51 protein-coding genes (2 of these 51 running past the window's edge) are annotated in these 57,671 nt (G+C 38.7%); 25 read left to right on the forward strand and 26 right to left on the reverse strand.

The window, feature by feature from the left end:
- Nucleotides 1–1,546, forward strand: partial view of an AMP-binding protein gene (locus tag ANA7108_RS0119950; protein ID WP_016952591.1) — the 3' portion only. 1,199 nt of this gene lie to the left of the window's left edge; 1,546 of the gene's 2,745 nt are visible here — the last part of the coding sequence; the start codon falls outside the window, past its left edge; its stop codon occupies nucleotides 1,544–1,546.
- A gap of 54 nt (nucleotides 1,547–1,600) precedes the next feature.
- Here ANA7108_RS0119950 and ANA7108_RS27730 read toward each other — a convergent pair whose 3' ends face one another.
- Both ANA7108_RS27730 and mutS read right to left on the reverse strand, forming a co-directional pair.
- A complete protein-coding gene (locus tag ANA7108_RS27730; RefSeq protein WP_369750744.1) occupies nucleotides 1,601–2,110 on the reverse strand; it encodes a transposase in 510 nt (169 codons plus the stop codon).
- A gap of 124 nt (nucleotides 2,111–2,234) precedes the next feature.
- On the reverse strand, nucleotides 2,235–4,817 hold the full coding sequence (gene mutS, locus ANA7108_RS0119960) for a DNA mismatch repair protein MutS (protein ID WP_016952593.1): 2,583 nt from the start codon (nucleotides 4,815–4,817) through the stop codon (nucleotides 2,235–2,237).
- Nucleotides 4,818–5,185: 368 nt separating this feature from the next.
- Here mutS and dusB point away from each other — a divergent pair, with 368 nt between their 5' ends.
- The 4 genes from dusB to ANA7108_RS0119980 all read left to right on the forward strand — a co-directional run bounded on the left by dusB (nucleotide 5,186) and on the right by ANA7108_RS0119980 (nucleotide 10,141).
- Nucleotides 5,186–6,241, forward strand: a complete 1,056-nt coding sequence (gene dusB / locus ANA7108_RS0119965) for a tRNA dihydrouridine synthase DusB (protein ID WP_016952594.1) — start codon at nucleotides 5,186–5,188, stop codon at nucleotides 6,239–6,241.
- Nucleotides 6,242–6,512: 271 nt separating this feature from the next.
- A complete protein-coding gene (locus ANA7108_RS0119970; RefSeq protein ID WP_016952595.1) occupies nucleotides 6,513–7,742 on the forward strand; it encodes a hypothetical protein in 1,230 nt (409 codons plus the stop codon).
- Between the two features lie 34 nt (nucleotides 7,743–7,776).
- Nucleotides 7,777–9,393, forward strand: coding sequence for an iron uptake porin (locus ANA7108_RS0119975; protein WP_026104326.1), 1,617 nt, complete (start codon nucleotides 7,777–7,779; stop codon nucleotides 9,391–9,393).
- A gap of 157 nt (nucleotides 9,394–9,550) precedes the next feature.
- Complete coding sequence (locus tag ANA7108_RS0119980) at nucleotides 9,551–10,141, forward strand: Uma2 family endonuclease (RefSeq protein WP_016952597.1); 591 nt, start codon at nucleotides 9,551–9,553, stop codon at nucleotides 10,139–10,141.
- A gap of 133 nt (nucleotides 10,142–10,274) precedes the next feature.
- Here ANA7108_RS0119980 and ANA7108_RS0119985 read toward each other — a convergent pair whose 3' ends face one another.
- The 4 genes from ANA7108_RS0119985 to psbA all read right to left on the reverse strand — a co-directional run bounded on the left by ANA7108_RS0119985 (nucleotide 10,275) and on the right by psbA (nucleotide 15,030).
- Nucleotides 10,275–11,297 carry an amino acid ABC transporter permease gene (locus ANA7108_RS0119985; protein ID WP_016952598.1) on the reverse strand — a complete coding sequence of 341 codons (1,023 nt, stop codon included), beginning with the start codon at nucleotides 11,295–11,297 and terminating at the stop codon, nucleotides 10,275–10,277.
- A gap of 196 nt (nucleotides 11,298–11,493) precedes the next feature.
- Complete coding sequence (locus tag ANA7108_RS0119990) at nucleotides 11,494–12,396, reverse strand: amino acid ABC transporter permease (protein WP_016952599.1); 903 nt, start codon at nucleotides 12,394–12,396, stop codon at nucleotides 11,494–11,496.
- 33 nt (nucleotides 12,397–12,429) lie between these two features.
- Nucleotides 12,430–13,497, reverse strand: coding sequence for an amino acid ABC transporter substrate-binding protein (locus ANA7108_RS0119995; RefSeq protein ID WP_026104327.1), 1,068 nt, complete (start codon nucleotides 13,495–13,497; stop codon nucleotides 12,430–12,432).
- 450 nt (nucleotides 13,498–13,947) lie between these two features.
- Nucleotides 13,948–15,030, reverse strand: coding sequence for a photosystem II q(b) protein (gene psbA / locus ANA7108_RS0120000; protein ID WP_016952601.1), 1,083 nt, complete (start codon nucleotides 15,028–15,030; stop codon nucleotides 13,948–13,950).
- Nucleotides 15,031–15,465: 435 nt separating this feature from the next.
- On the opposite strand from psbA, the gene petC reads away from it, so the two are divergent.
- From petC to ANA7108_RS0120030, 6 genes are all read left to right on the forward strand, one after another.
- Nucleotides 15,466–15,999 (forward strand): cytochrome b6-f complex iron-sulfur subunit, encoded by a 534-nt coding sequence (petC, locus tag ANA7108_RS0120005; RefSeq protein ID WP_016952602.1) that lies wholly within the window; start codon nucleotides 15,466–15,468, stop codon nucleotides 15,997–15,999.
- 34 nt (nucleotides 16,000–16,033) lie between these two features.
- Nucleotides 16,034–16,525, forward strand: a complete 492-nt coding sequence (locus tag ANA7108_RS0120010) for a rhodanese-like domain-containing protein (protein WP_016952603.1) — start codon at nucleotides 16,034–16,036, stop codon at nucleotides 16,523–16,525.
- Nucleotides 16,526–16,768: 243 nt separating this feature from the next.
- Entirely contained in the window at nucleotides 16,769–17,458 is a 690-nt protein-coding gene (locus ANA7108_RS0120015; protein WP_016952604.1) for an MBL fold metallo-hydrolase, read from the forward strand.
- Nucleotides 17,459–17,510: 52 nt separating this feature from the next.
- Nucleotides 17,511–18,056, forward strand: coding sequence for a rhodanese-like domain-containing protein (locus ANA7108_RS0120020; RefSeq protein ID WP_016952605.1), 546 nt, complete (start codon nucleotides 17,511–17,513; stop codon nucleotides 18,054–18,056).
- A complete protein-coding gene (locus tag ANA7108_RS0120025; RefSeq protein ID WP_016952606.1) occupies nucleotides 18,053–18,907 on the forward strand; it encodes a sulfite exporter TauE/SafE family protein in 855 nt (284 codons plus the stop codon). The genes ANA7108_RS0120020 and ANA7108_RS0120025 overlap by 4 nt, the downstream gene beginning before the upstream one ends.
- 63 nt (nucleotides 18,908–18,970) lie before the next feature.
- Nucleotides 18,971–19,324 carry a helix-turn-helix transcriptional regulator gene (locus tag ANA7108_RS0120030; RefSeq protein ID WP_016952607.1) on the forward strand — a complete coding sequence of 118 codons (354 nt, stop codon included), beginning with the start codon at nucleotides 18,971–18,973 and terminating at the stop codon, nucleotides 19,322–19,324.
- 460 nt (nucleotides 19,325–19,784) lie between these two features.
- Here the strand turns inward: ANA7108_RS0120030 and ANA7108_RS31275 are convergent, their stop codons facing one another.
- Complete coding sequence (locus ANA7108_RS31275) at nucleotides 19,785–26,408, reverse strand: ExeM/NucH family extracellular endonuclease (protein ID WP_016952608.1); 6,624 nt, start codon at nucleotides 26,406–26,408, stop codon at nucleotides 19,785–19,787.
- A gap of 870 nt (nucleotides 26,409–27,278) precedes the next feature.
- On the opposite strand from ANA7108_RS31275, the gene ANA7108_RS27735 reads away from it, so the two are divergent.
- On the forward strand, nucleotides 27,279–29,792 hold the full coding sequence (locus ANA7108_RS27735) for a plasma-membrane proton-efflux P-type ATPase (protein ID WP_016952609.1): 2,514 nt from the start codon (nucleotides 27,279–27,281) through the stop codon (nucleotides 29,790–29,792).
- 321 nt (nucleotides 29,793–30,113) lie between these two features.
- Here the strand turns inward: ANA7108_RS27735 and ANA7108_RS0120045 are convergent, their stop codons facing one another.
- Entirely contained in the window at nucleotides 30,114–30,350 is a 237-nt protein-coding gene (locus tag ANA7108_RS0120045) for a DUF6737 family protein (RefSeq protein ID WP_016952610.1), read from the reverse strand.
- A gap of 307 nt (nucleotides 30,351–30,657) precedes the next feature.
- On the opposite strand from ANA7108_RS0120045, the gene ANA7108_RS0120050 reads away from it, so the two are divergent.
- A complete protein-coding gene (locus ANA7108_RS0120050; RefSeq protein ID WP_016952611.1) occupies nucleotides 30,658–32,019 on the forward strand; it encodes an NAD(P)/FAD-dependent oxidoreductase in 1,362 nt (453 codons plus the stop codon).
- A gap of 375 nt (nucleotides 32,020–32,394) precedes the next feature.
- Here the strand turns inward: ANA7108_RS0120050 and ANA7108_RS0120055 are convergent, their stop codons facing one another.
- The 6 genes from ANA7108_RS0120055 to ANA7108_RS0120080 all read right to left on the reverse strand — a co-directional run bounded on the left by ANA7108_RS0120055 (nucleotide 32,395) and on the right by ANA7108_RS0120080 (nucleotide 38,307).
- Nucleotides 32,395–33,342, reverse strand: coding sequence for an FTR1 family protein (locus ANA7108_RS0120055; RefSeq protein ID WP_016952612.1), 948 nt, complete (start codon nucleotides 33,340–33,342; stop codon nucleotides 32,395–32,397).
- A gap of 75 nt (nucleotides 33,343–33,417) precedes the next feature.
- Nucleotides 33,418–33,852 (reverse strand): bacterioferritin, encoded by a 435-nt coding sequence (locus tag ANA7108_RS0120060; protein ID WP_016952613.1) that lies wholly within the window; start codon nucleotides 33,850–33,852, stop codon nucleotides 33,418–33,420.
- 180 nt (nucleotides 33,853–34,032) lie between these two features.
- Nucleotides 34,033–35,073: a helix-hairpin-helix domain-containing protein gene (locus tag ANA7108_RS0120065; RefSeq protein ID WP_016952614.1), complete on the reverse strand. Its 1,041-nt coding sequence runs from the start codon at nucleotides 35,071–35,073 to the stop codon at nucleotides 34,033–34,035.
- A 178-nt stretch (nucleotides 35,074–35,251) separates the two neighbouring features.
- Entirely contained in the window at nucleotides 35,252–36,433 is a 1,182-nt protein-coding gene (locus tag ANA7108_RS27740; RefSeq protein ID WP_237741531.1) for a WD40 repeat domain-containing protein, read from the reverse strand.
- A 165-nt stretch (nucleotides 36,434–36,598) separates the two neighbouring features.
- The gene (locus tag ANA7108_RS0120075; protein WP_016952616.1) at nucleotides 36,599–37,129 is read right to left on the reverse strand and encodes a ferric reductase-like transmembrane domain-containing protein; all 531 of its coding nucleotides are present in this window, start codon (nucleotides 37,127–37,129) and stop codon (nucleotides 36,599–36,601) included.
- A gap of 152 nt (nucleotides 37,130–37,281) precedes the next feature.
- Nucleotides 37,282–38,307, reverse strand: coding sequence for a multicopper oxidase domain-containing protein (locus ANA7108_RS0120080; protein WP_016952617.1), 1,026 nt, complete (start codon nucleotides 38,305–38,307; stop codon nucleotides 37,282–37,284).
- Nucleotides 38,308–38,697: 390 nt separating this feature from the next.
- Here ANA7108_RS0120080 and ANA7108_RS31425 point away from each other — a divergent pair, with 390 nt between their 5' ends.
- Entirely contained in the window at nucleotides 38,698–38,805 is a 108-nt protein-coding gene (locus ANA7108_RS31425; RefSeq protein ID WP_237741568.1) for a CbtB-domain containing protein, read from the forward strand.
- Nucleotides 38,806–38,933: 128 nt separating this feature from the next.
- On the forward strand, nucleotides 38,934–40,097 hold the full coding sequence (locus ANA7108_RS0120085; RefSeq protein ID WP_016952618.1) for a hypothetical protein: 1,164 nt from the start codon (nucleotides 38,934–38,936) through the stop codon (nucleotides 40,095–40,097).
- Between the two features lie 232 nt (nucleotides 40,098–40,329).
- Here ANA7108_RS0120085 and ANA7108_RS0120090 read toward each other — a convergent pair whose 3' ends face one another.
- Complete coding sequence (locus ANA7108_RS0120090; RefSeq protein ID WP_016952619.1) at nucleotides 40,330–41,976, reverse strand: glycosyltransferase family 39 protein; 1,647 nt, start codon at nucleotides 41,974–41,976, stop codon at nucleotides 40,330–40,332.
- A gap of 503 nt (nucleotides 41,977–42,479) precedes the next feature.
- Here ANA7108_RS0120090 and ANA7108_RS0120095 point away from each other — a divergent pair.
- The 3 genes from ANA7108_RS0120095 to ANA7108_RS0120105 all read left to right on the forward strand — a co-directional run bounded on the left by ANA7108_RS0120095 (nucleotide 42,480) and on the right by ANA7108_RS0120105 (nucleotide 44,823).
- Nucleotides 42,480–43,124, forward strand: coding sequence for a class I SAM-dependent methyltransferase (locus ANA7108_RS0120095; RefSeq protein WP_016952620.1), 645 nt, complete (start codon nucleotides 42,480–42,482; stop codon nucleotides 43,122–43,124).
- A gap of 254 nt (nucleotides 43,125–43,378) precedes the next feature.
- A complete protein-coding gene (locus ANA7108_RS0120100; RefSeq protein WP_016952621.1) occupies nucleotides 43,379–43,888 on the forward strand; it encodes a hypothetical protein in 510 nt (169 codons plus the stop codon).
- Between the two features lie 47 nt (nucleotides 43,889–43,935).
- Nucleotides 43,936–44,823 (forward strand): hypothetical protein, encoded by an 888-nt coding sequence (locus ANA7108_RS0120105; protein ID WP_016952622.1) that lies wholly within the window; start codon nucleotides 43,936–43,938, stop codon nucleotides 44,821–44,823.
- A gap of 325 nt (nucleotides 44,824–45,148) precedes the next feature.
- On the opposite strand, the gene rpsU (ANA7108_RS0120110) is transcribed toward ANA7108_RS0120105, so the two are convergent.
- The 3 genes from rpsU (ANA7108_RS0120110) to ANA7108_RS0120120 all read right to left on the reverse strand — a co-directional run bounded on the left by rpsU (ANA7108_RS0120110) (nucleotide 45,149) and on the right by ANA7108_RS0120120 (nucleotide 46,810).
- Nucleotides 45,149–45,343, reverse strand: a complete 195-nt coding sequence (rpsU, locus tag ANA7108_RS0120110; protein WP_013192888.1) for a 30S ribosomal protein S21 — start codon at nucleotides 45,341–45,343, stop codon at nucleotides 45,149–45,151.
- 124 nt (nucleotides 45,344–45,467) lie between these two features.
- On the reverse strand, nucleotides 45,468–45,770 hold the full coding sequence (locus tag ANA7108_RS0120115; protein WP_016952623.1) for an RNA-binding protein: 303 nt from the start codon (nucleotides 45,768–45,770) through the stop codon (nucleotides 45,468–45,470).
- Between the two features lie 191 nt (nucleotides 45,771–45,961).
- Nucleotides 45,962–46,810: a 3'(2'),5'-bisphosphate nucleotidase CysQ gene (locus ANA7108_RS0120120; protein ID WP_016952624.1), complete on the reverse strand. Its 849-nt coding sequence runs from the start codon at nucleotides 46,808–46,810 to the stop codon at nucleotides 45,962–45,964.
- 29 nt (nucleotides 46,811–46,839) lie between these two features.
- Here ANA7108_RS0120120 and ANA7108_RS0120125 point away from each other — a divergent pair, with 29 nt between their 5' ends.
- On the forward strand, nucleotides 46,840–47,475 hold the full coding sequence (locus ANA7108_RS0120125; RefSeq protein WP_016952625.1) for a YdcF family protein: 636 nt from the start codon (nucleotides 46,840–46,842) through the stop codon (nucleotides 47,473–47,475).
- A gap of 98 nt (nucleotides 47,476–47,573) precedes the next feature.
- On the opposite strand, the gene ANA7108_RS0120130 is transcribed toward ANA7108_RS0120125, so the two are convergent.
- Nucleotides 47,574–48,431 (reverse strand): sugar kinase, encoded by an 858-nt coding sequence (locus tag ANA7108_RS0120130; RefSeq protein ID WP_016952626.1) that lies wholly within the window; start codon nucleotides 48,429–48,431, stop codon nucleotides 47,574–47,576.
- 207 nt (nucleotides 48,432–48,638) lie between these two features.
- Between ANA7108_RS0120130 and ANA7108_RS0120135 the strand changes: the two genes are divergently transcribed.
- The 4 genes from ANA7108_RS0120135 to rpsU (ANA7108_RS0120150) all read left to right on the forward strand — a co-directional run bounded on the left by ANA7108_RS0120135 (nucleotide 48,639) and on the right by rpsU (ANA7108_RS0120150) (nucleotide 51,004).
- On the forward strand, nucleotides 48,639–49,076 hold the full coding sequence (locus ANA7108_RS0120135; protein ID WP_016952627.1) for a DUF29 domain-containing protein: 438 nt from the start codon (nucleotides 48,639–48,641) through the stop codon (nucleotides 49,074–49,076).
- A 5-nt stretch (nucleotides 49,077–49,081) separates the two neighbouring features.
- A complete protein-coding gene (locus tag ANA7108_RS0120140; RefSeq protein ID WP_016952628.1) occupies nucleotides 49,082–49,531 on the forward strand; it encodes a DUF29 domain-containing protein in 450 nt (149 codons plus the stop codon).
- 33 nt (nucleotides 49,532–49,564) lie between these two features.
- A complete protein-coding gene (gene rsmI / locus ANA7108_RS0120145) occupies nucleotides 49,565–50,440 on the forward strand; it encodes a 16S rRNA (cytidine(1402)-2'-O)-methyltransferase (RefSeq protein ID WP_016952629.1) in 876 nt (291 codons plus the stop codon).
- 384 nt (nucleotides 50,441–50,824) lie between these two features.
- Nucleotides 50,825–51,004: a 30S ribosomal protein S21 gene (rpsU, locus tag ANA7108_RS0120150; protein ID WP_016952630.1), complete on the forward strand. Its 180-nt coding sequence runs from the start codon at nucleotides 50,825–50,827 to the stop codon at nucleotides 51,002–51,004.
- 122 nt (nucleotides 51,005–51,126) lie between these two features.
- On the opposite strand, the gene pth is transcribed toward rpsU (ANA7108_RS0120150), so the two are convergent.
- The 3 genes from pth to psbH form a co-directional block, all read right to left on the reverse strand.
- Nucleotides 51,127–51,768, reverse strand: a complete 642-nt coding sequence (gene pth / locus ANA7108_RS0120155; RefSeq protein ID WP_016952631.1) for an aminoacyl-tRNA hydrolase — start codon at nucleotides 51,766–51,768, stop codon at nucleotides 51,127–51,129.
- 5 nt (nucleotides 51,769–51,773) lie between these two features.
- Nucleotides 51,774–52,046 (reverse strand): TatA/E family twin arginine-targeting protein translocase, encoded by a 273-nt coding sequence (locus ANA7108_RS0120160; protein ID WP_016952632.1) that lies wholly within the window; start codon nucleotides 52,044–52,046, stop codon nucleotides 51,774–51,776.
- 274 nt (nucleotides 52,047–52,320) lie between these two features.
- Nucleotides 52,321–52,524, reverse strand: a complete 204-nt coding sequence (psbH, locus tag ANA7108_RS0120165) for a photosystem II reaction center phosphoprotein PsbH (RefSeq protein ID WP_016952633.1) — start codon at nucleotides 52,522–52,524, stop codon at nucleotides 52,321–52,323.
- Nucleotides 52,525–52,757: 233 nt separating this feature from the next.
- Here psbH and psbN point away from each other — a divergent pair, with 233 nt between their 5' ends.
- The gene (gene psbN, locus ANA7108_RS0120170; RefSeq protein WP_016952634.1) at nucleotides 52,758–52,895 is read left to right on the forward strand and encodes a photosystem II reaction center protein PsbN; all 138 of its coding nucleotides are present in this window, start codon (nucleotides 52,758–52,760) and stop codon (nucleotides 52,893–52,895) included.
- 69 nt (nucleotides 52,896–52,964) lie between these two features.
- Here psbN and ANA7108_RS0120175 read toward each other — a convergent pair whose 3' ends face one another.
- The 4 genes from ANA7108_RS0120175 to ANA7108_RS0120190 all read right to left on the reverse strand — a co-directional run bounded on the left by ANA7108_RS0120175 (nucleotide 52,965) and on the right by ANA7108_RS0120190 (nucleotide 56,830).
- Nucleotides 52,965–53,234, reverse strand: coding sequence for a FeoC-like transcriptional regulator (locus ANA7108_RS0120175; protein ID WP_016952635.1), 270 nt, complete (start codon nucleotides 53,232–53,234; stop codon nucleotides 52,965–52,967).
- A 422-nt stretch (nucleotides 53,235–53,656) separates the two neighbouring features.
- On the reverse strand, nucleotides 53,657–55,999 hold the full coding sequence (gene feoB / locus ANA7108_RS0120180; protein ID WP_016952636.1) for a Fe(2+) transporter permease subunit FeoB: 2,343 nt from the start codon (nucleotides 55,997–55,999) through the stop codon (nucleotides 53,657–53,659).
- Complete coding sequence (locus ANA7108_RS0120185; RefSeq protein ID WP_026104329.1) at nucleotides 55,996–56,241, reverse strand: FeoA domain-containing protein; 246 nt, start codon at nucleotides 56,239–56,241, stop codon at nucleotides 55,996–55,998. The genes feoB and ANA7108_RS0120185 overlap by 4 nt, the downstream gene beginning before the upstream one ends.
- A 223-nt stretch (nucleotides 56,242–56,464) precedes the next feature.
- The gene (locus ANA7108_RS0120190) at nucleotides 56,465–56,830 is read right to left on the reverse strand and encodes a FeoA family protein (RefSeq protein WP_042490571.1); all 366 of its coding nucleotides are present in this window, start codon (nucleotides 56,828–56,830) and stop codon (nucleotides 56,465–56,467) included.
- 599 nt (nucleotides 56,831–57,429) lie between these two features.
- Between ANA7108_RS0120190 and ANA7108_RS0120195 the strand changes: the two genes are divergently transcribed.
- On the forward strand, nucleotides 57,430–57,671 hold the 5' portion of the coding sequence (locus tag ANA7108_RS0120195) for a biopolymer transporter ExbD (protein ID WP_016952637.1). The gene runs 163 nt beyond the window's last position; only the first 242 of its 405 coding nucleotides appear in the window; it begins with the start codon at nucleotides 57,430–57,432; the stop codon falls past the right edge of the window.

Consider the following 57,671-nt stretch of genomic DNA (forward strand, 5'->3'; position numbering starts at 1 on the left):
ACTGACAAAAGCTGTATTTTTATCTGATCTTCAAAATGAACAAGAAAGGATATATCGCACTGGTGATTTAGGGCGTATTGAGGCTGATGGTTGTTTGGTTCATATGGGAAGAAGAGACTTTCAGGTAAAAATTAGAGGCTTCAGAATTGAAGTGACAGAAATTGAGATGGAACTGCTAAATATTGGCACTCTCAAAGAAGCTGTAGTTATAGCCCGTGAAGACATTCCTGGAGATAAAAGATTAGTAGCTTATGTTGTTTCTAAACAAAAGTCTGCACCGAATATAAAGGAACTAAGACAACGTTTAAAAGACAAATTACCTGACTACATGATGCCTAGCACCTTCGTGTTTTTGGATGCATTACCATTAACACCCAATGGTAAAACAGATCGCCGATCTTTACCAGCACCTGACTTAGGAAAACCAGAGATAACTGCCAACTTTACGCCTCCCTGTGATGATGTAGAATATCAACTAACGCAGATTTGGGAAGAATTTTTAAAAGTTCAACCTATTGGTACAGAAGACAACTTTTTTGAATTGGGAGGAAATTCCCTATTAGCTGTGCGGTTATTTGCGGCTATAGAACAGAAATTTGGCAAAAAACTGCCTTTAGCATCTTTGTTTCCCATAGGTACAGTTGGTGCGATCGCTCAAATTATCCGTCAAGAAGCAGTTTTAGTAAATAGCTTATCAGCAACATCACATCAATCATCTTTGGTAGCAATTCAACCCCAAGGTTCAAAACCACCGTTGTTTGTCATTCCCCCTCTTGGTGGAGAATTGTTGTGTTATCGAAATTTAGCAATACATTTAGGACTTGAACAACCTGTTTATGGACTACAACCTCAAGGACTAGATGGAAAACAGCCTCCTTTGACGACAGTAGAAGACATAGCAGTCCACTATATTCAAGAAATACGGACTATTCAACCAGAAGGAGTTTATTTTCTAGGAGGGTATTCTTTTGGTGGTATTGTTGCTTATGAAATGGCGCAACAACTCCACAAGCAAGGTGAAAAAGTGGGTTTTTTAGCTATGTTTGATACTTGTCGTCCAGGGTCTTTCCATCGTTTATCATTTGTAAAGCGAATTCCCTTACATTTAAAAAATATTATCCAAGGAGGTCTCCGTTACTTTTTGAAAAAGATTTTAGGTTGGAGCCGACACACTAAATACTATATCAAAAAGGGATACGAGAATTATCTAAATCTTGCACCTCAAGTTGTGAAGATGTCTTCAACTGCAAAAGCAACTAATATGCATTTAGAAATCGTAGGTGCTAATACCCAAGCTTTGCAGAAATATAGTTTTCCAGCGTATTCAGGTAGAGTCAGTTTATTTAGAACTGATGATCAAAATCGCAGTGATGATATCGGTGTAAAATACGATTCTCAATTTGGTTGGGGTGATATAGTTAAAGGAGGATTAGATATTTATCATATTCCTGGTTCTCATCTTTCTCTTCTTGATGAACCTTATGTTAGGGTGCTGGCGGAACAATTGAAAGAGTGTTTAGAAAAAGTGCAGATGAATGATGTTTAATTAGGATTTGCTGAAAAAGTTTCATAATTTGTAGGGGCGTATTGCAATACGCCCCTACGTGATATGTTTGTGTTTGGCAGGATTTTCATCATCCAAATCCCATTGTCCTGGATTATTTATAATGTATTCTCGAATACAATTTAGATCATTTTCATTGCGAATAATAGATTCATAGTAATTGCGCTGCCATATTGGTGTCGCCGGCAAATTACGAATTTGGTTAAGTTGTTTAGTGACGGTACTTTTAAACCCCCGTATAATTGCACCAACAGTTTGGGAAGGCGATCGCAAAAAGGTATTCAATGTAGTGATAGAATGCGATCGCATATGCCAAGAAATAATCATGATTGCGTGTAAGTGATTAGGCATCACAATGAATTTATCCAATTCAATATTTGGACGTAATTCAGGAGTTTTTAACCATTCTTTAATAACTGCATCACCATATTCATTTAACTGCATTTGAGAATTTATTATATTTCCAAACAGACACTCACGATTATGAGTACATATCGTGATAAAGTATGCGCCTTCTTGGGAATAATCATATCCTTTAAGGCGAATAGAACGGCGATGATGTTTTTAAGAATCATATGTCATAATTCTTTTGCATGAGGTTTTTAAAATTCTAGTATTACAATTGTAGGGGCGTATTGCAATACGCCCCTACGTGAGGTAATTACAATAATTAAAGTCCTTCACGCAAACCCATCGCAATTTTACTATGCTTTTCAATTTGTCCCATTACCTGTTTTGCACGCTTGATTACCACCGCCGGTAAACCTGCTAATCTTCCTGCTTCTATTCCATAGGATTTATCAGCACCACCGGGTTGAACTTGATGTAAAAAGATAATTTGGTCAGGTAACTCTTTAACAGTTACTTGATAATTTGCCACATTAGAAACAATAGTAGCTAATTCATTTAACTCATGATAATGGGTAGCAAAAATAGTCCGAGATTTAATATCAACAGCTAAATATTCAGCCACAGCCCAAGCAATTGATAAACCGTCAAATGTTGCTGTCCCACGCCCAATTTCATCTAATAGAACCAAAGATTGAGCAGTTGCATGATTAAGAATATTTGCAGTTTCATTCATTTCTACCATAAAAGTAGATTGACCAGTTGCTAAATCATCCACAGCCCCAACACGAGTAAAAATGCGATCGCACACAGCCAACTTAGCAGACCTAGCCGGTACAAAACTACCAACTTGCGCCATTAATTGAATCAACCCCACCTGTCTTAAATAACAACTCTTCCCACTTGCATTTGGCCCCGTCAAAATCACCAAATCAGGCTTCTCTTTCTCTGTGTCCTCTGTGTCTCTGTGGTTCGTTTCCCTCCCTCCTAACTCCGTCGAATTAGGAACAAAAAACCCAGCAGGTAAAGACTGTTCCACCACCGGGTGACGACCATCAATCACCGCAATTTCCCGTCCTGTCAGCATTTCTGGGCGACAGTAACCTTGATGTACAGCCAAATCAGCCAAACCACATAATACATCTGCGGCAGCGACAGCGCGGGAAATATTGCGGATTATTTCGGCATGATTACCCACTTCATCCCGTAATGCGTCAAAAATCTCATATTCCAACTGATTTAAATCATCTCGCGCTGTGAGAATTCGTGCTTCTCGTTCTTTCAAATCAGGAGTAATGTAACGTTCCTCATTTGTCAGGGTTTGTTTGCGAATGTAATTATCGGGAACTTGGTCAGATTTACTGCGGGAAATACTGATATAATAACCAAAACTCTTATTAAATCCTACCTTTAAATTCGGGATTCCTGTTCTCGTTCTTTCATCAACTTCTAAATTTGCAATCCATTGTTGATCACTTTCGACAGTAGCTTTTCTTTCATCCAAAAGCGCATTAATTCCTGCCCGAATTAAACCACCTTCTTTGAGATGTATAGGTGGTGATTCTACGATGTGAGCGTGTAACTTTTCGGCTAGTTCTTCTAAGATGGGCGGGACTTTTTGCAAAGCTTTTAAGAAAGGGGAATGAGCATCTGCAACTAAGCGAGATAATTCAGGTAAACGGGAGAAGGAATCAGCTAAAGCTACTAAATCCCGTGCATTAGCTCTACCAGAAGCGGCTCTGACTGTTAAACGTTCTAAATCGTAAATTTGCCTTAATAAATTCCGCAAATCTTGACGCAAAGAGGTATTTTCTACTAATTCTTGAATAGTATCTTGGCGGGATTTAATTCCTTTCAGATCAAGTAGCGGTTGTAACAACCATCTTCTTAAAGCCCTGCTGCCCATTGCGGTGCGAGTTCTATCTAAAGCCCATAATAGAGAACCGTGAAATGTGCCATCGCGGACGGTTTGGGTAATTTCTAGGTTACGGCGGGTTTGATGATCGACTATTAAATAATCAGTCAGGGTATAGGTGCGTAACAATTGCAGGGAAACTGGATTGGCTTTTTGAGTATCTTCGATGTATTCCAAAAGACCACCAGCGGCGCGAACGGCGAGGGGGAGATGTTCGCAACCTAAACCTTCGAGCGATCGCACTTTGAATTTCTGTAATAATTTACTTCTAGCTTCAGCTTGGGAAAAGGGAACTTGCGATCGCAAACTATAACAAAATGTAGGTGGTAAACATTGGGGAAGAGAGGGCGAAGTTTCCCCTGGACGCAGTAAACTACCTAAATCTGGGGCGTTAGTGGGAAACAGCACTTCGGAAGGTTGTAAACGCATTAATTCTTGCGTCAAGTGTTCTAAATCACTACCTTGAGATGTGAGAAATTCTCCAGTTGAGATATCTGCATAGGCTAAACCCCAATGATTAACAGCAATTACCACAGCCGCTATGTAATTATTTCGACTGGCTTTCAGCATTCCCTCTTCCAGTAAAGTCCCTGGTGTGAGAATGCGGGTTACTTCTCGTTTTACCAAACCTACTGCTTCTGATGAATCTTCCACTTGGTCGCAAATCACCACAGCATAACCTTTTTCCACCAACAAGGTTGTGTAGCGTTCCCAAGCATGATGAGGCACACCAGTCATAGCCACTCGACCGACTTCACCACCGTGTTTACTGGTTAAAACTAATTCTAATTCTCTGGAGACAGTAACAGCGTCTTGGAAAAAAGTTTCAAAAAAATCACCAACTCTGTACAGCAGCAACGCATGAGGATATTTATCTTTCGTTTCAACATAGTGCTGATACATCTTACTCAGCTTACTGCGGTCTTCTACCAGATTTGTATCGGTAAGTGATGTGTTTGGTTGATGGGGTTCTGGTGTCGGAGTCGTCATAGTAGATGCTGAGAATTTAGGCACAGATTAGGCACTTTATCCGATCATAGCTTGATGTGGAATGCGATAGCTTCAGGTTTATTTATTTTCTGGGCGTTGCATAATTGCGGGATGATTTGAGAATCCGCATCAATATATAATCACCGCGTCTGGAGTGTCCCCGTGTCAGCCTCAATCATCCCCTTATTCAGCAACGCCATTTTCTGGTGTTGTAGAATATGGATGATCACGCAGATAAATACCTGAGCAAAATTAATTGTATATTTTTGGAACCAATAAAAATCCCTGAAGTGGGGACTTCCTCGATAGGTTAACAAATCTTCCTACTACCTTCGATTAACATAAATTTTATCTTTGAATTTATTGCTATGCTTTCACTGTCTCCGACTCTCCAAGCTAGACTCTCCCAACCTCTAAAAATTGGCTCATTTGAAGTTAAAAGCCGTGTGTTGCAATCGCCGTTATCGGGAGTGACAGATTTGGTATTTCGTCGTTTAGTACGTCGTTATGCCCCAGAATCGATGATGTATACCGAAATGGTGAATGCAACGGGGTTGCATTACGTCAAGGAGTTACCCATAATCATGGAGGTAGATCCCAACGAACGCCCCATTAGCATTCAGTTGTTTGATTGTCGTCCAGATTTCCTCGCCGAAGCAGCAATAAAAGCAGTTGCTGAAGGTGCAGATACTGTTGATATTAATATGGGTTGTCCAGTTAATAAAATCACCAAAAATGGTGGTGGTTCTTCCTTATTACGACAACCAGAAATAGCCGAAGCGATTGTGCGGGAAGTTGTCAAAGCTGTTGATGTTCCCGTTACCGTCAAAACCAGAATTGGTTGGAATGATCAAGAAATTACCATTCTGGATTTTGCGAAAAGAATGGAAGATGCTGGCGCAAAAATGATTACGGTGCATGGACGTACCCGCGCTCAAGGTTACAATGGTAATGCTCGTTGGGAATGGATTGCACGGGTGAAGGAAGTGCTTTCAATTCCAGTCATTGGGAATGGAGATATTTTTTCTGTAGAAGCAGCAGTGAGATGTTTAGAAGAAACAGGTGCAGATGGGGTTATGTGTTCTCGTGGAACTTTAGGATATCCGTTTTTGGTAGGTGAAGTCGATCATTTCCTAAAAACCGGGGAATTATTACCAGCACCAAATGCAATTCAAAGATTGGAATGTGCTAGAGAACATTTATATGCTTTATGGGAATATAAGGGCGATAGAGGTGTACGTCAAGCCCGTAAACATATGACTTGGTATGCTAAAGGCTTTATGGGTGCGGCAGAGTTACGCGGACAATTAAGTTTAGTAGAAACTGTGCAGCAAGGTTTGGATTTAATTGATAGGGCAATGGAAAAACTAGCAGCTGGTTATGAACCAGAGGAAGATGCACAAGCTGACCTAGTTATAGTATGAAGATTTTTTAAGTTTGGCGATTTATTCAAGTCGTCAAATTCCATCTTGTTGGGTTATTTATCCAATACTTAATACCAATTTTATGTGAGGTTGCACATATTTCTGAAATCCATTGATTTATCTGTCTTTATCCGCGTTTATCTGCGTGTATCCGCGTTAAATTATTCTATGCAGCTTCATATTAATCTGGTATAAGTAGGGAACAAATACTGTCCAAAAATACTCTATTGTTATGTTTAGTGATAACAAGTGGAGAGAAATGGGCAATAAGATGTTATCAGTAACTCAGAAGTTAGTTGTTAGCAGTCTATTAGCAGTGTCTTGGATGACTCCTGTATTGGCAACCCAAGACCAACCGCTAAACCGTGCAGAACTTTATAAATTGATTAAAACAGTTGAACTTTTACTACAAAATAAAACCCCACGGAAAGCCGAACTAAATGATGTGATGGTTCCCCGTGATGCTGTGAGAACAGGAGTTAGTTCTGAGGCGCAATTATTCTTTAATGATAAATCTTTAATTCGTGTAGATCAACGGAGTATTTTTAGATTTGAACCTGGTGTCCGTCGGTTTCAATTACCAAATCGAATAGCTTTAAATGAAATGATTTTTAAGCTAGAAAATGGCACAGCTTTGATTTTAAGTCCACCAGGTAGTGTGGGGACGGAAGTGGAAACCCCAGGAAGTAAAGTTAGTATTTTGGCAATAAATCCTGTAAATTCTCCAAATAGCACCACATCTTTATCTGCAACATCTCTATTTTCACCAGCTATTAAACCTAGTGCCGTGATGATAATTCATGATGCTGAAAATCATCACACACAAGTTTTTGCACTCACAGATGGAGATATTAAGATATCTGACCAACAAGATCAAAAAACTGTTAATCTCAAAGGTGGTCAAACTGTAGCTGTCAGAAATGGTTTGGTAGGAAAAGTACAGGAATTTGATTTGCAGGGATTTTATAAATCAACTAACTTAAGTCGTGGTTTGGCACCAGGACAAGAAAATCTAGTTGCCCAAGAAGCACCTAAAGTTCAGGAGACTATCAATTTTATCAGAACTCAAACTTTAGCAGCTTTAAGAAATCAAACTAAAAGAATCCAAGGATTTACTAGCAGTTTTCTTAGTGATGCTTTGGGTGGAACAGAAGGAGATTTAAATCCTCGGTTTCGAGGTTCGGTGAGGATTAGAAACCCACAAGTAACTACAGGGACTTTCTACCGTACTGAAGGAAATAATGCCATTTTTATTCCTGAGAATAATTCCAATGATGTTAAGCAAATTACTGTTGATTTTGATAAAGGAACTGTTAACATTGGCGGTAATACAGGAATAAGTAATAACGCTGGTTTAAGTGGTAATAATGCCCGTGGTTCTGTGATCAATGCTAATGGACAAATCACTCAAATTGAAGTGTTTGGTGTAAATGGTGAAGAACCTCAAAATGGAATTCCCTACAGTGGCAGTTTGACAACTGGGGTAGCACGCGATCGCTAATTATATATATATTGTATATTGATTTTAAGGAGTAATGATGGGTGCAACAAATTTATTGCTTCTATCTGGAGTGGTATTAATTTCTTTAAATTTACCAGCTTTTGCAGATAATCTTCAACAGCCGAATAATTTACAAAACTCACAATTAATTTTTATAGAAGAACCTGAAAATTTCGATATATCTCAAACACCAGCAGCATCTGATGATAGCAATCGTTTAACATCAGTTTCACAGTTATCTGATGTACAAGTGAATGATTGGGCATTTACAGCCTTGAAATCTTTAGTTGAACGTTACGGCGTAATTGCTGGTTATCCTGATGGCACATTTAAAGGTAATCATTCCATAAGTCGTTATGAATTTGCCGCAGGTTTACAAGCTGTCATGCAGAAGATTGATGAATTATCTGCTGAAGGTTTATCAAATGGTGTGAGTAAAGAAGACTTAGAAAAAATCCAGAAATTACAAGCAGAATTTGCAGTTGAATTATCTGTTTTAAGAGGGAGAATTGATAGTTTAGAAGCACGAAATGCTAATATAGAAGCACAACAGTTTTCTACTACTGCTAAATTATCTGGACAAGTTATATTCGGACTAGCAACAGGTGCTGGTGGTGCGCCTCCAGGTAATGGTGAAACTAACACAATTCTTACCCAATTAACTCAATTACAATTAACTTCTTCTTTTAATGGTAAAGACGTTTTTAGAATTGGGTTAACATCAGGAAATAGCACGGGTGATAGCTTTGGTAATCCTCAAGCTTTTAACACAAATATGGCCAGGTTGGCTTGGCAAGCAGATTATGATAATCAAGTAAAGTTAGACACTTTAGAATATAGAATAGCCGGATTAGGAGATAAAGTAGTTTTCACCTTTAAACCTGTAGGATTCAGTCTGAGTAGTGTTCTCAGTGTTAATTCTCCCTACGCTAACGCAGGTCAAGGTGCTATTTCTTCCTTCGCTGGTTCAACTTCTCTATTGAGAATTGGTAGTCTTGATGCTGGGTTAGGTTTTGATTGGTTGATGTCTGATAAAATGCGGTTGCAAGTGGCTTACGGAACCAGAAATAGCAACAACACTAACGAAGGTGTATTTGGTGCAGACCATAGTGCTTTAGGAGTGCAACTTTTATATAAACCAACTGCGTCTTTAATTACTGGTTTAGCTTATATAAATGCTTATGCTAGTGATGGTCAATTAGATACTGGCACAGGTAGTGGTAATGCCGATACCTCTGGAGGATTAAATGAACCTGCTCAAATTCATGCTCTCAATGCAAGTATGAAATGGCAAGTCAGTGATAATATAGTTTTGAGTTTATGGGGGGGTGCAGTAGTTACTGATTACCTGAAATCAGATGCAGTTGCTCTCAGCACTACCTACCAAGCATCTGTAGGTTTATATGATCCTTTGGGGAGAAAAGGTGATTTATTAGGATTTATATACGGTCAACCTTTAAAGTTGAATGATGGTTATTTAATTGCTAATGTTGATAGTGGTAATTCTACACATTATGAGGTTTTTTACCGCTATTTAGTTAATGATAATATAGCAATTACTCCGGGATTTTTTATTGTTACTGACCCTGGTCATATTTCTAGGAATAATGATATTTTCATTGGTGTGTTGAGGACAACTTTTAATTTTTAGAATTATTTTTAGAATTATTGTGTTGAAAGTTTCTATTGAGTGAACGGCAAAGGTACAGGGTAGAAACTCTTTTTTTATTGTGACTTTAACTGCTGAACAAATTCCTCCTCTTGATGCCAGTATTAGTAATTGTGAAAAAATATAACAATTTAGCTGTATGACTCTTAGCCAATCTCACCCCTATTTTTCACCAGAAGAATACCTGGAAACTGAAAAATCTAGCCCGATAAAACATGAATATATCCAAGGGCAGATTTACGCAATGGCAGGAGCAAGTGATGCTCATGTAACAATTACTGCTAACTTAGTTACCCTACTAAGAAATCATATTCGTGGAACTGGGTGTCGTGTTTACGTTGCTGACATGAAAGCACGCATCGAATCTTTAAATATATTCTACTATCCTGATATCATGGTAACTTGTGACCAACGAGATACAAATTTTGAATATTTCAAACGCTATCCTAGCTTAATTATTGAAGTTTTATCACCCTCAACTGAAGCTTTAGACAGAGGTGATAAATTTAGTGACTACCAAGAATTAGAAACATTGCAAGAATATGTTTTAATCAGTCAGAACCGTCAGCGTGTTGATTGTTTTCGCCGTAATACAGAAGGCAGATGGGAGCTTTATAACTTTAGAGGAAATCAAGAATTACAGTTTACCAGTTTGAATTTTTCTTGTTCCCTAAATGATGTTTATGAAGATGTCTCCCTCCCCAAAACTTTTAACCCTACTTCTATTTAACTGTTTGCTTTCTACATATATATTTTCGCAGTTTTTGACCCCTTTTTTTTATTTATTTGTGATAAATCCGGGTTAACAGGTGACAGTCTGAAAAGTTTTGTGGTGTCCTTTTGTACATCTGAAATATTCCAAACTAATGACCAACACTTAATTTCTTTTCTAATTTTCGAGATGCTAAAGACATTGAGTAACAAAATAGCCAATAAATAAAACCTAGAAATATATAAACTTCTGCATAACGACCAATAAATCGTGGTTGTGCCAAGATAGAACGGGCAATACCTGTTAGTTCGACTAATCCCACTAAAGATAAAAGGGAAGTATCTTTAAATAAACCAATAAATTGACCAACAACGGCAGGAATAACAGCGCGTAAAGCTTGAGGTAAGACAATTAATATTACTACTAATGGTGTATTAAATCCTAATGCTTTTGCTGCTTCAATTTGCCCCCGTGGAATTGATTGCAGTCCAGCACGTACATTTTCTGCCATGTAAGCAGCACTAAATATAACTAATCCAGCAATTCCTCGCAATAGTCTATCTAAATGTACATCTGCTGGTAAAAATAGTGGTAGCATAACTTGAGCCAGAAATAAAATCCCTATGAGTGGAACTCCCCTAATTATTTCAATATAAAGAATAGAAAACCAACGGACTACAGGTAAATTGCTAGTTCTTCCTAAAGCCAGTAAAATGCCAATGGGAAAGGAAATGACAATACTTACTACTGCTACTAATAGGGTTAGTAATAGACCATTCCATAAATTTGTAGATACAGTTTCTAACCCAAAACCACCACCAATTAACGACCAGATAATTGCCAAAGATAATAACCAAAATGGTGAAATCCAAGGTTTAATTAATTTAGATAATTTTTGGGGAATTAAAAAATCTGTACATATGCCCCAAGTTATCGCACTGAGAGTTATAACTATTGCTAAAATAGTCCAAAGTCGCCAATATAAACTTTTAGGAAATCTGCCAACTAAAAACAAGTGTAAATTAACCTGAATTACTTGCCATTGGGCTTGAGTAATTGCCCAAGTTAATATGCCTTTAGTAGTCCAAAATATAAATATCAAACAGACAATGGTTAATAAACTATTGTACCAGTTATTAAATAAGTTTTTGCGTAACCAAGTTAATTTATTCATTTATGATTAGTGATTAGGAAAATACAGATAATACCAAATTAATATGAAGCTGCATAGAATAATTGTAGCTTGCTTCCCGTTCGCAAAGCGTGCCGTAGGCATAGGGTACGCGGATTCACGCAGATAAACGCGGATAAAGACAGATAAATCAATGGATTTCAGAGTTATGTGCAACCTCACATCAAATTGGTATGAGTTATCTTTCTTTTATTTGTACTCTGCTGTTAAACAAATTCATAATTACAGAAATTGTTAAGCTGAGAGTGAGATAGGTGAGAATAATTAGTAACATAACTTCTACGGCTTTTCCCGTTTGATTAAAAGTGGTAGAAGCGACAAAATAGATATCAGGATAGCCGATAGCGATCGCTAAACTAGAATTTTTGGTTAAATTGAGATACTGACTAGTGAGTGGGGGAATGATTACCCGCAAAGCTTGGGGAAAAATCACTAACCGCATTGCTAAACTAGATTTTAGTCCCAGAGATTGCGCTGCTTCCCATTGTCCCTTAGGTACTGCTTGAATCCCACCCCTGATAATCTCGGCAATAAACGCACCTGTATAAAAAGTCAACCCAAGCAATAATGCTGAAAACTCTGGAGAAAAGCTTAACCCAGCAAGTTCTATGCCATTTTGACTGAAGTAAACCAACTTTCCTAGGGAAATTTTATTTTCGACTTTAGGAAAAGCCAGGAAAACCACAAAGTACCAAAATAGTAATTGCAGTAATAAAGGTGTATTGCGGAATATTTCCACATAAACTGAGGTAATATTCCGCAATAACCAGTTATCTGACAATCGAGAAATTCCCGCTGTTACCCCAACAATTGTTGTCAGGATGATTCCTAATATTGCTATCCTCAAAGAGTTGATTAAACCTACCCACAAAGCTAGGCTATAGGTATCAGTTGGTTGATAGTTAATTAGTTTTTCGCCAATATCAAAAGAGGCTTGCTGTCGCAGAAAATCAAAACCGAATTTAATCCCTAATTGCTGTAAATTGCGGTTAAGATTACTCCAGAGTATTGTTACCAAAACTATTATTAAAAATACGGCAATTAATTGTCCAGCAATTTTCCAAAAGCGATGATGAGTCATTATTTACGCATTGGTTTTTTTGTGTTGATCTACTTATCTAAAAGGAGGAGAATAGAGTAGACCACCTTTTGACCAAAGTTGATTTTGTCCACGGGCTAAATTAAGTTTTGTCTGAGTTCCCAAATTGCGATCATAAATTTCGCCATAGTTACCAACGTGCTTGACTATCTTGGCCGCAAAGTCCTTTGTTAAGCCGAGTCCTTCACCAAGATTACCTTCTGTGCCTAAAAAACGCTTGATATCTGGGTCGGTAGTAGTGGTAAATTGTGCCAGATTTTTAGAGTTAATCCCTAATTCTTCAGCTTTTATCAAGGAATAAACTGTCCACTTGACGATATCAGCCCATTGAGAATCTCTTTTAACCACTGCTGGGGCGAGGGGTTCTGAGGAGAGAACATCATCGAGAATTACATTATCTTCCGGTTTGGGTAAAGTTGTCCGTCGGGAAACTAATGCAGAACGGTCGGCTGTAATCGCCTCACAACGTCCTTCTGCATAGGTAGCAAAGGTAATATTAACATCTTCAAAAACCACTGGTTTATAGGTTATGCTTCTTTTCCGCATTTGGTCTCCTAGGTTTTGTTCTGTAGTAGTACCAGTTTGGACACAGATTGCTTTTTCCTTGAGGTCTGCTAGTGATTTGATACCGCTACTTTTGCGAACCATAATGGCTTGACCGTCATAAAAAACCACAGGTGCAAAATTTAAACCTTGAGAGGTATCACGACTCAATGTCCAGGTAGTGTTGCGGCTGAGAATATCTACTTCCCCAGCTTGTAAGGCTGTAAATCGTTCTTTAGAATTGAGATTCCGGTATTCTACAGCTTCAGGATCATCAAATACAGCTGCTGCTACGGCGCGGCAAATATCTACATCGATTCCGTTATATTTACCATCAGTTTCGACAAAGCTAAATCCTGGTAATTCACCACTAACACCACAGATGAGCTTACCACGGCTTTTAATGCTATTCCAGCGATCGCGCATAACTTGTGATGCAGACGTGCTGGCTGTAGTTGCTGTTTTTTCTGACCCGCTACTACAAGCAGTGAGAGCTAAAATGATGGAAACAATGGCTAAAATTAAACCAGATTGACGCATAGACTTAATCATCGTTTGTGCTGAGTTAAACAAATCAGAATTTCATCGACATTTACAGCCGTTATCTTGGGTTAGATCAATCACATCTACAGCTTATCCTAATGGCAGCCGATATCAATCTAGTAGTTTGTCAAGCTGATGCCTCCGGCACGCTACCGCCAACGCCACACTATGACGTGAACGTTCCTCAACTCAACCTACATAATTCTATTTTTTGAGCTTAACCGACAAGTATTGGGAGGTATAGCAGGTGACTCTTAACAGGTGACAGTGCTAAAACTCTTTTGGTGTCTAAGTTTTAGCATTGGTAGATGTCCTAACCGCCTTGTCCGTTGCTATATGTCAATTAAACCGTGGTGTACTAGTTATGAAAAAGCAACCCAAAGCGTTTTAAACTTGGGTTGCCTACACTGTTTTTGAAGCAATGAAAATCAATTAAATTCAGGTCAATTAACCGTGAATAGCAGGAGCAACTAAAGCTACAGGTTGAAAATCTCCAGCCGCTAAATCTAAGGGGAAGTTGTGAACGTTGCGTTCGTGCATTGTTTCCATTCCCAAGTTGGCGCGATTTATCACATCAGCCCAAGTATTAATTACACTACCTTGAGAATTAAGAATAGAGTGATTAAAGTTTAAACCATTGAGGTTAAAGGCAAAAGAAGATACACCCAAGGCAGCAAACCAGATACCAATTACTGGCCAAGCACCTAAGAAGAAGTGTAAAGCACGACTATTGTTAAAAGATGCGTATTGAAAGATCAATCTACCGAAATAACCGTGAGCCGCAACAATATTATAAGTTTCTTCTTCTTGACCGAATTTATAACCGTTGTTTTGGGATTCAATTTCAGTAGTTTCCCGAACTAAAGACGAAGTGACGAGAGAACCGTGCATAGCAGAGAATAAAGAACCACCAAAGATCCCAACTACTCCCAACATATGGAATGGGTGCATGAGAACGTTATGTTCTGCTTGCAGTACCAACATGAAGTTGAAAGTACCACTAATCCCTAAAGGCAGCCCGTCAGAAAAAGAACCTTGACCAATAGAGTAGATTAATAGTACCGCAGTGGCAGCAGAAACAGGTGCGCTGTAGGCGATACAAATCCAAGGACGCATCCCTAAGCGGTAAGATAATTCCCACTGACGACCTAAGTAAGAGAAAATACCGATCAGGAAGTGGAAAATAATTAATTGGTAAGGTCCGCCATTATATAACCACTCATCTAAACTAGCAGCTTCCCAAATGGGATAAAAGTGCAAACCAATAGCATTGGAACTAGGAACAACCGCAGCAGAAATGATGTTATTGCCATAGAGTAAAGAACCACTAACAGGTTCACGAATACCATCTATATCTACGGGTGGTGCGGCAATGAAAGCGATGATGAAACAAATGGTTGCAGTTAAAAGTGCGGGAATCATCAGTACACCAAACCAACCAATGTACATCCGGTTGTTAGTACTGGTAATCCAATTGCAGAAATTCTCCCAAAGATTGTTACTTTGGCGTTGTTCCAGAGAAATAGTCATAATGTTTAATTCTGAGGTTAATCGTTGTTCAAGGCAAGTTAACCTTATGCTTATTATTTAACTACATAGTTATATAGCTTGTCAAGTAAATTTTCATATTGTTTTAAAATTATTAGAGACAGCGAGGTTGAGGGGTATAACCTTGACTGGGCTTTCGGTTTAATGACTACTTAAAAATTCCCTACCTTAATCTACTCCCCTTCTTTAGCTATTCCCTACCTTATGAGTGGTTTCATAAGTCAAATCGGACTGCTATAAATAGGGTTCGCTGAAAAAATTGTCTATTAGAAAGAGAGTCATTTTTGAGAAAGATTTTATTTACTAATTAGCAATATTGCAATATAGTTATATAATAATGATGTAAACAAACCCTACCAAATCAAAATATTAGCCAAAGCAATCAACAACTATACCGGAGATGAAAAGTATAAATATATGCACAATACTCTTCCTCTAGAAAGTCCCTCAATATCGAGGCGACAACTACTAAATTTTCTCACAGGTGCAGTTGTGGCTACTACAGCCACCAGCGTGTTGTATCCTGTGACTAAATTCTTTATTGCTCCCACAGAAGGAAGTGAAGATGGTTCTATCCTTGCTAAAGATATTCATGGAAATCTCATTCCTGCAAAACAGATTTTAGCTGAACCCCCTGGTACTCGTGCTTTAGTTGCGGGTTTAGCAGCAGAACCTACTTACCTAACAATACAGTCAGATGGTACTTTGCACCCTTGGGGAATTCTCGATAACTGTACCCATTTAGGTTGTACCTTTCCTTGGAATCCCAATGACAATCAATTTCAATGTCCCTGTCACGGTTCTCGCTATGATCCCGATGGGAGAGTAGTACGAGGTCCTGCACCTCTTCCTCTTAAACTTGTTAGTGTGAACTTGGAAGAGGAGTATATCAGAATTTCTCCCTGGACAGAAATTGACCCCCGGACTGGGGAAAAACCCTGGTGGGTTTAGTAGTTTGATTTTATGGAGAGCTAAATCTGCGCTCATGAAAATACCACGTTTTTTAACTATAGTTCTATTGAGTTTCTGCGTATTTATTCCTGCCTTTTTTGGTGTTAACTATAACGCATCAGCTTTAGCATCCCCTTTATCACCAATGCAGAAAATCGCAGTAGTTTCTACCACCACTGCTGAGTTGAAAACAACAGTGGATAATTTCCTCAAATCTATACCTGGAGACTATTACACCGTCGGGAAAGTGGCTCAGTTGAAACAGTTACTCAAACAAGAGGATGTTTTTTTAGTGGATGTCAGACAACCTTCTGAGTACGCATCTGGTCATATTGGTGATGCTATTAATATTCCTCTGCGGACATTGGTGCAAAACCTCGACAAGATTCCCAAAAAACAGCCTGTAGTAATTTACTGTTCCTCTGGTTATCGTTCTGCAATGGCAGTTATGTCGTTACACCTGTTGGGCTATGATAATGTCCGAGGTTTTCCACCCAGTATGAATGGTTGGAACGCAGCTAGTTAAGATACAGTAGACATCTCTGCAAAAGATTGTAGAGCCGAGAATCCCTACCCATAGAACTTCTCTACAAGGGTTCTAGAAAACGCATATTTAATTTTCACTAGATGTCTAGTAGGAGTCTGGACTTACGCGAAATTTCGTATAAGTCCATTTTTTTGTCTCCCCACTGGACATTTACATTTTATTACTATATAGTTATATCATCAAATAAAATAGCAACAAAAAATTTATCGGGAGGCAGTTAGTATGTTATTTCGGCAACTGTTCGATCCAGAAACAAGTACATATACTTATTTAATTGCTGACCTGGTGAGGAAAGAAGCGATTTTAGTTGACCCAGTATTAGAACAGGTGAAACGCGATCGCACTTTACTCAAAGAATTGGGGTTAACGTTGAAATACTGCTTAGAAACCCACATCCACGCTGACCATATTACTGGAACAGGTAAACTCCGAGAAATGACAGGTTGTTTAGGAGTTGTACCCGCACACGCCCATGCAGCTTGTGCAGATAGATTTATTAACGATGGGGAAATATTAGCCTTAGGGAATGTAAACATTGAAGCGATCGCAATTCCTGGTCACACTAACAGCCATAACGCATATTTGGTAAATGGTACTCACCTATTAACAGGAGATGGTTTACTGATTCGTGGTTGTGGACGGACTGATTTCCAAAGTGGGAATGCAGGTGTTATGTATGACGCTATTACAAAAAAACTGTTTACTCTATCTGATCAAACTCTAGTTTATCCCGGTCACGACTACAAAGGTCAGACAGTTTCCACCATTGGCGAAGAAAAGCAATGGAACTCCCGATTGGTAGGAAAAAACCGTGATCAATTTATAGAGTTAATGGCAAATCTCAATTTACCTAATCCGAAGAAAATTATGGAAGCAGTACCAGCTAATCAACGTTGTGGTAATGCAGCTTAATTTGGCGTTGCATAATTAAAGAAAAAAACAAAAGAATTTAGGAGAGAATTTTATGACCACTTCTCATTTGAAGACATTACAAACTATTGACGCTCCAACTCTCAAGCAGTTACTTGAACAAGAAGCTGTGACATTAATTGATGTACGAGAACCTTCTGAGTATACAGGAGAGCATATCCCTACCGCCAGATTGGTTCCTCTTTCTCAGTTTAATCCACATCAAGTTCCTCAAGATCAAAGTACAAAGGTAGTTCTTTACTGTCGTTCTGGAAATCGCTCGACAATGGCTGCTAAAAAGCTATTTGATGCGGGATTTAATACGGTTACTCATTTAGATTCGGGACTGGGTGCATGGAAAGCCGCAGGTTATCCCACCAACATTAACGACAATGCACCGATTAGTTTAATGCGTCAGGTGCAAATTGTGGCAGGTTCTTTGGTATTTACAGGCACAGTGCTAGGTGCTTTTGTTTCTCCCTGGTTCTTAATTCTCAGTGGTTTTGTGGGAGCAGGATTGATGTTTGCTGGCATCACAGATACCTGTATGTTAGGGATGTTGCTGGTTAAACTACCTTACAATCAACGGAGCAGTGTATGACCTGGATGATTGGGCATCTACTGGCTGCCTGTATTGGGGTCAGCTTGGGTTTAATTGGTGGTGGTGGGTCAGTATTGGCGTTGCCGATTTTGGTTTATGTGATGGGTGTACCGCCAAAATCTGCGATCGCTATGACTTTAGTGATTGTCGGGACTGTCAGTATACTCGGCTTGATACCTCACTGGCAAGCTAAAAATGTCAACTTCAAGACTGCTTTTATTTTTGGTTCTACCACCATGCTGGGGGCATTTCTGGGGGCAAAAATTGCCACACTGCCATTTGTTACCGAATCTGTACAAATGATGCTGTTTGCGGTGATGATGTTACTAGCAGCACTATTTATGATTCAGAGGAGTTCTCAGTCTGTAATAGCAGATGAAAATTTGGCACTTTATCCCCCACCTATCTGCAAGTATTGTTGGTTGTGGTTAATGACTGAAGGTTTAGGTGTGGGAGTATTAACTGGATTAGTTGGTGTGGGTGGTGGATTTGCGATCGTTCCCGCTTTGGTATTGTTAGGAAAAGTCCCAATAAAAAAGGCGATTGGAACATCCCTACTCATCATTATCTTTAATTCAATTTCCGGCTTTTTAGGCTATGTAGGACACGTCCCCCTCAATTGGAACTTGATCTTATCCTTTATTATTGCTGCCAGTTTGGGAACAATTCCTGGTGCGTACTTTGCTCAGTTTGTACCGGCACAAAAACTTCAGAAAACCTTTGGTTATTTTCTCTTAGCAGTTGCATCTGTGGTGTTGGTGCAAAATTTTCATCCACCTCAATCTTCTAAGGTATCGAGTCATCATTCCACCAGCATGGTAGAGCGTAGTTTTAGGGCTAAGTCCTATTGATCAATATATGCTATACTAGCATATAGCAATATAGTAGATAAAAATATTTGACTGCCATTGTCTATGTTAAAAACTTCACCAGCGGCTCTAGGACAAATTGCTGATTATTTTAAAGTGCTTTCAGAAATCAGCCGCCTCCAGGTTCTCTGTTGTTTGAAGTCAGGTAGCAAAAATGTCACAGAAATTATTGAAGCCACTGGATTGGGACAAGCAAATGTTTCCAAGCATTTGAAGATATTAACACAAGCGGGAATTGTCAAGCGGCAACCACAGGGGGTGAGTGTTTATTATGAAATTACTGACCCCCTAATTTTTGAGATATGTGAGCTGGTGTGCGATCGCCTTTCAATTCGCTTAGAAGAACAGTCACAGCAGTTAAAACAACTAGTACCACTGCGCGGAATCCCTAATTCCTGATAGCAGTTCCCATGCTCGTGAGGTATAGCAGGTGACTCTTAACAGGTGACTCTTAACAGGTGACAGTGCTAAAACTCTTTTGGTGTCTAAGTTTTAGCATTGGTAGATGTCCTAACCGCCTTGTCCGTTGCTATACAAAGTTTTTTAGTTTTAGGGAACAGGGAACTCTTAACAGGGAATAAATTTGTGTGTACTTCATTAGACTGGGAAACGCTATATACCAATTTTATGTAAGGTTGCACATAATATCATGTCCAGTTGTTCGCGTAGCGTCTCGTCAGAGATATACTTATCATTTAGACTGACGCTCAAGACACGGAGACGCGGGGACGGGGAGATTTTTTTTGATAAGTGATTAGGCGGACATGATATAAAATATTACGTTAAATATGCGTTATCCAGCACCCTTGTAAAGACGTTCCATGGAACGTCTCTACATTATTTTTTACCTGCAAGTCTCTTAACTGAATAAGAAATTAGATCCAAACAAGTTCTCATTCACATTAGTACTAGTAAAGCCAGAGGTAGCAGATAAAGTGATTAACAACTGACCTGTACCAAAGCCTAAATTCCCCATAGTACCATCACTGATTCGTAATTGGGTATTAGCGCCAAATGTGACAACATCAATGTTATCAATACCAGAGAATTCCAAGTGATCTCCAGTAGCATTACGCTCAAATTGGTAAATAGTATCTAAACCATCACCAGCCGCATAATGAACAACATCGATGAAACCATCGTTTGCACCTAAATAAAGGGCATCATTACCTACACCACCAAACAGGATATCTGCACCTGTACCACCAGTGAGCTTATCGTTACCATCTCCACCAATGAGGATATTGTTACCGCTATTGCCGATGATGTTGTTATTGTCGCCGTTGCCTGTACCGTCGATATTGTCAACGCCTGTCAGGGTTAGGTTTTCAACGTTATTGAGAGTAAAGCTAACAGAGGCATAAACTGTGTCTATCCCTTGATTGGCATTTTCCACAACAGTATCACCAAGGCTATCGATGTAGTAAATATCATTACCATCTCCACCAATCAGGGTATCATCCCCTGTACCACCATTGAGGTGATCGTTACCATCTCCACCAATCAGGGTATCATCACCTGCACCACCACTGAGCTTATCGTTACCATTTCCCCCATCAAGGATATTGTTACCGCTATTACCGATGATGTTGTTATTATCGTCGTTACCTGTACCGTCGATATTGTCAACGCCTGTCAGGGTTAGTCTTTCAACGTTGTTGAGAGTAAAGCTAACAGAGGCATAAACTGTGTCTATCCCTTGATTGGCATTTTCCACAACAGTATCACCAAGGCTATCGATGTAGTAAATGTCATTACCATCTCCACCAATCAGGGTATCATCACCTGTACCACCATTGAGGTGATCGTTACCATTTCCCCCAATCAGGGTGTCATCACCTGCACCACCACTGAGCTTATCGTTACCATTTCCCCCATCAAGAATATTGTTACCGCTATTACCGATGATGTTGTTATTATCGTCGTTACCTGTACCGTCGATATTGTCAACGCCTGTCAGGGTTAGTCTTTCAACGTTGTTGAGAGTAAAGCTAACAGAGGCATAAACTGTGTCTATCCCTTGATTGGCATTTTCCACAACAGTATCACCAAGGCTATCGATGTAGTAAATATCATTACCATCTCCACCAATCAGGGTATCATCACCTGTACCACCATCGAGTATGTCGTTACCATCTCCACCATACAAATCATCATTGCTGGCTAAACCGTAAAGTCTATCATTACCCTCTAAACCTTCTAATTTATCTGGGTTAGCTGTGCCTTTGAGAGTATCATTATTGACTGTGCCAATGATAGAGTTTTTAGCAGCACTGAGATTCAGTCCAATAATAACTGGATCATGATCAGAAGCACGGAATTGGTCAGCATTATATAAGCTGGTTTGCTGTCCTACTGATTTAAAGTTGGTGTTGTAGTCTAAAACATTAGGTTCATCAGCATTAATATGCCATTTTTCAGCCCCTGTTACTTGTGTTGCTAAACTGCCTGTAGCTAAGGCATGATCTAAAGAACCCCACTGTCCATCGAAAACGTAAGAGTAGGATGTATTGGGCAGCAGGTTGTTATATCCAGCACCAGCTAAAGTAGTTAAGGGATCTTCCTGTGCGTAGGCATTAAGATCACCGATGATTAAATAATCTGAGTCAGTTGTACCTGTAGGATTTGTGGCTAACCATGCTGCTAAATCTTGAGATTGACGGGTACGTGTACCATTGGAAAAACCTTGACCGTCTCCCGCGTCAGCATCACCAACACCCCCAGAACTGGAACCCTTAGATTTAAAGTGATTGACTACAACAGTAAAGTCTTCACCATTGGAGTTTTGCTGGAAAGTTTGTGCTAGTGGTTTACGTCCAACTAAGTCAAATGCACCTTGACCATAGCCATCTACCATTGTAGCCGCACCACCTACGGGAGTGACTTGACCGGGTTTGTAGATTAATGCTACTTTAATTTCGTCTGTTCCCAAACTAGTACCAGGATTAATGAAAGCATAAGTTCCAGCACCTGCGATCGCATTTAATCCATTAACTAAATCCTGAATCGCACTAGTAGAACCATAACCATCATTTTCTATCTCTATTAATCCCATTACATCTGTGTCGGAATTAATAATGGCTTCGATAATTTTGTCCCGTTGACGATTAAACTCAGCTAGATTATCAGCACCCCGTGAAGTCGGAAAACCGCCACCAGTACCATTACCATTGAAGAAGTTGAGAACGTTGAAACTACCAACTTTGAGCGTACCACCTACATTTGGTGCTGTATCTGGACGAGAGTTAACTGGTGTAAAATCAACTCCCGTTGAGGTTTGCACACGATACCCTTCAAAACGTTGGTCTAAAACACCGCTAATGCTAGATACTGTATCACCACCGCGCAGGGTATTAGTAGCACTGAGAGGATTGCCACCACGACCAAAAATAATCGGGTCAGGGTTTTGAATACTGCGACCATCATCGAGGATGATTTTACGTTTAGCAATATCCTCTAAATAAGCAGTGTATCCACTGACGCTAGGAGCATTAAATTGAGTATATTGTTCAAGTCTGCCATCAGTACCAGGTTGGTTACTAGCACCTGTTGCGGAGAGAACAACTTGACCAAAACGACCTAATTGGAAATGTTCGGTGACAGTTAAATCCCCACTTCCTGCACTGACATTAACCAACATTCCTTCATAGCTTTCTAAGTCGGCAACGCTAGTCACAGGAAATTGAATGTTAGTAACTGTGGGTAGGGCATTAGCACCTAGATTAGCAAAATTTGTCAGATTAGAAAGTTGAGTTAAGCTGCTGGTAATACCGCTGCTGGTGCTGGTAAATTCTCCGACAGTCCCACTTAATAGGACTTTATCACCGACGTTACCAAAGAATAAACCTGTGGGATCATAAACAAAGATACCTTCTGAGGTTGTGGAGTCGTTATCAGTATCAGCATCTTCTTCTTGAACATAGAAGCCATTCAGTTGAGAAGTACCCAGGAATGTACTCACAACAATACCTTCAATGGTTTGAGTGCCACTAAAAGCAGAATTAAAGGTTGCACCACTACCTTGTATATCGTGGATTTTGGTAATTACAAAATCATCGTCTGTAACTGTGACATTGGTAGTAACATTACTAAAGCCTGTTGCCGAAGCCGTAATGGTGACGTTTTGAGAACCATCTACTAAAGCATCATCTACAGCATCTACGGTAAAAGTAGCGCTATCTTGTCCTGCGGCGATAATTACTGTAGTGGGAACAGTGGCTTCTGAGGTGTCGTTGCTAGAGAGTGTAACTGCCAGAGGATTGAGATTACTACCAGTGCGGGTGATTGTTCCTGTTGCTGCTGATATTCCTGCTGCTTCTGAGAAGCTGTTGGGTAAAATACTTAAACTCAAAGAATCTGCTAACCCACCGCGTAAAATGCTTAAATCTTGACCTGGGTTAGCATCTCCAGGTGTGGGAAAATCAGTGGTATTAGCGGGGAAGTCATACCGAATCCAGTTAGTTGCATTATCGTTACCAGCGGCGGTATTGCCTTTGTAGTAAGCGTTATCGGCGACACTGGGTAAATTGATGTCAACTAATCCAGCCGGTGCATCACCACCATCACTTTCAAAGGAAATAAAGTCTAGGTAAATATTATCAGTTCCACTACTATTACCATCTGCTCCTGGTAAGTAGAGATATAGAGCTTCACCACCAGTAGATAAGCCTGTATTGATGCTGCCACCTAAACCATCGACACTAGTTGTTACACCTGTTCCTGGTGCAAGGACTATTTTCCAATCGTTAGCAGGGGGATTAATAGTTGTGTCTGTAGTAATTCCGGCTGTTGTTGTCCAAACGCTAATTACTGTACCTTTGGCAATATTGCTTAAGAAGGAATCATTACCAAAAACAAAGACTGATTCATTGTTGTTGAGGACACCGCCAACAAGTTCATTATCACTCACCCGTAATCCCCGCAAATCAGCGTTATCTTTGAGGACTAATAGTTCAAAAAAGTCGTTACCGTTACCATCGTTGTCTGAGGCATATTCATTAAAAATGATGTCTCCTGGTGCGAGGGTAGCAGGTGGGGTAATGCTATCGTTGTCAGCAATGGTGACGGTGGCTGTAGTTGTTGCCCCCAAGGTGTAGTTAGGGCTATTATCCAGGGTGAGTGTGACTGTTTCACTACCTTCTATATCTGTATCATCAATTGGGGTAATGATGATATCAACAAAGGAACTGTTAGCGGCAATTGTGGCAGTACCTGTTAAGGTTGGGGTGTAGTCTGTGCCATCATTAGCAGCTTGACCTGCACCTGTGGCAATGGTGTAGTTCACTATAAAGTCTGTAGCGGTGTCACCTGTCCGGGTAATGCGGAAAGTTCCTGGATTTGCATTAGCTTCTGCTGCGTCGGCATCTATGGCAGTAATTGTGACTGTGGGAGTGGAAAGTACTTCAGCACCTAATGTAACTACATCACTGCGGAATTTCTTGAAGTTGTTTTCTGTGAGTTCTTTGGCAATTGTGCCGTCGTTGTACCAAATTTTATCGCCGTTATCTACAAGTATTTGGATTTGGGTGGTGTCAGTTAAGCCATTGGGGACTTCGACAATTGACTCAAAGCTACCTCCAGCATTCAAGGCTGTTAAATCTGCGGTTCTGAGTGTAGGTGCATCGGCTGCATTTCCCGTCCAAGTATATAATCTAAAGTCATTGGGGGCTGCTCCTGCATCTCCTGCTGCACCGGCAATAATTATGTATTGGTTGGCGGCATTTTTTCTAATTTCCCGAATTCCACGACCACCTAAATCTAACTCAATGGGAGCGCCAAAGGTGGCTGTTCCTTGTGTACCACCAGTCGGAGATAGTAAGCTGGTAAAGTTGGTGACAGGAACAATCAGGGCTTTTGTTCTACCAGCAGTAGGTTCTTGGGGAGCGCGAAAAGCTATGTATGCGGTGCTGTTATCAGGAGCCATTTCTAGCCCTTCGATATTGTAACCGTCAGATTGTTTAGAGCCGATGCCTGTAGCCGCACTAGCAGCTAATCCGTAGTAGTTTGCACCTTTACCGTGAAGGTTGTTGACATCCCAAGCAATGATGTCTTCTTTGAGAAAATCATACCTACCCGCGTAACTTAAAGTTGTATTAGCGCCTGTGCCTGAGATATCTGTGGCAAAAATGCGATCGCGGTTGGGACGAAAACTACCAGAATCGCTGTTACTCTGTGAACCCATCCAGAAAATGCGATTTCCTACACGGGTAGAAGCTTCAATATCGACTTCTCTGGGTACTCCACCAGATAAATCTGTGAGTCCAAGAGAGGATGTAAAGTCAAAACCTGCAACAGGTAAACCAGAATTAGTGCGATCGTATAGTCGCAAAACTTGATTCTCGTCGTCTGCAACTAGGGTATAGTTGGCATCAATAGCGATCGCTGTGGAAGCGTCTGAAGTACCTGTTAAGAAGCGGCTGTTGCTTGTTCCTGCTTCTGAAGCTGCATATTTGATCACGTAGGAATTGCTCAGTGTCCCATCGCTGACGGTGACAGTAATGTCTGCAAAGCCTATACCCACTGGAGTAATTTTCAGATTTCTATCACCTCCAATTCCAGAAATTACCAAGTTACCATCAGCGACAACGGTTTTATTGTTGCTGGTTGCAGTCACAATTAAGGAATTAGGAGTTTCGACATCATTAATATCAAACTCAATCCCAATTGTACTAGCTGGGTCTGTGGGATCATTAATCACACCACTAACATAAGTTGCCGGATTTGCACTTGGGCTACTGGCAGAAACATTGAGAAAAAGTGTGGTTTTTTCAGGATCATCAACTGTATTGATAATATCTGCTTCAATAGTGGGGGCTGTATTTGTCACACCACTAGAAACACTAATACTACCAGTTGGTAAAGTAGTTAAATTACTAAAAGTCCAGTTAGCTGAATTGTTGATTGCTGTTAACCAATCTGCTTTTGAACCAGTGCCAAGGGTGTTAAGATTAAATGCGGCATAAGTCGCTAAGTTATCAAATAAAACCGCCGTATTATTAGCCTGAGATAATCCGGGAACTACATTACCTTCACTGGAACTAGTCGCATTTTCAAAAGTCCCTGTATTATCAATCTGATAAATTCCTGTAAATCCTGAAAATATTGGATTTGTCCCATTTGTTGATTGAATAGCCGCGATTTGTTCACCACTTTGGCTGAAGGAAAGGTCTGCATAACTACCACCAGCACCAATTGCCCCCGATTTAGTCCAGGTAAAATTAGCTGAAGATGTATCAGTGCTTCTGATGACGGTTCCCGCAGGAATATCAGTAGTGGCTGTGAATTTAATTAAATTTTCGTTACCATCAGCATCAGTGTTGGTAACTCCTCGAAAACCTGTACCAGTCCAGCCATTATCAGTGAAATAAATTACCGTACCTGCACCAATGGAAACTAGATTAACAAATGAAAAAGAGTCGGGATTACCGTTAGTAATGTAACCAGTAATCGCAATATCGCCAGCAGTAAGAGTGGTAGAAGTCATAAATATCCGTAACTAGAGAATGTATTGTGTTGTATGTGTTTACAGCAAAAACCTGACTACAAAAATAGTGTTAGTAGTCAGTGCTATCTCCATAGCAATATTCTTTGCTTGGGTTATGGACAGATGTTTTTAGTAAGTTCTCAACAACAACCTCAGTACTACTTGTTTGTTGTAAAGTTTTATATCAACACTAAACATATCTCAGCAACGTTAAGAAATAACTAGCAAATAGTTAAAGTAATGGTTAATTTGTTGATTGTCAGCAGAGTCAACGACTTACTATTGGCAGAATAGCAAGTATTTTTAGAAACAAATAGACAAAAATCATTTAGTAAATCAAAGAAAAGTTAGCGCCAAATTTATTTGCTAGAGAGGTTCCATGTAACATCTCTACAGCAAAGGATAAATTGCATCTTCATCAAGAAACGGTATCAGGGCTTTAGCCCTATCAAACCTAGCAAGATAGGGCTAAATAACTGACGACAACAAAAAGTTTATCTTACATTTAATTCTGCCTACCTACTCAAGTACAAGATATGAGTAAACATAAAACTGACTCTGGGAGGATGATTAGGAAAATAAATACAGCTAGAGTTAATAGCCACAAACTCAGGACTTACGCAACTGGCACATTAGTAGGGTGCGTCAGATATCAACAATTTGTTTATTTGCAGGATTTATGCAGTAGTAAAGCACCCTGACACATTAGTAGGGTGCGTCAGATATCAACAATCTATTTATTTGCAGGATTTATGCAGTAGTAAAGCACCCTACAACAGATTTTTAGTGTGACACTTGCGTAAGTCCTAAAACTAAAAATTCAGACTATTTCAAAAGCATGATTGATTAAAAAATCACCGTCAGAAATCTATGCAAAAACAACTTCATCACCAAAATCAAAATAACCAAACTAGAGATTTAGCAAACCTCAGTCTTGAAGAATTACAAACTCAATTAAGAGTTTCCTTAGGGCATGGACTAACTCAGGAAGAATCCCATCATCGTCTTTCCAGCTATGGCTACAATGAAATAACAGAGCAAAAAATCAGTGCTTTACAACAGTTTTTATCTCATTTTTTGGGTCCAATTCCTTGGATGATTGAAGTAGCAATAATTCTCTCAGCCCTGGTCAAGGATTGGGTAGATTTTACAATTATTTTAATTTTGTTAATAGTTAATAGTGTCATTGGCTTTTGGACAGAATTTCAAGCCGGAAATGCCATTGCTGCGCTTAAAGCCCAACTTGCTCTTAATGCTCGTGTGAAACGAGATGGTGAATGGATGACAGTACTTGCTCGTGAATTAGTACCGGGAGATATAATTCATTTGCGAATTGGTGATGTAATTCCAGCAGATATTCGATTGTTAGAGGGTGATTCTATCGAAGTTGATCAAGCAGCATTAACTGGCGAATCTCTACCAGTAACAAGAGAAATGGGAGAGGTAGTCTACTCTGGATCAGTTCTCAAACGCGGTGAAATTGATGGATTAGTTTATGGTACAGGTGTAAATACATTTTTTGGGAAAACCGCGAGTTTAGTCGGTAATACCACTATTCACAGTCACTTTCAAAAAACTATTTTAAAGATTGGTAATTTTTTAATTGCTACTGCTTTAGTGTTAGTGACATTAATTGTTTTTGTGGCTCTTTATCGACATGATAATTTAGTCCACATTTTGAAATTTGTCTTAGTTTTAACTGTGGCTTCTATTCCTGTAGCTATGCCCGCAGTTTTATCAGCAACTATGGCAATTGGTTCGCAAGTCTTAGCAAAAAAACAGGCAATTGTTAGCCGTTTAGAATCAATAGAAGAAATTGCTGGCATGGATATTCTCTGCTCAGACAAAACTGGTACTTTGACTTTAAATCAATTGACTTTAGGAGAACCAATTGGTTTAGATAATGTTAGTCCTGAGCAAATAATTTTAGCAGCAGCTTTAGCTTGTCACAATGTCGAAGAAGATCCGATTGATCAGGCAATTATGGCAAGTTTAAAAGATCAAAAACAACTTACTAATTATCAAGTAACGAATTTTTTACCTTTTGACCCAGTTATTAAACGCACAGAAGCCACTATTTGTACACATGAAGGTCAAGAATTTAAAGTTAGTAAGGGAGCGCCTCAGGTAATTTTAGCCTTGGTTGCTAATAGTTATGAGATTGAAAAAGCTGTTAATAAAACTATTGATAATTTTGCAAAACGAGGTTTTCGAGCTTTAGGTGTTGCCCGAACTAATGCTGAAGGAAATTGGCAGTTTCTCGGTGTTTTGCCACTGTTTGATCCACCTCGTAGTGATTCTAAATTAGTAATTGAAGATTTAAAAAATTTGGGTATAAAAGTAAAAATGCTCACTGGTGATCAAGTGGCAATTGCTAAAGAAACTTGTCACCAATTAGGATTAGGAAATAATATACTTAGCGCTCAGTTATTTAGTACCAGCGATTCCCATAAAATGGGACAAATTGCTGATTCTGTTATGCAAGCAGATGGCTTTGGTCAAGTATTTCCTGAACATAAATATTATATTGTTGAAGCACTACAAAAGGGAGGGCATATTGTTGGCATGACAGGGGATGGTGTCAACGATGCACCAGCTTTAAAAAAGGCAGATGCTGGGATTGCGGTTTCTGGTGCAACTGATGCGGCTCGTGCTGCTGCTGATATCGTTTTATTAGCTCCTGGATTAACAGTAATTGCTGATGCTGTTAGGGAAAGTCGGAAAATTTTTCAACGAATGCATAGTTATGTTTTATATAGAATTGCCGAAACTATAGACATTTTATTTTTTCTAACGCTATCAATTTTAATTTTCAATTTCTATCCAATGACAGCAATTATGATTGTCTTGCTGGCTTTACTAAATGACGGGGCAATTTTAGCGATTGCTTATGATAAAACACGTCCTGATAATAAGCCCGCAAATTGGGATATGTTTTCTGTTTTAGGGATTTCTACCTTAATTGGTATTGCTAGTGTGTTTGGTTCTTTTGGCATTTTTTACATAGGCAAAGAACTATTAGAACTCAGTCCAGAAATGCTACAAACTTTAGTATACTTAAAACTTTCAGTTGCTGGTCATTTAACTATCTTTGTTACTCGCACTAAGAAATCGTTCTGGACGGAAAAACCTGCTAATATTTTAGTATTAGCAATTTTTGGTACTCAGCTTATTGCTAGTTTATTGGCTACATTTGGTTTTGGAATAATCGCTCCTATTGGTTGGGGTTTATCTGCTATAGTTTGGGGCTATTCTTTAGGATTGTTATTCATGCTTGACTGGGTAAAACATTTAGGATATGGATTATTTCATTATCACTTTTTAGGAGTATCATCTAGTGCAATAAGGCAGAAAGCAGCAGTAAATAAATCTTTGATTCTATAGGTAAGGGTTTAGCACTGCTAAACCCCTACACATCCAGATTCTATAGGAGAACTCCACAAAAAAGATAAACTGCTTGCAGCAGCGCTTCGCTATCCAAATTTCTGCAACTAAAATCACCTTTCCTCCCCCTGCTCTCAAAACGACGGGATATTTTTTTATTTGGAAGTCTCTAGGTAAGGGTTTAGCACTGCTAAACCCCTACACATCCAGGTTTTTCGTAATCTTACAAAAGTCCATATCCCAACCGTGTTTAGTATAACTCTTATTGCTCTCTATGTTGGCGGAATGTATATTATTTATCGGGATCTATTTTGATGGTAATTAAGGATGTTTTTCTAAATTATCCAAAACGCCACTGCGAATCATCAGTTGCGGCCAAATCAATAGAAAAAATCCCATCCAAATTAATAACGGAATAGCTACTAAAATTGTCAGCCAAATAATTTTGAATATTAACCAACTACCGCTAATTAATGTGACAGTAGTCAGCATAATTGACCAAGGCTGACACCACCAAGGTTTAAATTTCCAAGGACTAATTGTTTGTTGTTCAGACATTTTTGTGTTCAAATTTGTGTTCAAAAACTTTAGGGGAATTTGCTTATAGCACTATAACGGGCAATAGGTGAATTTTTTCATAAAGTTACTCCTAAACATTTGCACTTGCCTCTATTGATATTTAATCATATACATAAGTATTATATCAGCATTTATCCCCATCTTTTTTAACGATGATTCAATCCGTAACTTTGACTACTTTTAGTATTTTTTCAAGAGTTCTAAATAGACGGCAAAATACATTATAATTTTGTTACATATTTGTTAAGAAAGGTTACACGTCTCTTAACAAAAGGAAATATTGTTTATGGTTGTTCCACGTGAAAAGAATGCACCACATGAAGTTGTTATTGTTGGTGGTGGGTTTGGTGGATTGTATGCAGCAAAGGCTCTTGCTAATGCAAAGGTAAATGTTACCCTCATTGATAAACGTAATTTTCACCTATTTCAGCCGCTATTATATCAAGTTGCCACAGGTACGCTATCACCTTCTGATATTTCTGCACCATTGCGATCTGTATTCAGCAAAAGCAAGAATACAAAGGTGTTGTTAGGAGAAGTAAGTAATATTAATCCCAAAGCGCAACAAGTTATTTTGGGTGATGAAATAGTCCCTTATGATACATTAATTCTGGCCACAGGCGCTAATCATTCCTATTTTGGTAAGGATAACTGGAAAGAATTTGCTCCAGGTTTGAAAACTGTGGAAGATGCTATAGAAATGCGTCGGCAGATATTTTCAGCATTTGAAGCCGCAGAAAAAGAAAGTGATCCTATAAAACGTCGGGCTTTGTTGACTTTTGTGATTGTCGGCGGTGGTCCGACTGGTGTAGAATTGTCTGGTGCGATCGCAGAGTTAGCATACCAAACCCTCAAAGAAGATTTTCGCAACATTAACACCTCAGAAACGAAAATTTTACTATTGCAAGGGGGCGATCGCATTCTCCCACACATTGCCCCAGAATTATCGAAAGTAGCAGCAGAATCTTTACAAAAGTTGGGTGTGGTTATTCACACTAAAACCAGAGTCACAAATATTGAAAATGACATTGTTACTTTCAAGCAAAACGGTGAATTGACAGAAATTCCCTCAAAAACTATATTGTGGGCAGCCGGTGTGCAAGGTTCGGCTTTGGGAAAAATCCTCGCAGAACGTACAGATGTAGAGTGTGATTTCTCTGCCAGAGTAATTGTAGAACCTGACCTGAGTATCAAGGATTATAAAAACATTTTCGTAATTGGAGATTTAGCCAATTTCTCCCATCAAAATGGTAAGCCTTTACCCGGTGTCGCCCCCGTAGCTAAACAACAAGGAGAGTATGTAGGTAAACTAATTCAACTTCGGCTTCAAGGTCATACTTTGCCACAATTTAGTTATAATGATGTGGGTAGTTTGGCAATGATTGGGCAAAATTTAGCTGTTGTAGATTTAGGCTTCATCAAACTCACAGGTTTTATTGCTTGGGTATTTTGGCTAGTAATTCACATCTACTTCTTAATTGAGTTTGACACTAAATTAGTAGTAGTAATTCAATGGGCTTGGAATTATATTACTCGTAATCGTCGCTCTCGATTGATTACAGGTAAAGAAGCTTTTTTGGGAAAACCAACTATTAACAATAGCAGTCATGACCAAACTACAGAAAAGAAGCAGCCAGTCAATCTCTAGGATTTGTGGTTTGTAGTACCACTCCGTTATATCATGTCCGGTTGTTCGCGTAGCGTCTCGTCAGAGATATACTTATCATTTAGACTGACGCGGAGATTTTTTTTGATAAGTGATTAGTCGGACATGATATTAAATCCTATCTGCAAATCCGCCATTTCTCTCAACACTGAATTCACTTAGTGTGAGGTGGCGGTTTTAATTGTGAAAATTGCCATATTCGTGCTAGGGTAGGTCTATTTTTATCAATTTACCAAAACTTTTGATAATGACACTTTGTAGTTGATAGCTGTATCAAGTCCCGTCACACTGTTAATATAGTTTTGAAACCAAAGCTGGATCATCTTGACAAAATATCATTATCTATAATGTGTGGTCTTATTTTTGAATACTGGGAACACTTTTTTGATTTGGACTCTTTCCACCAGTAATGCTGCGGAAATACAAACCACCAATACTTAGTAAAAACGCCAAATAGCCAACAGCTTGTACTAGATAGAGGTTGTCTCTATAACCAAATAAAGACTTGAGAATGATGCCAGGAAATTGTTCATCAGGCAAAATTGTCTTAGTATTCCAAACCATTGGTCCTAAGATGCAAGAATGAACTCTAGTAAAGTGTTCATAATAGAAACAAAGGTTTTCTGAAGAACGACTACTCAGAGCCAGATTAGCTGTAGCATCATCAAAATGTTGTAAAGCTGAAACTACTAATCCAGCCACAATTAAAACTAATAAAACGCCCATGACTTGAAAAAATTGGCGGATATTAATTTTCACACCCCATTTAAATAATAAAACACCAATTGCGGCAGCAGCGGCTAAACCACCAAGTGCGCCTAAACTGGGTAATAAACCTTGTTGAAAATTGGCTGCTACAAAGAGAACAGTTTCAAAACCTTCGCGGACAATAGCAACTAAAATTAAACTAAAAACACCCCAACCTGCATTTGATTTTTGTGTTAGTGCTTCGGTGACTGCTCCCTCAACTTGCGCTTTCATAAATCTGGCTTGCTTAGTCATCCAGATTAGCATCCAACTGAGCATGACTATTGCTAACAGACTAAATACACCTTCTAAAATTGGTTCAACTACAGAAGTATATTGAGGATTAATTGAGCCAAGTATTTTAATTAACCAAGTGAATAAGACACCTATAAAAACGCTGACGACAAGCCCAACAGCGATACCAGCATATACCCAAAAATTAAGTCGAGATTGTTTGGCTTTTTTTAACAAAGCCAGGACAATACCCACTACAAGGGCTGCTTCTACTCCTTCTCGGAGGGTAATTACAAAAGTAGGTAAGGCAGTAGTAAAATCCATGTTCTTTTTTATTTATCATGAGTCATTGGTCATTAGTTTAAAAATGTTGAAATTTTGACTAATGACCAGAGAAGATTAGCTGAAATCGCGTAACATTTTCTTCAATTCGAGATTGTGCATCTCTTCTTGTCCGATCATGCCACGGGCGAATTCTTCTAGGTAAATACTGGCATTAGTGACAGTTTCTAGAAGACTTTTGTACATATCCAAAGCTTTCTTTTCATGGGATAAACTTTCTTCCAATATGTCTTTGACGTTATGTTTGAAAGTTTCTTCCATTGGGGCGATTCTCAAGGTAGGATGTCCCTCTAAACCGGTGAGAATTTCTCCTACTTGTTGAGCATGAAGTAAAGATTCGGTGGCTTGGGCTTTGAAGAATGCCACAATAGGTATGCGATTAGGACCTGTTACCATCAAGGAATAATGGGTGTAGCGAACTACCCCTGCTAGTTCAAATTCCATGATGGAATTGAGGATATCAATAGTCTTTTGGTGGTCAAGTTCTTGCATTAGTTGTTAAGTTCAGCAAAATTACAAATGGAGAGTATTTAGCTACCAATTATGAGTGAGAAGTTATACTTTTATCGGGTTTTGAAAAACCAAACTATCCTCACTCTTAGTTTTTAACTATTTTCTCTCTTATTAACCATTTTAAACTTCTTATTCTGTACTTCCAATGGTGTAAAAATACTAATTTTGTGCTTTAGTGTTAGTTTTTGATATCACTTTTTGAGTATTTTCCTCTATGGTTTTCACCAACTTGGTAACATCTTCTGGGGTTTTGACTGCTTGCGTTGGTGGGATAGCAGTTGGCCAAACTTTTACCAGTTCCACCAAAGCTGTATCTATGGCTTTGTGTTCTTCAGCATTTTCTTGCGCCATTTGGCTAAAAATACTTTTATATAGTTCTTGAGAATAGGCTACGAAGCCACGAGAATCTTGATATTCAATGGGGGCGGTAATTTTGCCATTAGCAATTGCAGCACCATATTCTGAGTTAGCCGAATCTAGTAAGCTATTGATTACTTGAAGCACAAATTCGGGTTTGCTGCGTTGTTCGGCTGGTAAGGCTGCGATCGCACTATCAACAGCTTGCACAGAAGTGGTAAAGTTAGTTTTTATTTTGGCATCCTTGGGATTAGATTTGACTAAATCGGTTAAACCTACCAAGTTACTTTTAAATTCTTTAACGTTGCGTTCATTTAGTTGTTCTTCAACATCAACATAAATTTCTTCAACTGGATGCCCAATATGGGGTTCAGCTTGTTTTGGTTGATTTTGATCTAGCAGTTCTTTGGCTACTAACAGATGTCCCTTCATTAATCCCAATTTGGTCATGTAGTCAACATCTTTTGCTTCACCTGTAAGTACCACTTCCTGAACAGTCACCATATCTTTAATTTGGTCAAACTGTTGTTGGTTGATGACTTTTTTGCTGACTAAATCTTCTGGATTAGCGTAGGGACGACTAGCTTGAATTTTGTTAGATAAAGCCGGCACACCTAGTTTAGCTTCAAATTTATCCAATTCTGACAATATAGCACTATTAATATTAATTTTGGCTTTACCACCGTGACCGCTGTGGGTGGTAGTTTCTGTCACTTGGGCTGTACTTGAGGCTGTACTTGGTGTTGATTGAATATCTGCTGTTGGTGTGTCGCTGTTACAAGAACTCAGGGAAATTATGGCACAAGCAGCGATAGACAAGAATATGTAACGGGATTTGATCATTTTTGCTTCTAGGGGATTGGATAGCTTGAACAAGCCTCAGAGTTTTTTCAGCAACTCTTATCTTGATTTATCATAAATGAGAGTTTTTATCAAATAATTTATCCGGGTTTGTGTATAATTTCATATTTTTTTTAAGTTATCTGGCTGTACACTTATGAAATTTTAGCAGTAACTAGTATTATTTTTTACTAAAAACTGTATTTTGATGAGCATAATTCAAATTATGCTGATATTCAATTATCTTTTTCTGGGCAACTGGATAATGAATACTAGAAACTGGAATAGTTTGCATTAATTTTATAGCTTGTTGCCAACTATTAACAACTTTCTGCCATCCCTGTAAAGATTTTGCTGTTTGGGTAAGATTAGCAGCATATATAGCTGCATTCACAGCTTGACGAAAATTATCAGATTGGGAATCAAAACTAAATTTAAGATTTGTGATTGCTGAAGATAAAGGCCAAAGTTTAATAGTTGCGTCTGCACTACCACTGACAAGAATCTGTTGATTAGGACTGAAAGCTAAAGACCAAACTGCTTTTTTATGACCCTTAAGCGTATTAATTAATTTGCCATTTCCTACATTCCATAATTTAATAGTATGATCATAACTACCACTGGCTAAAGTATGTCCATCAGGACTAAAAACTACAGAATAGACGGCTTTATTATGTCCTGTCAAAGAGTGACTTAATTCTCCAGTTTGGATATTCCATAGTCTAATAGTATGATCAGAACTACCACTAGCCAGATATTTACCATCAGGACTAAAAGCTATAGACCAAATTGCTTGTTCATGTGCTGCTAAAGGTATTCTAATTTTTCCTGTAGGAATATGCCAAAGCATGATTTTACCACTTTCCCCAGCACTAGCCAATATTTTGCCATCTGGGCTAATAGCAACTGTTCTAATTTCATCTGATTTTTGAAAAGTGCGGACAATTTCACCAGTTTCTAGATTCCATAGTTTAACAGTTTTGTCCCAGCTACTACTAGCCAATATTTTGCCATTTGGGCTAAATGCAACAGATTTCACATCATCTGAATGTCCAGATAAAGTCCGAATTAATTTCCCTGTTTGCAAACTCCAAAGCTTAATATTGTGATCCCAACTACCACTAGCTATGATTTGGCTATCGGGGCTAATAGCTACGGAATTGACTGAATTGCCATGTCCACAAAGCTTGTGAGTGATTTTACCTGTTTGTATATTCCAGACATCAATGTCTTTATTAAGATTACCATTAACTATGGTTTTTCCATCTGGGCTAATAGCTACAGAATAAACACGCAAACCCTTATTAATATTAAGAGTTTGATTATTTGACTCAATTGTATTTATAGTATTTTGACTATTCATATTTAAATTGAATTTAACTAAACCTAAGAGACCCAGGCTTAGTAATATAAAAAATTCGCAATTGCAAACCATTTTATAAGTAAAATATTTAAGATTCGCAGCAGAAGATATTTTTTCCATAATGAATCCTTTTATTGTGTGAGATAAAATTGTGTTTTAAATTACCTATTTTTTGGCTTGTTGATAATATTGTTTTTGGTACTCTATCCAGCGTCTTTTTAAGAATAAAGCAATAATTGCTGTCATACATATTAATTCTACTGGAGTTAAAAGATTCCAATGACCAGACATTTTTTCTTGAATATGCCAGAATAAGAAAAATATAGCTGTGTAGGTTAACTGATGTAACCGTCGCCAGTTTTTCTTCAATTTTTTCACACTCCAATCATTGGAAGTAAATGCAAGTAAAGCAAATATAATTAATGATGCCGTTCCTTCTACAGAGATGCTATAAGTTTGTAAATCAAATAAATCTACATTTCTTTTAATTACTATTAAAACTACATGAACTAAAGCTACTAAAAAAGCTAAAATGCCTAATTGGCGACGATATTTCAATAAATTAGCTATGAATTTTGCTTTTTTGAAGACTGGAAAACCTATTCTTAAAGAACTAGGCAGCAAAGTTAAAATATAAGCCAATAATGATAAAAACCCTAAGAAATTAGCAGGAGATATTGAAGAATCAATTGACATATATGGAGGGCTTTTTTATGTTACAAAACAACTTGATGAGTAAAGAAAGATGCAATTTTTACTAGTTATATACTCTAGAAGTTTTAGATCAAATGATAAAAATTATCAATATATAAACAAAAAAATAGGTTTAATATTTGATGACTAGGGATTTAGGTTTGCTTCACGGGGTTTTTGGAGTCCTTTGCAGCTATGACTTCAAATTGACCCATACATCCGTTTTCAGCCACAGCATCTTGGTGCGGATGAAACATATACTTACCCGGATACCGAAAAGCAAATTCTAAAATGTGCCTTTCTGCTACACCCATTGTTAAAACATCCGTTTTTTCACTGGGAGTCATAGTCATCCCGGAACGATAAACATCAAAGAAATTAGCGTGGAGGTGAAACGTCACAGCGGGGTCAAATTCAATAATATTCAGAATATATAACCGAATTAACTGATTTTGGTAAATTTGGATGGGATGATGCATATAATGATGCGGCACACCATTAAAAGCATAATATTCATTCCGGTTATCATCATTTACATCATACCCAGACATGATTAAAACAATTTCATCAGCGGGAGGACGGGGTTTAGGAGGATCAATAATAAACATTCCATATAAACCCTTAGCAATGTGACGGGTAACTGGGGCAATATGACAGTGATATAAATGAACGCCATAGGGTTCGGCATCAAATTCGTAAATTGTCGCTTTACCGTTACTGATTGGACGTATCCCATCCATTTCCGAGGGATGAACGCCATGGAAATGCAGAGAATGGGAATGTCCAGCATTATTGAGAAAAAGTATTCTTACTCTTTCCCCTTCTTTTGCCCGTAGTGTTGGACCAGGAATACGCCCGTTTAAATTCCAAATGTTATAAGAGACAGCACTATTCAGCTGAATGGTGGAAGTACCAGCGGTTAACTGAAATTCGCGGACTGTGCGCCCATTTTCCTGCTTAATTGTCCCATAATCAAAATCTCGTAATACTTGCATAGGGTTAGTAGCACCATCCGATGTTGCCATTTCCATCGGTGGTACTCTGACGCTGGCATGATTTTTGCTATTCAACATCTGCCAAATTGCCCCCGCACCAATGACTCCAGCCCCGGAAACTCCCAGTTTCAGCAGTTGGCGACGACTCCAAATTTTATCTTTACTGAGAGTAAAGTTGTCAGACATGAGACTAATAGGGATATGGGTATGTGAGAAATTGCGAATGATTTGCAATTAGCTTTAGGTATATTATAAAAATTAGGAATTATTGTCAATAAATTTAAAAAAATAATTTTCAGGACTATTCGTGATATATTTATCGGTTTATTTACCGTTAACTGGACAACAGATGATGCTTCCAGCCGGGTAAATGGAATAAGGTGCTAGGATTTTGACAATGGCTGCTCGTGTGATCAATATCTTGTTGTCACTAAGCGGCAAAATACACTTTAATTTTGATAAATTAGCCCAACTATTTATGGGAGTTGACAAATGACTGCTTTTGCTCGTACTACAGTATTACAAAAGACTGCGGGTATTACCCTTTCTAAGCCAATACAGGTAACACTTTATATGATGTTATCTTCATTAGTGATTTGGACTGTGCTTTTCTCTACATATCCGCCAGCGCATAACACAACACACTCAACGCGTCACCATACTTTAGGTGTTGCCTGTCATTAAATGATCATAAAGTAAAGTAGAATTCGGGAGTTTAGGATTTAGGGGCTTGGTTTTAAGCTTTTTACCTAAATTCTGAACTCCATTTACTAAAACTAAAATATTCATTTGCAGTAAAATTCTAATTTTGTATGAAAAAATATCGCCTGTTTGCTGTTATCAGTGCTGCTTGTATTTGTGTATCAATTTTATATTCTTTAGTAGGGGTTTCTCAAACTCCTCAATCTCAAATATTACTGTCTACAAACCCACCTTTAGAAAAAATTCTTCCCTTTGAAGCTGGTACAGAAAGGAAACAATCTCCCGTTTATTTCACATTGCAAGCTGTTGATGCTGGCGGAAAACTGTTAAAAAATGCCTTAATTAAATTACAAATTTCCACACCTCCACGTAATCCTTTATTAACAACAGATTTTCCTATAGTTGAGGGAACAAAGTTATTAGAACTGGAGGCGGCTGCACCTAATGGTAAGTTAGAATTTCAGCAGATGTTACCAATTCGCGGTAATTATCAAATTCAAGTCAATGTTTCTCCTTTAGTTGCCAATGCTTTTGCGAGTTATCAGCAAACTTTGAATTTGAATGTTAGAGAAAATCCAGTTAAATATAAATATTTTGCGATTGTTGCGGCAATTTTATTATCATTGGGATTGTTGGGAGGTTGGATAATTGGTGGACAAGAGGAACTGAAAGAGGGAGAAATTGCACCGCAGTCAGTCCGGTTGTTGTTAAGTGCATTAACTGTCGTGGCAATTGTCACTCTATTATTTATTAATATCACGGCAGAAGTTGCAGAAGCTCATGGTGATGCACACTCTCATAAAAATGAGAAGATTGCCCCATCAATTAGCCAATCTCAGGGCATGGAAGTCAAGATTATAGGTGATAAACTGGCTACTGTAGGAAAATTAGCAAATTTATCGGTAGAGGTGAAGGATAGCACTACAGGGGCAGCTATTAAGGATGTCGGATTGCGAGTGAAAGCGATCGCTTTGGAAGATAATTTAACAGTGTTTGCTTATCAAGGATTTCCTAACCAAGAAGGAAAGTTAACCTGGCAGGAACAATTTTTTGATGGCGCACCTCATAAAGTAGAAGTAGAAGCAATTTCTCTACCAGAATCTAACCGTCAATTTCCAACAATGAAAGTAGCGCAATCAGTGGAAGTTGAGGGGATTGCACCACCAATTTATATCCGACTAATTGGATTATTTTACTTTACGGCAATTGTGGGGATGGGAATGGCGATTGGGTTGTTAATACAGCATCGTATTGGGCAGCACTTCCCAGTGTAATGAGGTACAAGAACCCCACCCCCAACCCCCTCCCCCTTCGGGTTCACCAGTCGCCTACGGTGGGAAACCCGCCTACAGCGCTGGTTCACCGCAAGCGATGAGGGGGCTATGATGTAGCTTATAACAAAGGAATCCGCTGTAGGGCAGCAAGTTAGAGGAAATTAAGCACTGAATTAAACAACTTGCTCCTGGTTCCCAAAAAATTACAATCAGCTTTTCATTTATAGCAATCTCACAAAACTTGAATTAATTGATAATTTTTAATCGTGCCGATAATACGATGAGGTTTAGATAAATCACCAGGTTGAGGTGTATAAATCCAAGCATAACTCAAAGCTGGTAATTGAGAAATTGAGTCTACTTGTTTACCATGAATAGGGGTATAGAAGTAAATCAATACTGAATCTTTACCTTCTAATTTGGTAGAAAAGATAGGATTGCTTTTGAGAATTGAGGCAATTTCTTGCTGTTGGAAAAAGACTCTAAAACTAGGATTAAAATCACTTAATAACCCTAAATTACCAGCAGTAGCTATAGATATCCAACAAGCAATTAACCAACTTGCTATCCAGTATCGAGAAATAAGTAAATTGTTCCTAAAATAGTAACGACTAATCCAAACTAAAGGCACAATTAAGCAAGCTAAACCCACAAATAAAGCGAGAATTGCATATTTGCGAATGTCAATATTCCCTGCTACCAAAGCTACTACACCAGCTAAAATAGCTATACTACCTAACACACCAAAACCATAACTAAGATTCCGAGGAAGATATCTCATATTGCTAGAAAAAAGCAATATTTTTGTTTCTTCCTGTGTTGGTGTAAATTCTTGATTGTAAATTTTTCCCAGCCAATCTAAACCTACAGCCGCAAGCATAGCAATAAAGGGATAAAGATAAAGACTATAGTGAGATAAACGAGTGGAAAATAGGCTTATTTCTGTAAATAAAGTCAGAGGAAAACCCACTAATAACAATTGGTAGCGAGGAATTGGATAACGAATTACTAAAGCTAATCCTAAAAGGCTGAAAAATAACCAAGGAAAAGATTTTAAAGGCACATTCCAGAAATAGAAAATTATGCCATTTCCCTGTCTTTCATGACTACCTAGTTCTACCACAAACCCTAATAACTGTCCAAAACTATCACTTCCATAACGCAGCCAGTTAAACCACAACCACATTAAAGTAGGAATTAAACCAACTAAAATTCCCAAATATAACATGGGGTTGAAAAGATGACGATGACGACGATTCTCACCAATTAAATAAGGTAATAATGCAGTTATCGGTACAACAATCATCAAACTTCTCATTAAAAAGCCTAGTCCCAAACTTAACCCAGTAATAAAAACATAAATATAGCGATTTTGTGGATATAATTCAGCTTTGAGTAAGCTGAGAATAGCTATACATACTAATAAAATTGTTACTACATCAGGTGTAGATAACCGACAATATTGCAGCCAGAGAAATTCCACACTCAAAATAGCAGCCGTAAGATATGCTATCTTTTTATCAAGTAAGATTTTTGCTATTTCATATATAACTAATAAACTGAAAATTCCGGCAATCATACTAGGGAGTCGCGCACTAATATCACTGACACCAAATAATTTATAAAAAATAGCAATTAACCAATAAAAACCAGGAGTTTTATGATGAGCATTACCCCAAGGAGCTATCCAGTCACCAGAATCAAGCATCTGACGCGCTCTTCTTGCATACAGTGCTTCATCATGTGCCATGAGGCTATTTTCTCCAGAAGTAAATAGCAATAAAGGCAGTATCCAAATTAATAAATTAAAATAAGGAAATCTCCTCAGCAAAAGAAGACGCTGCCAAATAGCAGGAAACAATGATGATTTGTACAACATTTGTGGAATACGAGTTGAATATTATTAGCTCTCAGGGCTTGAATTTAGTTAGGTGATGAAAATCAGTCAAGGAGGCAGGAGGACGAAGGCAGTTTTGCTGGAGGTAATCCCCATAAATAAATTTAGGGGATTTAATATAGCATTTCCTAGTCTAATGAAATACAAAATTATCTGCGTTTATCTGCGTCCATCTGTCTTGAAAAGTTTCCTACGCCGGGAAACCCGGCTTCGAGGAACTTTTCGCTGCGTTTAATTATTACTCCTTGTACCTCACTTGAATGGGAATTGCTATAAGGACGTATTTTTAAGAGCGCTGCGCGTCTCGGAAAAAATATTTTGATTTTTTGCATAAATAAATTTAGGGGCTTTAAACCCTTTTGGCAGAGGACAAAAATTGTATTTTCTGCCTTCTGCCTTCTGCCTCCTGCCCTCTGCCTTTCTTCGGTAAGTTAATATACAAAATTAGCACAATTTAGTGAAAGACTTTTCCCACATAGACATTTATGCTACTTAGACCCAATCAACGCCTTAAGTTAGATGACACCGATGATAAGTTATTTTATGACTATCCGCGCTTTGTTACTCATGTCGATGAAGGTTTTATTCAACAGTTGACAGATTTATATTGTCAGCGACTTAAACCCAACACCAGAATTTTTGATATGATGAGCAGTTGGGTGTCTCATTTACCAACAGAAATAGAGTTTGATCATGTGGAAGGACATGGACTCAACGCTGAAGAACTTGCACGTAATCCTCGCTTAAACCATTACTTCGTCCAGAATATCAACGAAAAGCCTCAGCTACCTTTGCCTGATCAAGATTTCGATGCTGTCATCAACTGTGTTTCTGTGCAGTATATCCAGTATCCAGAAGCAGTATTTACAGAAATTCACCGCATCCTCAAACCTGGTGGTGTCGCCATTATCAGCTTTTCTAACCGAATGTTCCATCAAAAGGCGATTCAAGTGTGGCGGGATGTGTCGGAAGCGTCTAGAGTCGAATTAGTTAAGCGTTACTTTGCTTCAGTACCCGGATTTACTACTCCAGAAGTGATTGTCAATCAATCAACAGCGCCGAATTTCTTACAATGGTTGGGTATACCAGGAGGAGATCCCTTCTATGCTGTAATTGCTTATCGTCAGTAAGACGCGGGGATAGGAGGACGCGGTGACACGGGATAGGAGGACGCGGGGATAGGAGGACGCGGGGATAGGAGGACGCGGGGATAGGGGGACGCGGGGATAGGAGGACTCGGTGACACGGGGAGTTTTTTACAAAGCTGCGGGAAAATTGGTAATTCTCAATACAAATAATGATCAAAAAGTAAATTTTCCGGTACAAAACCTACAGCAACGCAGATAATTGCTTCAAACCTTTCACATTTAAGGAGAACCCAAACGTGATTTTATCTCGTGGGCGCAAGATTTTAGCGAGTTTATTGTTGTGTGTCTTACTACTGACTACAGCTTGTTCTCCAAAAGCACCAAATAGATTTGATCAGGTACAACAGGAAAGCACTAGGCAAAAAAGTGGTCAGTCTGTTGCTGAAAATGCTACACAGGGTAGTAAATTAAACGCTTTTTTCCCTGATGGGGAAGATGGCTATGATCGAGTTTATACCCAAGAGAAAAAAGGCTTTTCGGAAGCGAATTTGAAAAAAGACGGCAAGGTTATCGCGCAATTGGCTATTTCTGACACCACTAGCCTACCTGGAGTAGCTTCAAAATATGCCAACAGCACCAAGAAAATTGACGGCTATCCCGCAGTGGAACAGGGAAAAACCCAAACTTCTATTTTGGTTGGTAAGTACCAAGTTAAGGTGATTTCTAAAGATCCATTATTCACTGCAAGCGATCGCGCTGACTGGATCGAGAAATTTGATCTTGATGATCTAGCTAAATTGAAATAACTGTTACTCTCAACTTCAGATAACCAACCTTCAATTAGGAGATTTTTGTGAGCAAATCTATCTTCGATTTAGTTGACGAATTACCAACCAGTAACTTGACTGTATCTATGCTCAGAGCTTTAGATTTTGTCGCTCCCGGTGAGTGGCAAAATACTGTAGGCTTTGTCAACACAATTAAAACCGTCACTGGTGAAGATGATGAGAGTTTAATTCAGCAAATTGGTGAACGGGCTATTTATCTGTTCAACGACAAATCCCAAGGATATCAAACAGCTTTGTGGCTTTATCAAACTGTTGATGGTACAGATAAAGCTTTAGGTGCAGCCGCTTTAGCTAATAAAGTAGGTGAATCAATTCCCCTATTAGGCTTTTTAAACTCCCTTACTCCTAAACCAGATAAAGCTCAAACTATCGACTTAACCTTAAAAGTAGTTGCTGAATTAGTAGCTTTTTGCCAAATAAACGGCATTCCCGGTGATAGCATTGGCGATTTTGTTGCCTCTTTAGGTGAGTATAGTGGTGAGTCACTTATTCGCATGGTGGCTTTAATTTGCGTTGATGGTTTAATACCCCTTGGACCTGATTTCATCGACAAAGCCCTATCAGGTATTAGTCGGATGAGTCCCCAGGACTTAGGACAAAACTCAACTTTCCAAAACATCAAAAATACTATTCCTGGTAATAATGATGCTGGTAAACTCAACTTTATCGGCGAAAGCTTTGATTCCGTTAAAGGTTGGATGAGTGGTATTGTAACAGCCAATAATTTAACACCACAAAAGGTTGTTGGTAACTTGCAAAGTTTTGTCCAACTCGCTGATGACAAATTAGACTACCTGGCAGCGTTCTTAGATATGAGTACAAATTACTATGAACACACTGGTACGCAAACTTTAGCTCGGCGTTTAATTGAACGCGCAGTAGCAGAAATTTAGCTAATTTTCTAGCCTAAATACAACTTGTAGTAGTGCCGCAAATAAATACAGCACTACTACAAATAGGTCTTTATTAACCAGGACTTACGCAACTGGCACATTGGTAGGGTGCGTCAGATATCAACAATCTGTTTATTTACAGGATTTATGCAGTAGTAAAGCACCCTACAACAGATTTTTAGTGTGACACTTGCGTAAGTCCTATTAACTTGTGCGTGCTATTTGCGGTTGTTAGGAAACATCACCATAAATAACAGAAATAAAACGGAATAATGAAGAGATGCTAACTGGACTTACAGCTGCAATAGACATTACCCTAAAGTTATTACTTGAAGCGAGAACGTTGTTGACGACGTTGCTTGTGTCTAGCGATAGCTTTACGCTTCTCTTTTTCTAAAGGTGTTTCAAAATGGCGATTCTTACGCATATCTTGGAAAATTCCGGCTTTAGAAACTTCACGTTTAAATCTCCGTAAAGCTGATTCAATACCTTCATTCTCCCCCAAAACTACTTGCGTCATTCTCATTCCTCCTAATTGTGGGTGAATATATACTATACTAGAGTTAATAAAATATATCAGTAGAGTTGTATCTTCATAACTTATCTACTGGCGACTCTAGATTTAAAAATTTTTCAGGACAGGATTAATAACGGCGATTATCACGATCATTATTACCCCAGCTACCACGGGAAGGACTTCTTTCCTCACGAGGTTTAGCTTTATTTACCTTTAAAGCACGACCCATCCATTCAGCGCCATCAAGTGCTTCAATAGCTGCTGTTTCTTTGTCATCACTTTCCATTTCCACGAAAGCAAAACCACGTGGTCGTCCTGTTTCCCTATCAGTGGGTAACTGCACACGTTTGACTGTTCCGTACTCAGAAAAAGCCGTTTTCAGGTCTTCTTCTGTAACCTGATAGGACAGGTTTCCAACATAAATCGACATAGTAGCGGATGGTCTCCCAAATCAAAAAATGTAGAAAGTTAGATTCGGAGAGACTCATTTATAAAGAAATTAAAACGACTTACTCAACCGAAAATAATCCTTACATTCTACACTATAGCACAGCCTTTGAATATGAACTCATAACGAGTAACATTTCTAGAATCATCTCTAGACTCAATTCAACTCACATCTTAGGCAAACTCTGCTAAGGTTTGTTCTGATTTCTGACACAATATCTCATGATGTTGAGAACTACTAGCCAGCAAATTGCCCCATTGACTAATATCACCAGTATTGTACTTTAACGGCGTACCATCGAAGTGAGTAAATTTACCCCCGGCTTCTGTTAAAATTAGTTCGGGTGCAGCCATATCCCAATCTTTAGGTGCAGATTTACCAGAAATAGAAATGTAAATATCTCCTTCTTGTTCAAGAATAGCTGCGATTTTACAACCTACACTACCAATGGCTTTCTGATTTTGACAGGGTAGATTTTGGAGTAAATATTCTAATTTTTCATTGCGGTGAGAACGACTGACTACTAAGGTTAGGTCTTCAATAGGTTTATTACTAGTTACTTTTAAAGGGAGAGAACCATTAACAGTTTCCACAAAAGTACCGCCACCTTTAGTCGCATAATATAATTTTTCTGCTTCTGGTATGGCTACTACTGCTAAAACTGGAGTTGTTCCTTGAACTAAAGCAATGTGAATTGCGTATTCCCCGGTTTTATCGATAAAGTCCCTTGTACCATCTAAAGGATCAATTATCCAAACCCACTCAGAGGAATTTTTAACCTGTTGAGATTTATAGGTTTCTTCGCTGATATAGCCAAATTCTTCATTACCTAAAGCTGCTTGTAACTTGTCTAAAATATATTGACTAACAGCCACATCAGCAAGAGTTACAGGTTCGTTCTGTTTATATTGTATATCTAGGTTAGGGTCTTTTGCGGTTCCGTGATAATAAGAACGCAGTAATTTAGCTGCACCCCAACCGATTTCACGGGTAATTTTTAGTATTTCTTCTAAGTTTGGCATTCTTTTGATTTTGGTAAAGTACAGATTTTATGAAAAGCTCACGCAAATGTGTAAAAGCGCAAAGGTATACTCAGTTTACGAAAAATAAGTTGGTTTTGGTAATTTTATCCTTAATCTCTGCCTTATTGATTGCAATTGCTTCTACAGCTACTAATATATATTTCTATGGTAACAATTATACTCATATTCAGGCGGATGCCGCAATTGTTCTAGGTGCAGCAGTTTGGGGAAAACAACCATCTCCTGTGTTTCGAGAACGGATTAACCATGCTATTAATTTATATCAAAACGGTTATGTTCGCAAGCTCATTTTTACAGGTGGAGTTGGTAATGGTGATGAACTAGCAGAATCGCTAGTTGGTAAACTCTATGCTGTCAGTAAAGGTGTAAAATCATCTGATATTCTGATAGAAACTACGTCTCGAACTACTTCTCAAAATCTAAAAAATGCTTCAGAATTAGTGGCAAATTACCACTTTAAAAAAATTCTCATTGTTAGTGATCCATTACATTTAAAACGTGCCGTTTTAATGGCTAGAAATTTAGGTTTAGATGCCCAAGCATCTCCCACACCGACTACCCGCTATCAAAGTTTAAATAGTCAGTTGCCTTTTTTGATGAGAGAAACTTATTTCTATTTTGTTTATTTGTTATTTAAAATCTAATTTTCAATCTACAGCACTCCTAAATGAGTTGTAAAGAAACCTGTTCCCTATTGCCTGCCTCCACCAGTAGTTTATAAATCAAATAGGGTTGCTATAATTTAATTTTCCATCCAACGACGTGTACCAAAATATTTACAAGATCCAGATGCAATATTACTAGCTAATTCTAGAGATTGCTGGAAACTTGATTGTAAAATATAATGACAAAAACTGCCATGAAAAACATCTCCTGCACCTAATGTATCTACTGGCTGTATTTTCGGGACATTAACAATACCAATATTACCACAACTTCGGTATTGAATTGGTTTTTCTCCTTGGGTAATGGCAATATGAGGAATGTGAAAACCTTGAAGATAGGTAAAAACATCTTCTTGATTTTGGCAGTTGGGTGGATAAAAATTAGCTGAACAAATGGCATAATCTACAAAAGGTAAAATTTCCTCAAATCCGGGTTTCCAACTGCCACCATCAATTACAACTGGGATATTTTGGATTTTGGCTGTTTCGGCAATAATTTTACTAACTGCCATTTGATGTCCATCGATAAGTATAATATCAGTGTTTTGGAGAATATTTGCAGGGATAGAGGTGATATTTCCCTGATTTTTCACTGCATTAATAGAAATTACTGCTCTTTCGCCAGTGCTTTGGGTGACAATAATAGATGAAACTGGTGGTGGTGTATCTTGGCTCGATTCTAAGTCAATAATTGCGACTTGGTAATTTGCTAAATCGCTCAGAATTAGCTGTGTCATTGGGTGAGAACCCAACACAGTCAAGACTGTAGCGTGATTACCTAAATGACTAAAAGTAACAGCGGCATTTGTTGCTGGTCCTCCTGCTGCTACAGTATAGTCAGTAGCAACTAACTTTTGATTATTTTGGGGTGGAGAGTCGGCAAGGTAAATTAAATCTAAGGTGACTAAACCTACAAATAAGGCAGAATTGGTCATTTGTAATTGGTAACTTGATCTAAATTATTCAGGACTTAGGCAACTGGCACATGAGTCCGGTGCGTCAGATGTCAAATATCTGTTTATTTGCAGGATTTAATGACTCCTGCGTCGTCACGCAAGCTATCGAGTCTGACGCACCCTACAATAGATATTTATTGTAACACTTACGTAAGTCTTATTATTAAATGAATTATAGGAGAATTTATGAATCTAATTACCCATGACAATGATTTTTATGCTTGGACACAGGAACAAGCACATTTGTTGAGAACTGGACAATTTCATCAAATTGATTTTGATTACATCGCTGAAGAAATTGAAGATATGGGACGTTCTCAGAAACGAGAGTTAGAAAATAGATTAGAAGTATTAATTATGCACTTACTCAAATGGCGATTTCAGCCTAACTTACGTTCTCGAAATTGGCAATTAACTATCAAGGAGCAACGTTTACGTTTAGAAAAAATTATATCAGAAAACCCAAGTCTTAAAACATTTTTAGCCGATTCTCTAGATAAAACTTATCAACTTGTGACTATTAGTGCAGAACGAGAAACGGGGTTTTCTTCATTTCCTGAAAATTGTCCTTACAGTTTAACAGAAATTTTAACTCCTGAATTTTTACCCAGTGAAGGTAGGTAAGAACTATGAAACAAACACCAGCAGAAACTCTCTATAATCAAGATTTTGTTCTCTGGGTTGAGGATACGGTAAAGCAGTTAAAAGAGGGAAATTTTCGTGATATTGATTGGGAAAATTTAATTGAGGAGGTGGAATCTTTGGGAGGAAGAGATAAACGAGAGTTAGAAGGTCGTTTGACGACTTTATTTGAACACGCATTAAAACGTAGATTTGTGCCGTTACTTGATTGTTATCGAGGTTGGGAAAATACTATAAAACGAACTCAAAAAGACCTGAAAAAGCTTTTAAGAGATTCTCCTAGTTTACAAAATTATTTGTTAAAAATGTTAGTTGAATGCTATGCAGATGCATTAGATAATTTAATTAATGAATATGATGTTGACTTTCCTGATGTTTGTCCTTTTTCTCAGGATTTAGATGTTTTATTAAATGATAAATTTTGGGAAAAAGTTTAATGTGATTTAAAATGTGATTTAATTGGAATTATTATGCAAACTGATCCCAAACCATCAACACTTTATATTGTCGGTACACCGATTGGTAACTTAGAAGATATCACTTTTAGAGCGGTGCGAATTTTGCAAACTGTGGATCTGATTGCTGCTGAAGATACAAGACATACAGGAAAATTACTGCAACATTTTCAGGTGAAAACTCCCCAAATCAGCTATCATGAACATAATCAGAATAGTCGGATTCCCGAATTATTAGAGCATTTGAAAAACGGGAAAGCGATCGCACTGGTTAGTGATGCCGGAATGCCAGGAATTTCCGATCCTGGATATGAATTGGTAAAAGCCTGTATTGACGAAGGAATCACAGTTGTACCTATTCCCGGTGCAAGTGCGGCCATTACGGCTTTAAGTGCGGCAGGATTACCAACAGACAGGTTTATCTTTGAAGGCTTTTTAGCAGCTAAAAGTCAGCAACGAAGACAACAATTAGAATATTTGCAAGCCGAACCCCGGACGTTAATTTTTTACGAGTCGCCTCACCGCTTACGAGATAGTTTACAAGATTTAGGGACAGTGTTGGGGAGCGATCGCTCAATAGTCATAGCTAGAGAACTAACGAAATTATACGAAGAATTTTGGCGAGGGACAATCAGGGAAGCGATCGCACATTACAACCAAAAAGAACCTCAAGGAGAATATACCCTTTTAGTAGCCGGAACTCCACCCAGTCTACCCCAACTTACAGAAGCAGAACTCAAAGCCGAACTATTACAAATCATCAAACAGGGAGTTTCCCGTTCCCAGGCCAGCCGTCAATTAGCCAAAGATACTGACCTATCCCGTCGCCAACTATATCAACTAGCCCTGGCCATTGACATCAGTGCAGAAGCAGAAATCACAAATGAATAACAATACCTTGTCCATTTTTTGTAGGTTTGGTTAAGCGATAGCGCAACCCGACGGATTTGTTGAGTTTCATCCTATTGCTTCGTGAACGTTCACGTTCCACAAATCAACCTACAAATCAAGACTTTTTTCGATTTGGACAAGGTATTGAATTAGGACTTACGCAAAAAAACACTCAAACTCCTATTCCTCTGTGTTCTCTGTGTCCTCTGCGGTTCGTTATTCCGTGACTCGTGCGTAAGTCCTATGAATAAAAAAGGCCGTTGCTGAGTCGAGACTAGAAATTCAAAAATTCCATTTCTTCTAACTTCTTGTAGCAGAGGGTTTTGCTAAGTTTGAGGTTAATATTACAATTGAAGTTATGGATAAATTGAGGACTAATTTAGAATGACCCAAGTGGTTTTAGGCGAAAACGAAGGCATAGATTCCGCCCTGCGTCGCTTTAAACGCCAAGTTTCCAAGGCTGGTATATTGGCCGACGCAAAGTATCGTCAGCACTTTGAAACCCCCCTGGAAAAACGTAAACGTAAGGCCGTAGCCGCTAGACGTTCACGTCGTTTTAAATAAACATATTTTTTTTCGTTACCAGCTTTACAGATAAGAGTTTTCAATGCTGTAGTTTGGTTGGATGGGATAGGCTACAATAGCTACCCATCAACCAAAACCAAATATTTGCTCTCAATTCTGACTTAAAAATCAGAAGTATCAATAGTCAGGCTATTGCAACGATTCATAGCCTTAGTTACTCCCTGTTTCAGACTGAGTTCTACACACTCAACTACAAACTCCAGCACAAGAGACATTAATTTAGTTTCCCCAGTAGAAAATCGTCCCAACACATGGGAAACTGTATCGGAATTAGCATCATTAGCTACACCTTTGGGTTTACCAATACCAATTCGCAACCGGGGAAAGTCTTGGCTACTCAAATGAGAAATAGTACTTTTCATCCCATTATGTCCCCCAGCAGAACCAGACAAGCGCAGACGAGTTTTTCCCAAAGGTAAATCCATGTCATCATAAATTACCAGCACTGAATCAGGGGGCAATTTATACCAACTTGTTACCGCTTGAATAGACTGTCCTGAACGATTCATATAAGTTAACGGCTTCAGCAGACGGATTTTACCGCCACCTGGTGCAATACCTTCACCAAACTGTCCTTGAAACTTGCGATTTTCCGCTAAGGGAATTTGCCAAGCACGGGAAAGAGCATCTAAAGCCGCAAAGCCAATATTATGGCGAGTTTGGTCATATTTAGGCTCTGGATTCCCCAAACCAACAATTAGCTGGGGAATTACCAAAGCTGGTTGGGTAAAAACTTCTGTCATTTTTCCTAACTGGTGGGAGAAGAACCAGCAGTATCCTGCTGTGATTTGGCTGATTCAATTGTCTTCAGTTCTAGTTCAGCAGTAGTTTTTACAGTTTCTTCTAATTGTTCAGTTTCTCGTTTAAACTCTGTTTGAAATTCATTAGAAGCTTCTTGAAAACTGCGAATAGTTTTACCTAAACTACGACCAACTTCTGGTAGCTTCTTGGGGCCAAAGATTAACAGCGCCACTACCATAATTAAACCCATTTCTGGCAACCCAATACCAAAGATATTCATGATTTTTCTCCTTTAGATTCTCCAACCGCAATAGAAACTCTCCATTATTTAGTCTAATCAATAGTTATACCAAGAAAGAAAAATAATGGCGACAGATAGAAAACTGTAAAGCTGATGTAGTAAGTCTTTGATAATCCCAAATCTAAAATCTAAAATCTAAAATCTAAAATTGTATCCGCTGTTGGTGATTAACAACCATTACCCAAAGAGCAAAAAACCCGGACAAGCCGGGTCTATGGTAACTTGTTATCCAAGCTTGATGTTTTGATGGCAATTAGCCGCCTAAACTGCGCCAATCAACAAGTACATCCTGAATCAACAGAGATTTATTGTAAACTTGCAGAATAATTAACAAAAACACCAAAAATAAAGCCATAAAAACACCCATTAAAGGTGTCGTTCCCCAACCTGGAGATACTTTACCATACTCAGCATTTAAGGGTCTGAGGATATCTCCCAACTTAGTCCGTTGTGCCATAGTTCACCTAAGATCAATTGCCAAAGCTTTTTTAATTTTCTTATTGCCCACTGTAAAGTACTGCAATATTTCAGCAGGATTTTTACCTTACAACTGAGATTATTCTGACTATGACGATAATACCACTATCAGGGTAGGGTGGTTGAACTGGGTTTAGTGAATGCATAGGTGGTATTTATGTTAAATTTTGTAATATTCTATAAATATAGCTCTCATAATATAACCCTAAATTTATGGACTTAGAACCCGGTTTAGTGCTTGGCGTTTCTTTCTGTGCAATCCTAGTTGCCATTACTGGTATGGCAATTTACACTTCCTTCGGTCCTCCTAGCACTCAGTTAGACGATCCTTTTGAAGACCACGAAGATTAAGGAAGATTAATCGACTGATAAATTTAACATGATGGTGGAAAATATCCACCTTCACCCATGACTACAGATTTAAGAGTCCATTTTTGGACTACTTAATAATTCCTGTGACTTTAGGTCAGGAAGTGTCAACCACTCATAAAATTCAATCGCACTTGGATCACAACTGTGACATCCACCACACTTCTTCCCATCCTCCATTTTACGGACTCGACCCTTACGGATTAACTTACTCAGCATTCCCCGTAGAGCATTTCCATCTATGCGAAAGTGGAGTTGCATATCAGCAAGAGAGGCTTTTTTATGTTGGGAAAGGAAATTTTGTAGTTCATTTAATATCATAGTTTTTTCCTTTGTGCTTTGTCATTAAGTAGCTTGGTGCAATTAAATATAAAACCTCGCTTCCATTCCTCTCCCCTAAAAGTGGAGAGGCTTTGACTCCCACTTCCCTGGGAGGGAAGGGGGTTGGGGGGTTAGGTCTATCTTATATTTTTTAACGCCCACCTGACTTGAAAATAAGACCCCACCCCTAACCCCTCCTCGCAAGCGAGGAGGGGAATAAGAAGTTTTTTTTCATGTGTTCTGGTGTACGCAGTTCATGATGGCTACTTAGCCAGTAGCAAATCAATAATGACTACAATATCTGGTCTAAATTGGCAAAAGTCTTGATTCGTAGGTTGGGTTGTTCGCGTCAGCGTTGCGTCAGCCATAACCCAAAAATCCGTTGGGTTAAGCGACAGCGCAACCCAACCTACAAAAAATGGCTAATGTATTGAACTAATAACTTCTTTTTTGCGGGAAGTACTTGCCATCTTCAGTCCGAAAATAGTTATAGCCATAGTTACAGCTAATCCCACTGACCAAGCCAGAGAAGAAAGAGGATGTTGTGCAAATGTGGCTAATTGGTAATATAAAACCGCCACCCAGTAAGCTAAACCAGTAGTCCAGCATCCAGCAAATATAGTCCATCCTAAATTCGTTTCCCGGTAAAGTGCAGCCGTTGCCGAAACGCAGGGAAAGTACAACAGCACAAATAACAGATAGGCAAAAGCAGCAGATTTGCTACTAAACCTTTTGGACATTTCCCCATAAGTGCTAACAGATACACATTGAGCTTCTGCGGCTTGCTTTTTATCTGTGGAGACATTAGCCGCACTCAAACCGAGGGGGTCAAATAGTTGACCAGGCAGTTTTACCAAATTCTCTGGAATGCTGGCAAATGCCTGACCAATGCCACCCCAAAAACTAAATTCTTCTGGACTTTCTGGCTTGGCTGTAGATACTTTTTCTGCTTCTGCCAATCCCGTGTACAGAGAATTCATTGTACCTACCATTACTTCTTTGGCAAATACCCCTGTCATTAAACCAACGGTAGCAGGCCAGTTATCTTGAGTAACACCCATCGGTGTAAATACTGGTGTGACTGTGCGACTTATGGCGCTGAGAATCGAATCCTTACTATTTTGCTTACCAAATGTACCATCAGTGCCTACGGAGTTCATAAAACCCAAAACAATCACCATAATCACAATGGCTTTACCTGCTTTGGTGATGAAAGCTTTCAGACGATCTCCAGTACGCAACAGCACACCTTTAATCTTGGGTATATGGTATGGAGGTAGTTCCATGATAAAGGGCGCGGCTTCCCCTTGGAGGATGGTATTTTTCAAGATCAGTCCGGTAAATATGGCGGCGGAAATGCCCAATAGGTAAAGACCTAAAACAATATTCTGACCACCAACGGGGAAGAAAGCACCAATAAATAGGGCGTAAACTGTCAATCTCGCACTACAGGACATGAAGGGGTTCATCATCACTGTCATCAAGCGATCGCGTTTATTTTCTAATGTCCTCGTTGCCATAATTCCCGGTATGTTACAGCCAAAACCGACAATCATCGGTACAAAGGATTTACCCGGAAGCCCAATCAAACGCATCAACCTATCCATGACAAAGGCAGCCCGTGCCATATAACCAGTATCTTCTAACACCGATAGACACAAAAACATCATGCCAATTTGGGGAATGAAGGTAGCTGTGGTTTGGATACCACCACCTGCGCCCTGTGCTAACAGTCCAACTAACCATCCTGGTACATTAATGCTTTCCAGCAGTTTACCGAAACCATCGACAAAAATTGTGGCAAAGGTGATGTCAAAAAAGTCAATAAAAGCACCGCCAATATTAATCGATATGGTGAAGATCAGATACATCACCAACAAGAAAACTGGTATACCTAACCAGCGATTGAGTACGATTTGGTCGATTTTGTCAGAAATGTTAGTTTTAACTTCTCGACTGCGTTCGGCTGCACCTTGGATTAAGTTGCGAATAAAGGTGTAACGACTATCGGCGATGATGATATCTAAGTCGTCATCCAAGGTTTGATGAACTTTCCGCCTGTGTTCAACTACTATCTGCTCTAATTCTTTGCTTCTCAATTCTGGTACAACTCGATCCTCGTATTCCAAAAGTTTGAGGGCTGTCCAACGAGGATCTACTGTGCGTTTGGGGCTATGTTCTCTGATAAAAGGTTCTAGTTGAGCGATCGCATCTTCAATAACGGCTGGATAAGCAACGTAGGTTGGTGGTACTAATAAATCCAAGAGAGATTGGTTAATTGCATCCTGTAATTCAGCTAATCCTTTACCTAAGGTTGCACTCATGGGTATCACCGGACAACCAAGACGCTCTGAGAGTAAACTAGGATTTATTTTCATATCCCGCTCTTTGGCAACATCCATCATGTTCAACGCTACAATCATAGGTAAGCGCATTTCCATGATTTGGGTGGTGAGATATAAGTTTCGTTCTAAGTTGGATGCATCAACAATATTAATGATGACATCAGCCTCACCAGAAAGTAAGTAATCTCTCGCTATCAGTTCATCTAGTCCAGTGTCGCCATCTTCGGCATCAAGAGAATAAACCCCAGGTAGGTCAGCAACTGTAATATTTTGACTATTGTGAGTATATTTTCCTTCTTTACGCTCTACTGTGACACCAGGCCAGTTACCTGTTCTTTGATTAGCACCTGTTAAGGCATTAAACAAAGTGGTTTTACCGCAATTGGGATTACCTACCAATGCAATTATCTGCTTACTCATTGTGCTATTTCCTCTACAAATAAAGCATTGGCTTCATCTTTACGCAGACTCAGTTTGAACCCCCGCACCTGAATTTCTACGGGATCTCCCAGGGGGGCATGGCGGGTAACTGTAAACTCTGTACCTGGTGTGAGTCCCATTGCTAATAATTTTCCTTTATAACTACGGGCAGCTTTTTCATAACCTATTACCCGCCCTGTGCAGCCCACAGCTAAATCACGTAGTTGTTTTTTTTCGCTCATTTTTATTTGTCGATCTAGATTTGGTCACGTTATCTAAAAGAGGCAGAGGTTAGGAACAAACAAGTATGAATGAAAACTTTAGTTCTGGGTATAAAGCCCAGTTTAAATTTATAGCAACAGACAGGGCGGTGAGGACACCAATTGATTATAAAATATAAAAATATAGACACCAAAAGACTTTTCAGGCTGTCACCTGTCACCTGTTCCCTCTCACCTGCTATATTTATGCCCTATTCGTACATAAGATTTTTTGTGCCATACCTGCCCCCAACCCAATCCGGTTGTCACCAAGTGCAACGATGATAGAACCATTGGCAATGCTGATGATTTGCAGTTCAGTTCCTGGAAGTAATCCCATCCCAATCAGACGATGGACTGTACCTTCTGTCCCTTTGAGTTTAACGATTGCTAAACGCTCTCCTACATTGGCCATTGCTAAGGGGAAAGATTTACCTGTGTCTACAAAAGAGCCACTTTTCAGTATGTTTTCTTCTGCTTGGGGTGTTTGGGGTGTCTGTCCAAAAAATTTTAACCCCCATCCTCTGGGCTTTTGGTTATTTTGGTTGTAGTTATTTTTACTATCTGTCATAGTCAGTTTTATTAGTAGATTTTGTCAATAAATTTACAGTAAATTAGTAACTTTTGTCAAATAAATTACCTTGGTATTATTACAGGTACTCATTGTGAATTTAACCCCTTTGCCAGCTATTAAGCAAGGGAACAGTAAGCATGAAGATTTTTATTGCCAGAGTTTTAGATTTAGCTAATTAAAATTTATCACTAGTTGATAGTATATATCAATTAATAGCTAAAAAAGATTTAATTTTCACAAATACATAAAAAGTGATCATCAAGAAATCTGCTAGAAAATTGGTATTTTATCGGCTTGATCTGGTTACTATTTTGGCAAAAGGTATAAAAATCAGTGAGAACCTAATCATTAATCTCATTAAATACTGCCAATTACTTGACTTGTATCTTAGTTTGCTCTAATGTTTGGTGAAAAAGTATAATATTTACCATTTAACAAATATTCGCTTGATAGTAGGCGGTTTAGTATTTTAACTTAAACAATGGGATTGATTATTGAGCGGATTGGTTGTTGCTATTCTTGTATCGATATTCGTCAATATACGTCAATATGTATTTTATTTTGGGGATTCTACAAACAAAGAGTGGAGAAAACCTATGCGGCTACCAGATGAACCAGATCTTCCACCACAGATAAACATCTTGCCGATGATTGATGTGATATTTGCGATTTTGACCTTTTTTATCATGTCAACGCTATTTTTAACCCGACAAGAAAGTTTACCTGTGAATTTGCCAAAGGCAGCAACATCACAGTCATCCCGAATTCCTACCAAAATCAATGTGACGTTAGAAGCATCGGGACTCGTAAGCCTGAATAATAAACCAACAAACATTGA

Origin of the sequence: Anabaena sp. PCC 7108, from assembly GCF_000332135.1 — a bacterium.
Lineage (GTDB): Bacteria > Cyanobacteriota > Cyanobacteriia > Cyanobacteriales > Nostocaceae > Anabaena.

Bases quoted from the DNA above. Each gene is read 5' to 3' on its own strand.
- mutS (WP_016952593.1), bottom strand. From the start codon at position 4,817: ATGACGACTCCGACACCAGAACCCCATCAACCAAACACATCACTTACC.
- dusB (WP_016952594.1), top strand. From the start codon at position 5,186: ATGCTTTCACTGTCTCCGACTCTCCAAGCTAGACTCTCCCAACCTCTA.
- ANA7108_RS0119970 (WP_016952595.1), top strand. From the start codon at position 6,513: ATGTTATCAGTAACTCAGAAGTTAGTTGTTAGCAGTCTATTAGCAGTG.
- ANA7108_RS0119975 (WP_026104326.1), top strand. From the start codon at position 7,777: ATGATGGGTGCAACAAATTTATTGCTTCTATCTGGAGTGGTATTAATT.
- ANA7108_RS0119980 (WP_016952597.1), top strand. From the start codon at position 9,551: ATGACTCTTAGCCAATCTCACCCCTATTTTTCACCAGAAGAATACCTG.
- ANA7108_RS0119985 (WP_016952598.1), bottom strand. From the start codon at position 11,297: ATGAATAAATTAACTTGGTTACGCAAAAACTTATTTAATAACTGGTAC.
- ANA7108_RS0119990 (WP_016952599.1), bottom strand. From the start codon at position 12,396: ATGACTCATCATCGCTTTTGGAAAATTGCTGGACAATTAATTGCCGTA.
- ANA7108_RS0119995 (WP_026104327.1), bottom strand. From the start codon at position 13,497: ATGCGTCAATCTGGTTTAATTTTAGCCATTGTTTCCATCATTTTAGCT.
- psbA (WP_016952601.1), bottom strand. From the start codon at position 15,030: ATGACTATTTCTCTGGAACAACGCCAAAGTAACAATCTTTGGGAGAAT.
- petC (WP_016952602.1), top strand. From the start codon at position 15,466: ATGCACAATACTCTTCCTCTAGAAAGTCCCTCAATATCGAGGCGACAA.
- ANA7108_RS0120010 (WP_016952603.1), top strand. From the start codon at position 16,034: ATGAAAATACCACGTTTTTTAACTATAGTTCTATTGAGTTTCTGCGTA.
- ANA7108_RS0120015 (WP_016952604.1), top strand. From the start codon at position 16,769: ATGTTATTTCGGCAACTGTTCGATCCAGAAACAAGTACATATACTTAT.
- ANA7108_RS0120020 (WP_016952605.1), top strand. From the start codon at position 17,511: ATGACCACTTCTCATTTGAAGACATTACAAACTATTGACGCTCCAACT.
- ANA7108_RS0120025 (WP_016952606.1), top strand. From the start codon at position 18,053: ATGACCTGGATGATTGGGCATCTACTGGCTGCCTGTATTGGGGTCAGC.
- ANA7108_RS0120030 (WP_016952607.1), top strand. From the start codon at position 18,971: ATGTTAAAAACTTCACCAGCGGCTCTAGGACAAATTGCTGATTATTTT.
- ANA7108_RS31275 (WP_016952608.1), bottom strand. From the start codon at position 26,408: ATGACTTCTACCACTCTTACTGCTGGCGATATTGCGATTACTGGTTAC.
- ANA7108_RS27735 (WP_016952609.1), top strand. From the start codon at position 27,279: ATGCAAAAACAACTTCATCACCAAAATCAAAATAACCAAACTAGAGAT.
- ANA7108_RS0120045 (WP_016952610.1), bottom strand. From the start codon at position 30,350: ATGTCTGAACAACAAACAATTAGTCCTTGGAAATTTAAACCTTGGTGG.
- ANA7108_RS0120050 (WP_016952611.1), top strand. From the start codon at position 30,658: ATGGTTGTTCCACGTGAAAAGAATGCACCACATGAAGTTGTTATTGTT.
- ANA7108_RS0120055 (WP_016952612.1), bottom strand. From the start codon at position 33,342: ATGGATTTTACTACTGCCTTACCTACTTTTGTAATTACCCTCCGAGAA.
- ANA7108_RS0120060 (WP_016952613.1), bottom strand. From the start codon at position 33,852: ATGCAAGAACTTGACCACCAAAAGACTATTGATATCCTCAATTCCATC.
- ANA7108_RS0120065 (WP_016952614.1), bottom strand. From the start codon at position 35,073: ATGATCAAATCCCGTTACATATTCTTGTCTATCGCTGCTTGTGCCATA.
- ANA7108_RS27740 (WP_237741531.1), bottom strand. From the start codon at position 36,433: ATGAATAGTCAAAATACTATAAATACAATTGAGTCAAATAATCAAACT.
- ANA7108_RS0120075 (WP_016952616.1), bottom strand. From the start codon at position 37,129: ATGTCAATTGATTCTTCAATATCTCCTGCTAATTTCTTAGGGTTTTTA.
- ANA7108_RS0120080 (WP_016952617.1), bottom strand. From the start codon at position 38,307: ATGTCTGACAACTTTACTCTCAGTAAAGATAAAATTTGGAGTCGTCGC.
- ANA7108_RS31425 (WP_237741568.1), top strand. From the start codon at position 38,698: ATGTTATCTTCATTAGTGATTTGGACTGTGCTTTTCTCTACATATCCG.
- ANA7108_RS0120085 (WP_016952618.1), top strand. From the start codon at position 38,934: ATGAAAAAATATCGCCTGTTTGCTGTTATCAGTGCTGCTTGTATTTGT.
- ANA7108_RS0120090 (WP_016952619.1), bottom strand. From the start codon at position 41,976: ATGTTGTACAAATCATCATTGTTTCCTGCTATTTGGCAGCGTCTTCTT.
- ANA7108_RS0120095 (WP_016952620.1), top strand. From the start codon at position 42,480: ATGCTACTTAGACCCAATCAACGCCTTAAGTTAGATGACACCGATGAT.
- rpsU (WP_013192888.1), bottom strand. From the start codon at position 45,343: ATGACGCAAGTAGTTTTGGGGGAGAATGAAGGTATTGAATCAGCTTTA.
- ANA7108_RS0120115 (WP_016952623.1), bottom strand. From the start codon at position 45,770: ATGTCGATTTATGTTGGAAACCTGTCCTATCAGGTTACAGAAGAAGAC.
- ANA7108_RS0120120 (WP_016952624.1), bottom strand. From the start codon at position 46,810: ATGCCAAACTTAGAAGAAATACTAAAAATTACCCGTGAAATCGGTTGG.
- ANA7108_RS0120125 (WP_016952625.1), top strand. From the start codon at position 46,840: ATGAAAAGCTCACGCAAATGTGTAAAAGCGCAAAGGTATACTCAGTTT.
- ANA7108_RS0120130 (WP_016952626.1), bottom strand. From the start codon at position 48,431: ATGACCAATTCTGCCTTATTTGTAGGTTTAGTCACCTTAGATTTAATT.
- ANA7108_RS0120135 (WP_016952627.1), top strand. From the start codon at position 48,639: ATGAATCTAATTACCCATGACAATGATTTTTATGCTTGGACACAGGAA.
- ANA7108_RS0120140 (WP_016952628.1), top strand. From the start codon at position 49,082: ATGAAACAAACACCAGCAGAAACTCTCTATAATCAAGATTTTGTTCTC.
- rsmI (WP_016952629.1), top strand. From the start codon at position 49,565: ATGCAAACTGATCCCAAACCATCAACACTTTATATTGTCGGTACACCG.
- rpsU (WP_016952630.1), top strand. From the start codon at position 50,825: ATGACCCAAGTGGTTTTAGGCGAAAACGAAGGCATAGATTCCGCCCTG.
- pth (WP_016952631.1), bottom strand. From the start codon at position 51,768: ATGACAGAAGTTTTTACCCAACCAGCTTTGGTAATTCCCCAGCTAATT.
- ANA7108_RS0120160 (WP_016952632.1), bottom strand. From the start codon at position 52,046: ATGAATATCTTTGGTATTGGGTTGCCAGAAATGGGTTTAATTATGGTA.
- psbH (WP_016952633.1), bottom strand. From the start codon at position 52,524: ATGGCACAACGGACTAAGTTGGGAGATATCCTCAGACCCTTAAATGCT.
- psbN (WP_016952634.1), top strand. From the start codon at position 52,758: ATGGACTTAGAACCCGGTTTAGTGCTTGGCGTTTCTTTCTGTGCAATC.
- ANA7108_RS0120175 (WP_016952635.1), bottom strand. From the start codon at position 53,234: ATGATATTAAATGAACTACAAAATTTCCTTTCCCAACATAAAAAAGCC.
- feoB (WP_016952636.1), bottom strand. From the start codon at position 55,999: ATGAGTAAGCAGATAATTGCATTGGTAGGTAATCCCAATTGCGGTAAA.
- ANA7108_RS0120185 (WP_026104329.1), bottom strand. From the start codon at position 56,241: ATGAGCGAAAAAAAACAACTACGTGATTTAGCTGTGGGCTGCACAGGG.
- ANA7108_RS0120190 (WP_042490571.1), bottom strand. From the start codon at position 56,830: ATGACAGATAGTAAAAATAACTACAACCAAAATAACCAAAAGCCCAGA.